We start from the raw sequence: 56020 nt of genomic DNA on the forward strand, positions 1-56020 counted from the left end.
GTCGCGGGCTACCGCCAGGTGGCCTTCGACGAGGAGCTCGAGAACGCGCGCGAGGTGCTCACCGCCTCAGGTGCGGTCTGCACGCTGCGGCTCGGGGCCGTGCCGACCGACGCCGGCGTGCAGCGCGCACTCGGCTCGGTGGTGCGCGAGGCCACGACGAACATCCTCCGGCACAGCGAGGCGCGCGCCGTCACGATCGAGCTCGCGGCGAACGGCGAATCCTGCGAGCTGCGGATCACGAACGACGGCGTCGCGTCGCCCACGGGACCCGTCCGCCGGCCCGGGCAGGGCCGGGGCACCGGACTCGACGGCCTCCGCGACCGTCTGACGGCCATCGGCGGAGCGCTCAGCACCGAGGCGGATCCTGCATCGGGCACGTTCCGGATCGTCGCGAACGCCCCGACGACGGCCGGGGTGCCCGCGTGAGCGTCCGCGCCGAGGCACCGGCCATCCGCCTCCTCGTCGCCGACGACGAGCACCTCATCCGAGGCGCACTGGTCGCGCTCCTCGACCTGGAGCCCGACATCGAGGTCGTCGCGAGCGCCGACACCGGCCTGACCGCGGTCGAACAGGCGATCGCGGCACGGCCCGACGTCTGCCTGCTCGACCTCGAGATGCCCGACGCCGACGGGGTCGAAGCGGCGTCGCGCATCCTCTCCGCCGTGCCGACCCGGGTCGTCATCGTGACCCGCCATGCCCGCCCGGGCGTGCTCCGCCGTGCGCTGGCCGCGAAGGTCTCCGGCTTCGTGCCGAAGTCGACCCCGGCCGAGAGCCTCGCCGACGTCATCCGCGACGTCGCCGCCGGACGCCGCTACATCGATCCGGAGATCGCCGCGGCCGCGCTCACAGCCGAACGCTGCCCGCTGACCGACCGTGAGCTCGACGCGCTCCGCTTCAGCCGCTCCACGCTCAGCGTGCAGCAGATCGCCGAGCGCCTCCACCTCGCCCAGGGCACGGTGCGCAACTACCTCTCCGCCGCGATGACGAAACTCGACGCGGCGTCACGGCACGAGGCGGCCGAGAAGGCGTGGCAGCAGGGCTGGATCTGAGCCGCACGCCCGGCGACCGGCGGGTGCCTGCGCCGCTCAGGCCGTTGCGGGCCAGGCCTCCGCGATCGTGCGGCGCACCTCGCCGAGCAGCTGCGGCAGCGCCTTCGTCCCGGCGATGATCGGGAAGAAGTTCGAGTCCGAAGCCCAGCGCGGCACGACGTGCTGATGCAGATGCTCCGAGATGCCGGCCCCGGCGATCCGCCCCTGGTTCATGCCCAGATTGAACCCGTCGCAGCGCGAGACGGCCCGGATGACCCGCATCGCCGTCTGGGTGAGCTCACCGATCTCGGCGACCTCCTCGGGCGTCGCCTGATCGTAGGTGGCGATATGGCGGTACGGGCAGACGAGGAGGTGCCCGCTGTTGTACGGGTAGAGATTCAGCAGCGCGTACGCGGTGCGCCCGCGCGCCACGATGAGGGCATCCTCGTCGCTGCGCTCGGGCGCCCGGCAGAACGGGCACTCGTGCGACTCGGGCTCGCCCTGCTGGATGTAGACCATCCGGTGCGGCGTCCAGAGCCGCTGGAACGCATCGGGCGCCGCCGCGAACTCCTCGGACGACTGCACGCGCAGCTCCTCGTCGGGCGATCCGGTCATCCGAACAGGTCGTCCCTGCTCGTCACCTGGCGGTGATCACGGATCGACGCGAGCACGTGCTCGATCGCCTCGTCGACCGCGACGCCGTTCTCCTGGGTGCCGTCGCGGAAGCGGAAGCTCACCGTGCCGGCCGAGCGGTCGTTCTCGCCGGCGATGAGCTGGAACGGGATCTTCTGCGTGGTGTGCGTGCGGATCTTCTTCTGCATGCGGTCGTCGCTCGTGTCGAGCTCGGCGCGCACGCCTGCGAGCCGCAGTCGCTCGACGATGCCGCCGAGGTAGGGGGCGAACTCGTCCGCGACCGGGATGCCGACCACCTGGACCGGGGCGAGCCAGACGGGGAACACCCCCGCATAGTGCTCCAGGAGGATCGCGAAGAAGCGCTCGATCGAACCGAACAGCGCCCGGTGGATCATGATCGGGCGGTGCTTCTCGCCGTCGGAGCCGGTGTACTCGAGCTCGAAGCGCTCGGGCAGGTTCGGGTCGACCTGCACGGTGGAGAGCTGCCAGGTGCGGCCGATCGCGTCGCGGGTCTTCAGGTCGATCTTCGGCCCGTAGAACGCCGCCTCGCCGGGGACCTCGGTGAGCTTCAGCCCGCTCGCGACGGCGACGTTGCGGAGGGCGTTCGTGGAGTACTCCCAGAACTCGTCGGAGCCGATCCACTTCGACTTCTCGTCGTCGCGCATCGAGAGCTCGAGCTCGAAGTCCTCGAGGCCGAAGTCGCGCAGCATCGAGATGACGAACTCGAGCACGCGGGTGGCCTCGGTCTCGAGCTGCTCGGGCGTGACGAAGAGGTGCGAGTCGTCCTGAGTGAAGCCGCGCACCCGGGTGAGCCCGTGCAGGGCCCCCGAGAGCTCGTTGCGGTACACGGTGCCGTTCTCGGCGAGCCGCATCGGCAGGTCGCGGTAGCTGCGCGCGCGCTCCTTGTAGATGAGGATGTGCATGGGGCAGTTCATGGGCTTCAGGTAGTAGTCCTGGCCCTGCTTCGTGATGTTACCCTCGGCGTCGCGCTCCTCGTCCATGACGATCGGCGGGAACATGCCCTCGCGGTAGGTCACGAGGTGGTTCGACTGGAGGAAGAGGTCCTCCTTCGAGATGTGCGGCGTGTACACGTAGGTGTAGCCGCCCTCGATGTGGCGGCGGCGCGCGTGCTGCTCCATCTCGCCGCGGATGATGCCGCCCTTCGGGTGCCAGACGGAGAGCCCCGAGCCGATCTCGTCGGGGAAGCTGAACAGGTCGAGCTCCTTGCCGAGCTTGCGGTGGTCGCGCTTCGCGGCCTCCTCGAGTCGGTGCTGGTAGGCGCGCAGCTCGTCCTTCGTCGGCCAGGCGGTGCCGTAGATGCGCTGCAGCTGCGGGTTCTTCTCGCTCCCCCGCCAGTAGGCACCGGCGACGCGCATGAGCGCCCAGCCGTTGCCGATCATGCGGGTGTTCGGCAGGTGCGGACCGCGGCAGAGGTCCTTCCAGGCGACCTCGCCGGTCTTCGGGTCGACGTTGTCGTAGATCGTCAGCTCGCCGCCGCCGACCTCGACGTTCTCGTTGTCGTCGCCGGTCGAGGCGCTGCCCTTCAGCCCGATGAGCTCGAGCTTGTACGGCTCGTGGGCGAGCTCGGCGCGCGCCTCCGCATCGGTGACGACGCGCCGCACGAAGCGCTGCCCGGCGCGGACGATCCGTGACATCTCCTTGTCGAGCGCCTTCAGGTCGTCGGTGCTGAACGCCTCGGCGATGTCGAAGTCGTAGTAGAAGCCGTCGGTCACGGGCGGGCCGATGCCGAGCTTCGCCTCGGGGTTCACGTTCTGCACGGCCTGCGCGAGCACATGCGCGGTCGAGTGCCGGAGGATGTTCAGGCCATCGGGCGAGTCGATCGTGACGGGCTCCACGACGTCGGTCTCCGTGACCGTCGTGGCCAGGTCCTTGAGCTCGCCGTTGACGCGCATCGCGACAACGGAACGGTCGGTGAAGAGCTCGAAGCCGTCGGTCACCTGGTCCACTCCCATTTGGCTGGATCCGGCCGCGGTTCGGGCGTCCCGCCCGCCGCGGTCCGGGATCGTCGAATATCCGGATGTCGCGGCACAGGTAGCTCGCTACTCGCGCCGCTCCTCAACTGTAGTCGCGTGCCAGACGTCGGCGCGCCGCGGGCGAGCGGTCGCGCACGAGCGCCGGCGACCGCGGCGGGCGGGAAAACGACGAACGCCCCGGCGTCTGCCGGGGCGTTGCTGTGGTGGGCGATACTGGGATCGAACCAGTGACCTCTTCCGTGTCAGGGAAGCGCGCTACCGCTGCGCCAATCGCCCGTGTCAAGTCGAAGAATTCGGCTTGGAGGTGGATACGGGATTCGAACCCGTGTATACGGCTTTGCAGGCCGCTGCCTCGCCTCTCGGCCAATCCACCGTGTCTGGGTTCACCACCAGAAACCAGAAACGGGCTTGCGCCCGGTTCTGATCAGAGCGGATGACGAGACTCGAACTCGCGACCCTCACCTTGGCAAGGTGATGCGCTACCAACTGCGCCACATCCGCGTTGTCGCCGTTTCCGGCAACACAGAAACTGTAACCGAAAGGGTGAACGATTCACAAACCGAGGATGGCTCCCCCAGTGTTCAGCCAGGTCAGCTCTGGAATCCGGCCGTGCAACCCGGGCGTGTCGAGTCCGTGTCGGGGGCATTGCCGACCATCCGCGCGGAGCCGGACACGCCCGGGATCCGAGGCCCGCCCGCCCGATGTGCATTCACCCCTCGGCGTCGGCTACTATCGAATCCGCGGCACGACGCGTTCGTGCCCGAATCCCCTTGGGCGATTGGCGCAGCTGGTAGCGCGCTTCCTTCACACGGAAGAGGTCGTCGGTTCGAGCCCGGCATCGCCCACCAGAGAAGCCCCCGGCAGACGCCGGGGGCTTCGTCGTTGTGGAATGCGGTTCGCGTCGATCGACGCCGCCGTCAACGCCAGCCGTAGCGGCTGCGGAGCGCGTCGGCGACGAGGCGGTAGCGCGCCTCGTCGAGCGAGGCGGCCTCCCGGCGCATGCCGTCGCCGTGCACAAGGAAGACCCGGTCGAGCCGCACCCAGCTCGGCCGGCCTTCGGCGTCCCAGGGTCCGGCCCCGAGCCCCAGGTAGTCCCGGTCCCCCGGCCGGCCCTTGCTCGTGAGCTGCACCGCCAGGAAGCGGTCTCCGGCGCCGGCGGCGACGATCACGACCGGGCGGTCCTTGCCCCGGCCGTCGTGCTCCTCGAACGGCACCCAGGTCCAGACGATCTCCCCCGGGTCGGGCTCGCCGTCCGCCGTCGGGGCGTAGCTCAGCGTGACCCGACCGAGGCCGCGCGGGTCGATCTCCTCCGTCGCCGCAGCCCCGGTCTGCCCGGGCGAGAGCGTCTCCGTCGCGACCCCGCCCTGCCTCGCGCCGGTGCTCCCGCGAGCAGCCCGGGACGGGGCGCCGGGCGCTCCTGCACGCGCCCGGCCGTTGGAGCGGAACACCTGACCGAATGCGCGAACGAGGGCGGTGAGGAAGCGGCTGGTGTCTGACACACCGGCACACTACCCCACCGCCCTCGGACGGCGGATCCGCGCTACACGAGCTCGAGCTTGTAGGCATCCTCGCCGTGCACGGCCGTGTCGATGCCGGCGATCTCGTCCTCGTTCCGGACCCGGAAGCCCATGATCTTCTGGATCGCGAAGCCGATCACGAAGGTCAGCCCGAACGAGTAGGCGAGGACGGCGAAGGCGGCGATCGCCTGCACGGCGAGCTGCGTGAGTTCGCCGCTGTAGATCAGGCCCGTGCCGGTCGCGAAGATGCCGAGGTACAGCGTGCCGATGAGGCCGCCGACGAGGTGGATGCCGACCACGTCGAGCGAGTCGTCGAAGCCGAACTTGAACTTCAGGTCGATCGCGACGGCGCACACGGCGCCGGCGACGAGACCGAGCACGATCGCCCACACGGGCGTCAGCGAAGCGCAGGCCGGGGTGATCGCGACCAGGCCGGCGACGGCGCCGGACGCGGCGCCGACCGAGGTCGGCTTGCCGTCCTTGATCTTCTCGACGACGAGCCAGGCGAGCAGCGCGGCGGCCGGGGCGGCGATGGTGTTCACGAAGGCGAGTGCGGCAGTGCCGTCGGCGGCGAGCTCGGAGCCCGCGTTGAAGCCGAACCAGCCGAACCACAGCAGCCCGGCGCCGAGGAGCACGAACGGCGGGTTGTGCGGCACGTGCGCGCCCTTCGAGAAGCCGACGCGCTTGCCGAGGACGAGCGCGAGGGCGAGGGCCGCGGCGCCCGCGTTGATGTGCACCGCGGTGCCGCCGGCGAAGTCGATCGCCCCGACGCCGAACGCCTGCTGCAGGCCGTAGGTGATCCATCCGCCGTAGGCGAAGCTGCCGTCGTCGGCGAGCCCGAAGTTGAACACCCAGCTCGCGACGGGGAAGTACACGACGACCGCCCAGATGCCGGCGAAGATCATCCACGCGCCGAACTTCGCGCGGTCGGCGATCGCTCCGGAGATGAGCGCGACGGTGAGGATCGCGAACGTCGCCTGGAAGGCCACGAAGGCGAGCGGCGGGAACGCCGCACCCTCCGGCGTCTCGAGGAGGCTCTGCAGTCCCAGCGCGGACCAGTCGATCGCCCAGGGGGCGCTGAGCCCCTCGGCGGCGGGGAAGGCGATCGCGTAGCCGAAGAGCACCCACAGGACGCCGATGAGCCCCATCGCCCCGAAGCTCATCATCATCATGCTGATGACGCTCTTCGCCTTCACGAGGCCGCCGTAGAAGAACGCGAGGCCCGGAGTCATCAGCAGCACGAGTGCCGCCGCGATCAACAGGAACGCGGTGTTGCCTTGGTCCATCTCGAAACCTCTCTCGGGTGCAACCGGGGATCCAGTGGGCCCAGTGTCACGAGAGCTGGTTTCCAACGACTCCTCATCGTGTTTCGACGCGGTTACGGAGCGGCCGCTCGCGTAAACAGCAGATTTCGGGATGCGGCGAAGCGACCGGGCATCCGCCGAGTGGATGCCCCGGGGCGGATGCCGCTCCGCATTCAGTCGTGCGGCGGCAGCTCGCCCGAGGTCAGCGCGATCATGCGGCTCATCGAGCGGAGGTACTTCTTGCGGTATCCGCCCGCCATCATCTCGTCGTCGAAGACCTCGTCGAGCGGGACGCCGCTCGCGATCAGCGGGACCTCGGCGTCGTACACGCGGTCGATGAACGCCACGAGCCGCAGCGCCGCATTCTGGTCGTTGAGCTCGTGCGCCCCGGTGAGGGCGATGGCGTCGACACCGTCGATGAGCCGGACGTACTTCGAGGGGTGCACCGTCGCGAGGTGCGCGATGAGCTCGTCGAAGCCGTCGAGGGACGTGCGGTGGCCGTGGGCCGCGAGCGCCTCCGCGGTGCGTCGGACGGCCTCGTCGTCACCGGCGACGATCGCGTGCCCCTCGGTGTCGCGACGCCGGTAGTCGAGTCCGTCGATGCGGAGGGTCTCGAAGTTCGAGGAGAGGGCGTGGATCTCGCGCAGAAAGTCGGCGGCGGCGAAGCGGCCCTCGCCGAGCGCATTCGGCGGGGTGTTGCTCGTCGCGGCGACGCGGGTGCCGCCGGCCATCAGCTCGCCGAGGAAGCGCGTCATGAGCATCGTGTCGCCCGGGTCGTCGAGCTCGAACTCGTCGATGCAGATGAGCTTCGCCCCGCGGAGCAGCTCGACCGCCTGGGCATAGCCGAGAGCACCGACGAGGGCGGTGTACTCGATGAACGTGCCGAAGAACTTCGGGCCGTGCGCGACGTGCCAGAGCGCCGCCAGCAGGTGGGTCTTGCCGACCCCGAAGCCGCCGTCGAGGTAGACGCCGGGCAGCTCGATGCGAGCGGGGCGCTTGCGGGAGAAGAACCCGCCGGGGCGCTGGGCCGCGCGCCAGGCGCCGGCGAACTCCTTCAGGCGGGCGAGCGCGGCCTGCTGCGAGGGGAAGTCCGGGTCGGGTCGGTACGAGTCGAACGAGGCGTGCTCGAACTGCGGGGGCGGGGTCAGCGCCGCGGCGATCTCGGCCCCCGTGATGGTCGGGTTCCGCTCGATGAGCCGGACGAGCGTGCTGGCCTCAGCCATGGTCATGTTCAGGGGTCCCCCGTGTTGCATCCGATGACGGCCCCTGTGACTTCGACCGGCGTGCCGCGTAGATTCGAGTTGGATTTCGCCACCAGCCTAGTCCGCTCCCCGAACCCCCACGCCCGACCGGGCGCCCGCAGGAGGCCAGCATGTCCGTCGCGTTCGACCCCGCCGAGAAGTTCGCCGAGTACGCCCACCCCGAGCGGCTCGTCTCCACCGACTGGCTCGCCGAACGGCTGGGCGAACCGGGTCTCGTGGTCGTCGAATCCGACGAGGACGTGCTGCTCTACGAGACGGGGCACATCCCCGGCGCCGTGAAGATCGACTGGCACACCGAGCTCAACGACCCGGTCGTTCGCGACTACGTCGACGGCGAGCAGTTCGCCGCGCTGCTCGGTTCGAAGGGCATCGCACGCGAGACGACCGTCGTCATCTACGGCGACAAGAACAACTGGTGGGCGGCGTACGCGCTCTGGGTGTTCACCCTCTTCGGGCACGAGGACGTCCGCCTCCTCGACGGCGGCCGCGACCTGTGGATCGCCGAGGGTCGTGAGCTCACCACCGCGCCGGCCGAGGTGACGCCGGTCGAGTACCCGGTCGTCGAACGGGACGACACGGTCGTCCGCGCGTTCAAGGAGGATGTGCTCGCGCACCTCGGGAAGCCCCTCATCGACGTCCGGTCCCCCGAGGAGTACTCGGGCGAGCGCACGACGGCGCCGGCGTACCCGGAGGAGGGCGCGCTCCGCGCCGGGCACATCCCGACGGCCGCGTCGGTGCCGTGGGCGCGTGCCGCGGCGTCCGACGGCACCTTCCGCTCCCGCTCCGAGCTCGATGCGATCTATCGGGACGAGGTGGGCCTCGCGGACGGCGACGAGGTCGTGGCGTACTGCCGGATCGGCGAGCGCTCGAGCCACACCTGGTTCGTGCTGACGCACCTGCTGGGCTTCGAGCGCGTCCGCAACTACGACGGCTCCTGGACCGAATGGGGCAGCGCGGTCCGTGTGCCGATCGTCACGGGCGAGGCCCGCGGCGAGCTCCCCGCTCGCTGAGCGCACGCCGGGCGGCCTCGTGCGCGACGATCGGTGCGAGAATCGACGGGTGGACACCACGGCACTTCCCGAGCGGCTCGCCGAGACCCGCGACGACTTCCTCGCGCTCGAGGTGAAGGATCGCCTCCAGCTGCTGCTCGAGTTCTCGAACGAGCTCCCCGAGCTGCCGGAGCGCTACGCCGACCACCCGGAGCTGCTCGAGCGCGTCGAGGAGTGTCAGTCCCCCGTCTACCTCTTCGTCGAGGTCGAGGACGGGCGCGTCCACCTGCACGCGACCGCCCCGCGCGAGTCGCCGACGACACGAGGCTTCGCCTCCATCCTGGTGCAGGGGCTCGACGGGCTCACCGCACAGGAGGTGCTCGACGTTCCGGCCGACTACCCGCAGTCGCTCGGGCTCGGTCAAGCCGTCTCACCGCTCCGGGTCCGGGGCATGACCGGCATGCTCGGCCGCATCAAGCGACAGGTCGCCGAGCGCCGCGCCTGATCACCGGCCGTCAGCGCGCGGCGAGCCACTCCTCGATGAGCGCGCTCCAGCGCTCCGGATCCTCGTTCCAGAGCTTGGTGTGCCGGGCGCCCTCGAAGATCTCGAACTGCACGAGGTCCGGGCGGGCCTCCGCGAGTCGGCGAGAGCCGTCGATGGGCACGAAGCCGTCGTCGACGCTGTGCAGCAGCAGCATCGGCACCGCCAGCTCGTCGGCGCGCTGAGCGGCGTCGAGCTCCGCGAGGTCGATGGGTTCGGCGAGGCCCGCGAGCCCAGAGCCGATCCGGTCCCGCAGCACGCGGCTCACGACGACGGCGAACTCGGCCGGCAGGCGATAGAGGGTGCCCTGAAAGCGGAGGATGTCGGCCCAGTCGACGGCCGGCGACTCCAGAACGAGCCCGCACACGGCGTCGGCGACGCTCGGTGAGCGGAGCATCGCCTGCAGCACGGTGCCCCCGCCCATCGACCAGCCCATCAGCACGATGCGCCGCGCCCCGTGGTCCTTCGCGTAGGCGACGGCGGCCTCCACATCGCGCCACTCGGTGCTGCCGAGGCCGAAGCGGCCGTCCCCCGACGCCGGCGCCTCGCCGTCGTTCCGGTAGGAGATCAGCAGGCTGTCCCATCCCTGGGCACGCGCCGGTGCGACGGCGCGCAGGCCCTCCGGGCGCCTGGCGCCCCAGCCATGGACCTGGATGACCCAGTCGCCGCCCGGCTCCGCTGCGGGGATGTGCCAGGCGGGCGCCGGCCCGACGGGGGTCTGGATGGCGACGTTCTCGTACGGGATGCCGAGTTCCCACGGGCCCAGGTGGTACCAGCCGCTCATCCGTCCGCGCTGTGCGCGCTCCAGACGCCCGAAGTCGATCGACTCGATGACGCGCCGCACGCCGCGCGGCCCCTCGTCGAGGACCTCGCCGAGCCGGGCGTAGCCGGCGTCCCGGTCGAACCAGAACCCGTACCGGCCGGCCATCCGGGCGTCGTCGGACGGGGCCAGCAGGATCTCGTTGCGCGCCCGGTCGACGCCGAGGATCCGCACATCCTCCTCGCGTTCCAACGGCGGGGTGACGACTTTCCGCGCGAACCGCACGCCGATCGCCGCCGTCACCGTCGCCGCGACCGCGGCGGTCAGCGCGGCGAGGCCGATCGCGATCCCCACGCCCTTCGCGATGCGTGCTCCCCCTGGCATACGTCCCCCTCCGGTCGAACCCGTCGAGGTGGTGCCGGTCGGACCGGCGTGCCGCCGACATCCGCCTCGACGCAGACTCTAGTCTGCACTCGTGCCCGACTCAGCGACGCGACCGCCCCACGAGTTCGAGGTCGCGCTCGAATCCATCCGAGCGGCCTCGCCCCGAAGCGAGCTCCGCGTGTCCGAGATCCCCGCCCCGGCAGCGCTCGCGCCGTTCGCCGCCGCGCTGTCGGCGGACGTGCTGCCGAGCCGGCATGCCGACTCCGAGCTCGGCACCGGCCGCTTCGTGCTGCTGTACGACCCGAGCGAGCCGGAGCAGTGGGGCGGGCGATTCCGCGTCGTCTGTTTCGCGCAGGCCCCCCTCGAAACCGATATCGGCCTCGACCCGTTCCTCGCCGACGTCGCCTGGTCCTGGCTCGTCGACGCCCTCGACGCCCGGGGCGCGAGCTACGTTTCCGCCTCCGGCACGGCGACGAAGATCCTCTCCACCGGCTTCGGAGAGCTCGCCCAGCAAGGGGACGGCGCGCAGATCGAACTGCGCGCCTCATGGACCCCCCTCGACCCCCGGATCGACGCGCATGTGGAAGGCTGGGGCGAGTTGCTGTGCATGCTCGCCGGGCTGCCGCCCCGTTCCGAAGGGGTGACGACTCTACCCAGACGGAGGAACCGTGACTGACTACCGGGTGATCGACACGCCCGAGGCGTTCGCGGCCGCGGTCGACCGGATCGCCGACGGCGACGGCCCCATCGCGGTCGACGCCGAACGGGCGAGCGGGTTCCGCTACTCGCAGCGCGCCTACCTGATCCAACTGTTCCGACGCGGCTCGGGCACCTTCCTCTTCGACCCTCCCGCGCTCGGCGAGTTCGGCCGGCTGCAGGAGCTCGTGCACCACGACGAGTGGGTGCTGCACGCCGCGAGCCAGGATCTCGCCTGTCTCCGCGAAGTCGGGCTCGACCCCGAGCGGATCTTCGACACCGAACTGGCCGCCCGCCTGCTCGGCATGCCGCGCGTGGGGCTCGCCGCGGTCGTGGAGGAGCTCCTCGGCGTCACCCTGGCGAAGGAGCACTCGGCGGCCGACTGGTCGACCCGCCCGCTCCCCCAGCCGTGGCTCACCTACGCGGCCCTCGACGTCGAACTGCTCCTCGACGTCCGCGACCGCCTCGCCGAGGAACTCGTCGCCGCAGACAAGGCGAGCGTGGCCGAGCAGGAGTTCGACGCCGTCCTGCACCGCGAGCCGAAGCCGGCGGCCCCTGAGCCCTGGCGCCGCCTCTCGGGCATCCACGCACTGCGATCGCCCCGCAACCTCGCGGTGGCGCGGGCGCTCTGGCACGCTCGCGACGAGCTCGCCGTCGAGCGCGACGTCGCACCGGGCCGGCTCGTGCCCGACTCCTCGATTCTGACCGTCGCGAAGGCGGTCCCCCGCAGCCGCCGCGCCCTGGCCGACATGAAGGACTTCAACGGCCGCGCGAGCCGCAGCGAGCTGGACCGCTGGTGGAAGGCGGTCGAGGCTGCCATCCAGACGAGCGATCTGCCGGCCGCCCGTGTCCCGAGCGACGCGCCGCCGCCGCCGCGGGCCTGGGCCGCGCGCAATCCCGAGGCCGACGCCCGGCTCCGCCTCGCCAAAGCCGCGGTGACCGAGATCGCCGAGGACTACGGGATGCCGTTGGAGAACCTCCTCACCCCGGACACCCTCCGGCGCGTGGCGTGGCATCCGCCGGCTGAGCACAGCGCAGCCGCCCTGAGCGACGCGCTCGCGGAGCACGGAGCGCGGCCGTGGCAGATTGAGGCGACCGCACAGAGAATCGCCGAGGCCTTTAGCGAGGCGGCACAAAGCATTCAGGACGCCGAGGACACCGCTTCGTAGGTTCCGTCAAGCGATTCCGCCGCTGCTCGACCGCTTCGTAGGATCGAGTCATTCCTGATCCGAAAGGGAGCTGCAGCGTGGCTGAACGAGCTGATGTCGTGTTCGTCGACGGGGTCCGGACCCCGTTCGGACGAGCCGGCGAAAAGGGCATGTACTGGAACACCCGGGCCGACGACCTCGCGGTCAAGACCATCACCGGGCTCCTCGAACGCAACCCCTCCCTTCCCCCCGCACGGGTGGACGACGTGGCGATCGCCGCGACGACGCAGCAGGGCGACCAGGGGCTCACCCTCGGCCGCACCGCGGCGATCCTCGCCGGCCTGCCGATGAGCGTGCCCGGCTTCGCCATCGACCGCATGTGCGCCGGCGCGATGACCGCCGTCACGACGACGGGTTCCGGCATCGGCTTCGGCCAGTACGACGTGGTCATCGCGGGCGGGGTCGAGCACATGGGCCGCCACCCGATGGGCCTCGACGCCGATCCGAACCCCCGATTCCTGGCCGAGAAGCTCGTCGCCGCCGACGCGCTGAACATGGGCAACACCGCGGAGCGGCTGCACGACCGCTTCCCGGAGCTCACGAAGGAGCGCGCCGACCGCTTCGGCATGCTGAGCCAGCAGAAGGTTCAGGCCGCCTACGACAACGGCGACATCCAGCCGGATCTCGTCCCCGTCGCCCTGCGCACCGAGTCGGGCTGGGGCCTCGCCACGGAGGACGAGGGGCGTCGCCCCGAGACCACCATGGACGGGCTGGCGACGCTGAAGACGCCGTTCCGCCCGCACGGCCGCGTGACGGCGGGCAACGCCTCGCCCCTCACCGACGGCGCCACTGCGGCCATCCTCGCGAGCTCGGACGCCGCGAAGGAGCTCGGTCTCGGCACGAAGATGCGCATGGTGAGCTTCGCCTTCGCCGGCGTCGAGCCGGAGGTCATGGGCATCGGTCCGATCCCGTCGACCGAGAAGGCCCTGAAGCGCGCCGGCCTCGACATCTCCGACATCGGCCTGTTCGAGCTCAACGAGGCGTTCGCCGTGCAGGTGCTGAGCTTCCTCGACCACTTCGGCATCGCCGACGACGACGAGCGGGTGAACCCCTGGGGCGGCGCCATCGCGATCGGCCACCCCCTGGCCGCGTCGGGCGTCCGCCTGATGCTCCAGCTCGCCCGCCAGTTCGAGCAGCGCCCCGACGTCCGCTACGGCGTGACCGCGATGTGCGTCGGGCTCGGCCAGGGCGGCACCGTCATCTGGGAGAACCCGCACCACAAGCGCTACGGAAAGGGTCGTTGAGCGACATGACCGACTACTCGAAGATCGACTTCTCCGAGCTCGCCGCCATGTCGGCCGACGAGGTCGTCACGCACTCCTACGTGCGCGACGTGCGCCTCCCCTCCGGCAAGACCCTGGTGCTCATCACCCTCGACAACGGCCGCGACCACACCCGGCCGACGACGCTCGGGCCCGTCACGCTCCTCGAGCTCGACGAGCGACTCGTCGAGCTGCAGGTGCGCGCCGCGGCCGGCGAGATCGACGCCGTCGCGATCACCGGCAAGCCGTACTTCCTCGCCGCGGGTGCCGACCTCTCGAAGGTCGGCGAGATCCCGAGCCGGGAGGTGGCGCTGAAGATGGGCCAGCTCGGCCACTTCGTGCTCGGCAAGCTCGGCGAGCTCGGCGTGCCCTCGTTCTGCTTCATCAACGGGCTCGCGCTGGGTGGTGGGCTCGAGATCGCCCTGAACTCCGACTACCGCACCGTCGACTCCTCGGCCCCCGGCCTCGCGCTGCCCGAGGTCTTCCTCGGCATCATCCCCGGCTGGGGCGGCGCGTACCTCCTGCCGAACCTGATCGGCATCGAGAACGCGCTCAAGGTCGTCGTCGAGAACCCGTTGAAGAACAACCGCATGCTGAAGGCGAAGGACGCCCTCGAGCTCGGCATCGCGGACGCCATGTTCGCGCCGGTGAACTTCCTGGAGGAGTCGCTGAAGTGGGCCGACGGCGTCATCGGCGGTCGTGTGCAGGTGAAGCGCCCGAACACGCCGGGCAAGCTCGAGCGGCTCGCCAAGTGGGACGTCGCGATCGGCATCGCGCGAAAGACCCTCGAGGCCCGCATCGGCTCCGTCGCGAAGTCGCCCTACGCCGCGCTCGAGCTCCTGAAGGCGGCCAAGAGCGGCACCAAGGCCGAGGGCTTCGCCCGCGAGGACGAGATCCTCGCCGACCTCATCGCCGGTGACCAGTTCCGCGCCTCGATCTACGCGTTCAACCTCGTGCAGAAGCGGGCCAAGCGTCCGGCCGGTGCCCCCGACCGCGCGCTCGCCCGCAAGGTGACCAAGGTCGGCATCATCGGCGCCGGACTGATGGCGAGCCAGTTCGCGCTCCTCTTCGTGCGCCGGCTGCAGGTGCCCGTCGTCATCACGGATCTCGACCAGGCCCGCGTCGACAAGGGCCTCGGCTACATCCGCGACGAGATCGGCGCGCTCGAGCAGAAGGGCCGCATCGACGCCGACGAGGCGAACCGACTGCGGGCCCTCGTCAGTGGCACCACCGACAAGGCCGACTTCGCCGACTGCGACTGGGTGATCGAGGCCGTGTTCGAGGACCTCGCGGTGAAGCAGCAGGTGTTCGCCGAGGTCGAGCCGCACCTCGCCGAAACCGCGATCATCGCCACGAACACCTCGTCGCTGTCCGTCGAGGAGATCGGCGCGACGCTCGCGCATCCCGAGCGGCTCGTCGGGTTCCACTTCTTCAACCCGGTCGCGGTCATGCCGCTCATCGAGATCGTGAAGACGCCGAAGACCGACGACGCGACGCTGGCGACGGCGTTCGCCACGGCGGCCAAGCTCAAGAAGAGCGCCGTGCTCACCGCCGACGCCCCCGGCTTCGTCGTGAACCGCCTGCTTGCGAAGGTCATGGGCGAGGCCGCCCGCGCCGTCGACGAGGGCACCCCGGTGCCGGTCGTCGAGAAGGCGCTGGCGCCGATCGGCCTGCCGATGGGGCCGTTCGAGCTCATCGACCTCGTCGGCTGGGCCGTCGCCGCCCACGTGCAGGACACGATGGTGCGCGAGTTCCCCGAGCGTTTCTATGCCTCCGAGAACATGCACGCGCTCTCGAAGCTCGGCGCGCCCGTCGTGGAGAAGGACAAGCACGGCAAGGTCGTCGACCTCACCAAGGAGGCGAAGAAGGCCATCACGGTGGGCAAGACCCCGGTGGATGCCGCGACCATCCTCCGTCGTGTCGAGGACGAACTCGCCGGCGAGATCCGCCTCATGCTCGACGAGCACGTCGTGGCGGCCGCCGAGGACATCGACCTCTGCCTCATCCTCGGCGCCGGCTGGCCGTTCCAGGCCGGCGGGGCGACGCCGTACCTCGACCGCGTCGGCGCGTCGGAGCGGGTCTTCGGTGACACGTTCCACCACCCGCCGGTGCAGGGCGTCGGCGCCTGACCGACCTCGAACCAGCGCACGGCCCGCGACGCACTCGTCGCGGGCCGTGCGGCGTCTCCGGGACGGTCGGTGGTCGACGTCTCAGTCGGCGAGGCGGGCGATGATCGGCTGCGCACCGGTGTCGCCCGAGGCACCGCGAGCGTGCGGCAGCTTCGTGCCGAGCACCATGGCCGTCACGTCGTGCGCGATGTGCTGCGGGGTGAGGCCCACCCGTTCGAGGATCTCGGCGCGCGAGCCGTGATCGAGGAACTCGTCGGGCAGGCCGAGCTCGGTCACGGCGGTGTCGACGCCGGCCTCGCGGAGGTCCTGACGGATCCGAGTGCCGACCCCGCCCACACGCACGCCGTCTTCGAGTGAGACGACCAGCCGGTAGTCCGCGGCGAGCTGCACGACGCTCTCGGGCACCGGCACGACCCAGCGCGGGTCGATCACGGTCGCGCCGATGCCGTGCGCCTCGAGGCGCTGCGCCACGTCGAGGCCGATTCCGGCCATCGGCCCGACCGTCACGATGAGCACATCGCGACGCTCGGACTCGACGAGCACGTCGACGCCGTCGGCCGTGCGGCGGACCGCATGATACTCGGTGCCGACGGACCCCTTCGGGAAGCGGAGCACCGTCGGGGCGTCCTCCACACGGACCGCTTCGCCGAGCTCTTCGGCGAGACGGACCGAGTCGCGCGGCGCGGCGATGCGGATGCCCGGCACGACCTGCAGGATCGAGAGGTCCCAGACGCCGTGGTGGCTGGGACCGTCGGGGCCGGTCACCCCGGCGCGGTCGAGCACGAAGGTGACACCGGCCTTGTGCAGGGCGACGTCCATCAACAGCTGGTCGAAGGCGCGATTCATGAACGTCGCGTACACGGCGACGACGGGATGGAGCCCGCCGAACGCGAGCCCGGCCGCACTCGTGACGGCGTGCTGCTCGGCGATGCCGACATCGAAGACGCGCGAGGGGAATCGTTCGGCCATGCGGTGCAGCCCCGTGGGCCGAAGCATCGCGGCGGTGATACCGACGAGCCGCTCGTTCTGCTCGGCCAGGTGAACGAGCTCGTCGGCGAAGACGCTCGTCCAGCTCTTCGCGCCGCCGGTGTCGAGCGGCTCCCCCGATTCGGGGTCGATCTGCCCCACGGCGTGGAACTGGTCGGCGACGTCCTTGCGGGCCGGCTCGTAGCCCCGGCCCTTCTCGGTGATCGCGTGCACGATCACCGGCGCTCCGTAGTTCTTCGCCTGCCGGAGGGCGTCTTCCATGGCGTGCTCGTCATGCCCGTCGACCGGGCCGACGTACTTGATGTCGAGGTTCGAGTACAGCGCCTCGTTGTCGGTGAAGCGGGAGAGGAAGCCGTGCAGACCGCCCCGCACCCCGCGGTAGAACGCCTTGGCCGGGCCGCCGAGCCGTTCGAAGGCCTCGCGGCTCGACAGGTGCAGATTGCGGTAGGTGCGCTTCGTGCGCACGGAGTTCAGGAAGCGGGCCATGCCCCCGATGGTCGGCGCGTACGAGCGACCGTTGTCGTTCACGACGACGATGAGCTTGCGGGTGTTGTCGTCGGAGATGTTGTTCAGCGCCTCCCACGTCATGCCGCCGGTGAGGGCCCCGTCGCCGACGACGGCGACGACGTGCCGGTCGTGCTGCCCCGTCATCTCGAACGCCTTCGAGATGCCGTCGGCCCAGGAGAGCGAGCTGGAGGCGTGCGAGGACTCCACGATGTCGTGCTCGGACTCGCTGCGCTGGGGATACCCCGCGAGCCCGCCGTTCTGGCGGAGCGTCGAGAAATCCTGGCGCCCGGTCAGCAGCTTGTGCACGTAGGACTGATGGCCGGTGTCGAAGACGATGGCGTCCTGCGGGGAGGAGAAGACACGATGGATCGCGATCGTGAGCTCGACCACGCCGAGGTTCGGGCCCAGGTGCCCGCCCGTTTTCGCCACGTTCGCGATGAGGTGCTCCCGCACCTCCTCCGCGAGCTGGTCCAGCTGCTCCCTCGTGAGACCGTCGAGGTCGCGGGGACCTCTGATCGTCTCCAGCAGGGTCATCTGCGCCGCCTTTCCGTGCGCCGCGAAGTGGGGGTGCGGCATCCGTCGATTCTACGCGACCCGGACGGACGAGGCCGGGCGCTCCCTGAATGGAACGCCCGGCCTCGTCGGGTCGCGACTCGCCTCAGACGAGCGAGCGCAGCACGTACTGCAGGATGCCGCCGTTGCGGTAGTAGTCGGCCTCACCGGGCGTGTCGATGCGGACGACCGCGTCGAACTCGACGGTCTGCTTGCCGGCCGGCGAGTGCTCGCTCGGCTCGGCCACGACGTGGACCGTCTTCGGGGTGGTGCCCTCGTTCAGCTGCTCGAGGCCCGAGATCGACACGACCTCGGTGCCGTCGAGGCCGAGCGAGTCGGCCGACTCCCCCGCCGGGAACTGCAGTGGGACGACGCCCATGCCGATGAGGTTCGAGCGGTGGATGCGCTCGAAGCTCTCGGTGATGACCGCCTTCACGCCGAGGAGGCTCGTGCCCTTCGCGGCCCAGTCGCGCGAGGAGCCGGAACCGTACTCCTTGCCGCCGAAGATCACGAGGGGGGTGCCCTGAGCCTGGTAGTTCTGCGACGCGTCGTAGATGAACGACTGCGGCGCGTCGGCCTTCGTGAAGTCGCGCGTGTAGCCGCCCTCGACCCCGTCGAGGAGTTGGTTGCGCAGGCGGATGTTCGCGAAGGTGCCGCGGATCATCACCTCGTGATTGCCGCGACGCGAGCCGTAGGAGTTGAAGTCCTTGCGCTCGACGCCGTGCTCGGTCAGGTACTGACCGGCGGGGCTGTCAGCCTTGATGGAGCCGGCGGGCGAGATGTGGTCGGTCGTGACCGAGTCGCCGAGCTTCGCGAGCACCCGGGCGCCCGAGATGTCGGAGACCGGCGAGGGCTGCATGGTCATGCCCTCGAAGTACGGGGGCTTCCGCACGTACGTCGACTTCGCGTCCCACTCGAACGTGGAACCGGTCGGCGTCGGCAGCGTGCGCCACCGCTCGTCGCCCTCGAAGACGCTCGCGTACTGCTTGGTGAACATGTCCTCGCTGATCGACGAGTCGATGGTCGCCTGCACCTCGGCCGCGTCGGGCCAGATGTCGCGGAGGAAGACGTCGTTGCCCTCGGTGTCCGTGCCGAGCGCGTCGGTCTCGAAGTCGAAGTTCATCGAGCCGGCGAGCGAGTAGGCGATGACGAGCGGAGGCGACGCGAGGTAGTTCATCTTCACGTCGGGGTTGATCCGGCCCTCGAAGTTGCGGTTGCCCGAGAGCACCGCGGTCACCGCGAGGTCGTTCTGCTGCACGGCGGCCGAGACCTCTTCGATCAACGGGCCCGAGTTGCCGATGCACGTGGTGCAGCCGTAGCCGACGGTGTAGAAGCCGAGGTCCTCGAGGTCCTGCGTGAGGCCGGCCTTCTCGTAGTAGTCGGTGACGACCTTCGAGCCCGGCGCGAGGGTGGTCTTGACCCACGGCTTGGCCTTCAGGCCCTTCTTCACGGCGTTGCGCGCGAGCAGGCCCGCCGCGAGCATGACGGATGGGTTCGACGTGTTGGTGCACGAGGTGATCGCGGCGATCGTGACCGCACCGTGGTCGAGCGTGTACTCGGTGCCGTCGGCCACGACGACCTGCGTCGGCTTGGAGATCGAGGTGGGAGCGTGGCTCCTGTGGTGGTGCACGTGCTGGCTGTATTCGTCTTCCGGCGAGTTCGCCGGCGGGTCGGACGCGGGGAACGACTCGGCGATCTCGAGGTCGACGAGGTCGTGGTCGACCTCGGCGTAGTTCGTGAGGTCCTTCTCGAACTGCTGCTTGGCGGTCGAGAGGACGATGCGGTCCTGCGGACGCTTCGGGCCGGCGATCGAGGGGACGACCGTGGAGAGGTCGAGCTCGAGGTACTCGGAGAAGACCGGCTCGTTCGCCGCGTCGTGCCAGAGCTTCTGCTCCTTGGCGTACGCCTCGACGAGGGCGAGCTGCGCTTCGCTGCGACCGGTCAGACGGAGGTAGTCGACCGTGACGTCGTCGATGGGGAACATCGCGGCGGTCGAGCCGAACTCGGGGCTCATGTTGCCGATGGTCGCGCGGTTCGCGAGCGGCACCGAGGCGACGCCCGAGCCGTAGAACTCGACGAACTTGCCGACGACGCCGTGCTTGCGGAGCATGTCGGTGATCGTGAGCACGACGTCGGTCGCGGTCACGCCGGTGGGGATCGAGCCGGAGAGCTTGAACCCGACGACCTTGGGGATGAGCATCGACACGGGTTGGCCGAGCATGGCGGCCTCGGCCTCGATGCCGCCGACGCCCCAGCCGAGCACGCCGAGGCCGTTGACCATCGTGGTGTGCGAGTCGGTGCCGACGCAGGTGTCGGGGTACGCGCGCACGACGCCGTCGACCGAGCGGTCGTAGATGACCTTGGCGAGGTGTTCGATGTTCACCTGGTGCACGATGCCGGTGCCCGGCGGCACGACCTTGAAGTCGTCGAAGGCCGTCTGCCCCCAGCGCAGGAACTGGTACCGCTCGCCGTTGCGCTCGTACTCGATCTCGACGTTGCGCTCGAGGGCGTTCTCGGTGCCGAAGAGGTCGGCGATGACGGAGTGGTCGATGACCATCTCGGCCGGCGAGAGCGGGTTGATCTTGTTGGGGTCGCCGCCGAGCGCGAGGACCGCCTCGCGCATCGTGGCGAGGTCGACGATGCACGGCACACCGGTGAAGTCCTGCATGACCACGCGCGCGGGCGTGAACTGGATCTCGGTGTCGGGCTCGGCCGTGGGAACCCACGAGCCCAGCGCCTCGATCTGCTCCTTCGTGACATTCGCGCCGTCCTCGGTGCGCAGGAGGTTCTCGAGCAGCACCTTCAGGCTGAAGGGGAGCTTCTCGTACCCGGGCACGGTGTCGATGCGGAAGATCTCGTAGGATTCGTCGCCGACGCGGAGCGTGTCCTTCGCCCCGAAACTGTTCACTGCAGACACGATGTCCTCTCCTTCGCGAAGCCTGCCGCGAACGCATCGCGGCACTTCATCTTGCTCGTCAGACAGGGGGCCGATCCAGCAAGGGTAACCTAATGGCCCCGGTGCCGCCCCGCCCCGCGGGTTCGAGCTATTTATCTCGACGTCGAGATAACTCTATCACTCGGCGGCGGTGTCCTTCGCCGGGTACAGGGCGCGCACGACGAGCCACGTGAAGACGAGCAGGAGGGCGTACAGGGGGACCCCCATCAGCAGCCGGGTCGCCCCGAGCGCCTCGACGTTCTGCGCGAAGTAGAACGGCAGTTGCACGGCGAGCCGCGCGACGAAGAGCCCCACCCAGACGAGCGTGAGGAACTGGGCCGCGCGCAACTTGCGCCGGTCCTTCCGCCAGGCGATACCGTCGTTCATGAGGAAGCCGACGATCAGCCCCAGCACCGGCCAGCGCACCAGCACGGAGACGAGGAGCACCGTCGCGTAGATGCCGTTCGTCCAGAAGCCGAGCACGTAGTTGTCCTCGGCGCGCCCGGTCCAGAGCGAGAGCCCGGCGGACGCGAGCACCCCGACGAGACCGGCGATGGCCTGCGTCGGCTGGCTCTTGACGACGATCCGTGCGACGGTGAAGACCACGGCGAGCCCCACCGACGCGGCGAGGGCGGGCACGAGCGCCGCCTGCGTCTCGAGGCGCGCGAAGCTCGTCAGCGAGCTGTACACGACGAGGAAGACGAGCCCGGGCAGCAGCGCTTCGAGGATGCCTCGGACGCCGCCGATCGCGGTGAGCAGGTCACGCCCGCTCAGCCGCTCGTCACGGGCGAGGGCGCCGAGTCCGCTGCGCTCGGCGGCGGCGGCCAGCTGGCGGCCGAACTCCCCGGCGAGTTCCGCGGACGCGGGCGCGCCGTCCGCGCCCTCCGTGCGACGCTCGGCGTCGGGACCGGCCTCGTCGGCCGGCGCGTCATCGCGCCGCTCGGCGTCGCCCGACATCACTGCTGAGGCTGGGCGCCGGTCGCCGGCATCCGCAGCGGAATCAGGTCGCGCGGCGGCATCGGCGTCGTCCCCCGGACCACGACGATGGAGCGGAAGAGATCTTCGACCTGGGCCGCGGCGGCGGGATCGACCGCCGCCTCCCCCGCGATGACCCCGCGCAAGAACCAGCGCGGGCCGTCGACGCCGACGAAGCGGGCGAGCCGCATCCGTCCGGTCGCGCCGTCGGCGGCCGCGACCGGGATCTGCGCCAGCAGCTCCGGCCCGAACGCACCGTCGCGGACGCTCGTGGTGCCGCCCTGACGGGCGATCTGCTCCGCGATCTGCTCACGGATTTCATTCCACAGGCCGCTCGAACGCGGGGCCGCGAACGGCTGCACCTGCAGGGTGGAGTTGGCGTAGTCGAGGCCGACGGCGACGACGCGCTTCGAGCCCTCTTCGACCTCGAGGCGCAGGTGCAGTCCTTCGCGCGGCAGCACCTTGACCCCGCCGAGGTCGACGTAGGGGCGCACGGGATTCGCCTCCGCCTCGTCGAAGGGGCCGGCGGTGGCCCGATCGTCGGGCGCCGACTTGGGCTGGTCCCCGGGGCGCTCGGCGCTCCCGGCGTTCTCGATCTCGCTCACGCGTTCGCTCCTTGCTTCTGCTCGCCGAATCCCGTCGACCCGAACCCGCCCTCACCGCGATCGCTGCCGGGCAGACGCTCGACCTCGACGAAGCGAGCGCGGCTGACCGGCATCACGACGACCTGGGCGATGCGGTCCCCCGCCTCGATGGCGTAGGGCTCGCGCGCATCGGTGTTCAGCAGCGCGACCTTGATCTCGCCGCGATAGCCCGCATCGACGGTGCCCGGGGCGTTCACGATGGTGATGCCGTGCTTGAAGGCGAGACCCGAGCGCGGCACCACGAAGGCGACGTAGCCCTCGGGCAACGCGATGGACACCCCGGTGCCGACGGTGGCGCGCTCACCGGGCGCGAGGACGAGGGACTCTGCGGCGTGGAGGTCGGCCCCGGCATCGCCCGGGTGGGCGTAGCTCGGGACCCGCTCGGCCGTGATCAGGACGTCGACGGAATCGGTCACCGTTCGAGGGTAGTGCAGAAGTCTGGTGGGATAGAGACATGCCCGTGTACCGCGAGAAACTCTGGCCCACTCCCTGGATCTACATCGTGAGCCTGCTGCTCGTCCCGTCGAGCATCCTGGTGCTCGCCCCCGTCTCGATGCCGGCTGGCATCGTCACGGGGATCGTGCTCTACCTCACGGTGGTCGGCGCGCTCAGTCTGACCGCGCCGGTCGTCGAGGTACGCGAGGGCCGCCTCCGCGCAGGACGCGCGGAGATCGAGCTCGCCCACACGGGCGAAGCGGTCGCCGCGGAGGACGCCGCGGCACGGGCCGAGCGTGGCACCGGACTCGACGCGCGCGCCTTCCTCGTGATCCGCGGCTGGATCGCCCCCGTCGTTCGGATCCCGATCGACGACCCGGCCGATCCGACCCCGTACTGGCTCGTCTCGAGCCGCCGCCCCAAGGAACTGGCCGCCGCGATCAACGGATCGCGACGGCCGGAGTAGGTGCGGGTCGCCGCTCAGGCGGCGCACTCCAGGCAGATCGGCCCGAGCTTCGTCTCGTGGTCGATCTGCGAGCGGTGCTTCACGAGGAAGCAGCTGACGCAGGTGAACTCGTCGGCCTGCGGCGGGAGCACGACGACGTCGAGCTCGACGTCCGAGAGGTCGGCGCCGGCGAGGTCGAAGCTACCGGGGTTGTCGGCGTCTTCGACGTCGACCACACCCGACATCTTGTCGGGGACGCGTTCCTTGAGGGCCTCGATCGACTCCGAGTCGTCTTCGGTCTTCCGCGGGGCGTCGTAGTCGGTTGCCATTCCCATCCATTCCTTCACGCCGAGGATTCGGCGGCGATAGTCTGCATGAAATCATCGGCGTAAGCAAACCATCGCCTGAGAGCCCTTCGGCTCTCGCTGCCTGGTCAACTTCCGGCACGCCCGGGGTATTCCCGGAGCAGGGGCCGTTCGCGTGGCATCCTTGGCGGGAACGCAGGCACGGAAGGGTTCTCGCGATGCAAGAGCTGAAGGTGATCGGGGTCGAGGACGGCGCACTCCTCGTGGCCACCGAAGACGGCGCGCGCTTCCGGATCGTGGTGGACGACGTGCTGCAATCGCGCATCCGCCAGGCCCAGCCCGAGCAGCACCAGGGTCCGAAGATCCCACCACGAGAGATCCAGGCGCACATCCGCTCCGGGATGTCCGCCGAGGACGTCGCGGAGGTCACCGGCGCCGCCGTGGAGTACATCCGGCGATTCGAGGGCCCGGTGGTCGCCGAACGCGAGCACATCGTGAACTCCGCGCTCGCCGTTCCCGTCGCGACCGCGATCGAGCCCGAGGGCGACGAACCCGCCTCGTTCGGCTCCGCCATCCGCGACCGCCTCGCCCGCCTCGGCGCGAGCGGCGAACGCTGGGCGAGCTGGAAGGACGACGAGCGCGGCTGGATGGTGAAGCTCGAGTTCACCGTCGACGAGATCGCGCACGACGCGCGCTGGAGCTTCGAGCCGCGCAAGCAGGCCCTCCAGCCCCTGAACTCGGAAGCCATCACCCTGTCCCAGGTCGGTGAGCTCAAGGGCGGCCTGATCCCGCGCCTGCGCGCGGTCGACGGGGATGCCTCGCGCTTCGACAGCGGCGCGTTCACGGTCGAGGAGCCGGAGCACGGCGAGTTCGACACCGCCCCGCAGCTGGAGCCGCTCCCCTACGCCCGCAGCACCCCGCAGTCGAGCGCGGCGGTCACCCGCGCCGCGATCAAGCGTGCCGACGAACCCGCCCCGGTGATGGGCGAGACGGCCGACCTCCTCGAGGCACTGCGTCGACGCCGGGGTGAGCGCGAATCGTCCGGCGAGGCCGCGTCGCCGAGGTCGGCGGAGCCGACTCCCCTCGTCGAGCAGCCCGAGCTCCCGCTGCCGGCCGCCGAGCCGGCCGCACCGCAGCCTTCCGCGAAGGCCGAGCCGGGCGAGGAACGCCCGGGAAAGGCCGCACGCGGCCTGTGGGGCGGCAAGCAGCAGGCGACCGGCCGCGGGGCCGCCACCTCGTCGAAGAAGAGCTCCAGGGCGTCCATGCCGAGCTGGGACGAGATCGTCTTCGGCGCCCGGCCGGACGACGACCTGGCCTGAGCCCGGACCGCTCGACCCCGGATCGCTCGACCCCGGATCGCTCGACGCGGCCGCCGACGACATCGGCCGCCGAGCGCTGCGGTCCGCACGCCGCCCCGGCGCCGTCGTGCGACGAGCGCCGAGCTCGAGCCGCCGGTGCGCCACGGCACCGAGCGCGCGAAGCTCAGGCCGACTTCTCCTGGCGCCGCTGCTTCACGGGGACGATCGTCGGTGCCGCGTTGTCGATCACCGCGGCCTTCGTCACGACGACCCGGGCCACGCCCGTGGAGCTCGGCACCTCGAACATGATCGGGCCGAGCACCTCTTCCATGATGGCGCGGAGCCCTCGGGCGCCGGTCTGCCGGAGCACCGCGAGGTCGGCGATCGCCTCGAGCGCGTCCTGCTCGAAGTCGAGGGCGACGCCGTCGAGCTCGAACATGCGCTGATACTGCTTGACGAGCGCGTTCTTCGGCTCGGTGAGGATCTCGATGAGCGCTGCGCGGTCGAGCGGCGTGACGGTCGCAACGACCGGCAGGCGGCCGATGAACTCGGGGATGAGGCCGAACTTGTGGAGGTCCTCGGGAAGCACCTCGCTGAACAGCTCGGCGTCTTCGCGCTTCGAGTGCAGCGGTGCGCCGAACCCGATGCCGCGCTTCCCGGCCCGTGAGGAGATGATGTCTTCGAGCCCGGCGAACGCGCCGGCGACGATGAAGAGGACGTTCGTCGTGTCGATCTGGATGAACTCCTGGTGCGGATGCTTGCGCCCGCCCTGCGGGGGCACCGAGGCGACCGTGCCCTCGAGGATCTTCAGCAGCGCCTGCTGCACGCCCTCGCCGGAGACATCGCGGGTGATCGAGGGGTTCTCGGCCTTGCGCGCGATCTTGTCGATCTCGTCGATGTAGATGATGCCGGTCTCGGCGCGCTTGACGTCGTAGTCGGCCGCCTGGATCAGCTTCAGCAGGATGTTCTCGACATCCTCTCCGACGTAGCCCGCTTCGGTGAGGGCCGTGGCGTCGGCGACGGCGAAGGGCACGTTCAGCTGTTTCGCCAGCGTCTGCGCCAGATAGGTCTTGCCGCAGCCGGTCGGGCCGATGAGGAGGATGTTCGACTTCGCAATCTCGACGTCGTCGTGGGTGCGGTCGGCCGTGGTCAGCGTGGTCTTCGCGCGGATGCGCTTGTAGTGGTTGTAGACGGCGACCGCCAGCGCGCGCTTGGCGGGCTCCTGCCCGATGACGTACTCCTCGAGGAAGGAGAAGATCTCCTTCGGCTTCGGCAGCTCGAACTCACCGGCCTCCGTCTCGCCGGCCTCGGCGAGACGCTCCTCGATGATCTCGTTGCAGAGCTCGACGCACTCGTCGCAGATGTAGACGCCGGGGCCAGCGATCAGCTGCTGGACCTGCTTCTGGCTCTTTCCGCAGAACGAGCACTTCAACAGGTCGGCGCTCTCTCCGATGCGTGCCATCGCATCCTCCCTCTCAGCCGTCTGTTCCGAGCCTAACCCGTGCCGGCGTCGTTGCGGCGGAGCGGCGCAGGATCGCCGTCGGCGTGGCGATCCCGGTGGGGAGACGAGGAACGGCGCGCCGGTTCCCCGGCGCGCCGTTCCTCATCGCGTGCGCGGCTCAGCTCGTGAGCGCGGGCAGCGTCTTGCGCGAGGTCAGGACCTGATCGATGAGGCCGTACTGCATGGCCTCCTCCGCCGACAGGATCTTGTCGCGGTCGATGTCGCGGTTGACCTCCTCCTGGCTGCGCTTGGAGTGCTTGGAGAGCGTCTCCTCGAGCCAGGTGCGCATGCGCAGGATCTCGGCGGCCTGGATCTCGATGTCCGACGCCTGCCCGTGGCCCGCCTCGCCCATCGCGGGCTGGTGGATGAGGATACGCGCGTTCGGCAGCGCGAGGCGGCGACCCGGCGTGCCGGCCGCGGCGATGACCGCCGCCGCAGATGCGGCCTGGCCGAGCACGACCGTCTGGATCTGCGGACGGATGTACTGCATCGTGTCGTAGATCGCGGTCATGGCCGTGAAGGAGCCGCCCGGCGAGTTGATGTACATCATGATGTCGCGCTCCGGGTCCATCGACTCGAGCACCAGCAGCTGCGCCATGATGTCGTCGGCCGAGGCGTCGTCCACCTGCACACCGAGGAAGATGATGCGGTCCTCGAAGAGCTTCGCGTACGGGTCCTGGCGCTTGAACCCGTAGGCCGTGCGCTCCTCGAAGCTCGGCAGGATGTACCGCGAGCCCGGGGCCTGGACGCCGGAGAAGGCGGTGCCGCCGACCGCAGGACCGGTGAAGGCTTGCATTGTCATTCGCTCGTTCTCTCTCTCGTTCACGCCTGGTTCGTTCCGCCGCCGCCGGCGACGTCGAGCGCGGACTCGCGGATGTGGTCGACGAAGCCGTACTCGAGGGCCTCCTGCGCGGAGAACCAGCGGTCGCGGTCGCCGTCGGCGTTGATCTGCTCGACGGTCTTGCCGGTCTGCGCCGCGGTGATCTCGGCGAGACGCTTCTTCATGTCGAGGATCAGCTGCGCCTGCGTCTGGATGTCGCTCGCGGTGCCGCCGAAGCCGCCGTGCGGCTGGTGCAGGAGCACGCGCGCGTTCGGGGTGATGTACCGCTTGCCCTTGGTGCCGGCGGTCAGGAGCAGCTGCCCCATCGAGGCCGCCATGCCGATGCCCACCGTGACGATGTCGTTCGGCACGAACTGCATCGTGTCGTAGATCGCCATGCCCGCCGTGATCGAACCTCCCGGCGAGTTGATGTAGAGGTAGATGTCCTTCTTCGGGTCTTCGGCGGCGAGCAATAGCAGCTTCGCGGCGATCTCGTTCGCGTTGTCGTCGCGCACCTCGGAACCGAGCCAGATGATGCGGTCCTTCAGCAGTCGATCGAATACACCCGGCTGCGGTGTCGGTTCGGCCATGGATGTCGCTCCGTTTCGTTGTCGCGTTGAATCGAATCTATCCGGTGCAACAGCGCGGAACGGGGCTGTTCGCCCTAGGCGGATGACGCGTCGCCGCCGATGGCCGCGGCGTACGCGGCCAGCGAATGACGGTACTGCGGGAGGTGCGCGGCGAGGGCGGTCGCGAGCTCGGATGCCGCCCGCCGCTCCTGCCCGAGGTCGACGAGCGCCAGCGCACGGAACCCGGTGATCGCGTCGCCGAGATCGTACGGGTCGCTGCCGGCCTCGTCGAGAAGCCGAAGCGACTCCTCCGGCCGCCCGAGGGTGCGCACGGTCGAGGCGAGCTGGACGAGCGCTTCGACGCGCCGGCGGCCGGCGAGCCCCAGCTGCAGCGCGACCCGGTATCCCCGTTCGGCGTCCGCCGCTCGCCCGGCCGCGTCACGGGCCCCGGCCGCCTCGAACGGCCCGCGCGGATCGTCTGCCGGTAGCGCGGCTGCGAGCGCGTCGATCCTGCGGATCACCTCGTCGTCGCCGAGTCGCTCCGCATCGGCCCAGACGGCATCCACGGCGTCCTGCCAATCGGCTGCGGTCATCGACTCCCCTTCGCTGCGTGGTGGAACGCCAGCGGGGGCCGGGCCACCGGCCCGACCCCCGCTCGTGCGATCAGCTGCTTACGCGTCCGACTTCTTCGCGGCGCGCTTCTTCGGCGCGGGCTTCTCCGCCTCGGCCTCGGCCTCGTCGGCCTTCTTCTTGGTCGCGCGCTTCTTCGGCGCCGGCTTCTCGGCCTCTTCGACGATCTCCTCGGCCTCGGCGACGACCTCGGCCTCAGCCTCGTCCTCGTCCTCCGCCACCGCGGTGAACTCGCTGAGGTCGACGGCCTTGCCGTCGGCGTCGGTGACCTTCGCCTTGCCGAGCGCGATCGCGAGCGCCTTGTTGCGGGCGACCTCGCCGACCATCGCGGGGATCTGGCCCTGCTCGCTCAGGATCTGCACGAACTCCTGCGGGTTCATGCCGTACTGGGCCGCGCCCTGCACGAGGTACTGGGTGAGCTCGTCCTGGCTGACCTGGACGTTCTCGACCTCCGCGATCTTGTCGAGGATGATCTGCGACTTGAACGACTTGGTGCTCGCCTCGGTCACCTCGGCGCGGTGCTCGTCGTCCTCGAGGCGGTTCTCCGACTCGAGGTGGCGGTGCACCTCGTCCTCGATGACCGAGTCGGCGACCGGGACGTCGGCGAGCTCGATGAGCTTGTCGACGAGCAGGTCGCGGGCCTGGGTGCCCTGACCGAAGGTCTTGTTGCGGGCGACCTGCTCCTTCAGCGAGTCGGTCAGCTCGGCGATGGTGTCGAACTCGCTCGCGATCTGGGCGAAGTCGTCGTCGGCCTCGGGGAGCTCGCGCTCCTTCACCGCGGTGACGGTGACGGTGATCTCCGCGTCGGAGCCCTCGTGCTCGCCGCCGAGGAGGCTGGAGGTGAAGGTGGTGGTCTCTCCCGCGGTGAGCGAGTCGAGCGCCTCGTCGATGCCCGCGAGGAGCTCGCCGGAGCCGACCTCGTACGAGATGCCGTTGGCCGTGTCGACCTGGGCGCCGTCGATCTCGGCGACGAGATCGAGCGTCACGAAGTCACCGGTCTTCGCCGGACGGTCGACCGTGATGAGCGTGCCGAAGCGGCTGCGCAGACGGTCGAGCTCCTCGGTGACCTCGTTCTCGTCGATTTCGACGGAGTCGACGGTGAGCTCGAGGCCGTCGTAGGCGGGCAGCTCGATCTCGGGGCGCACGTCGACCTCGATCGCGAGCAGCAGGTCGCCCGAGAAGTCCTTCTCGTTCGGCCACTCGACGATGTCGGCCGCCGGGCGGCCGAGCGGCCGGAGCTCGTGCTCGGTGACGGCGGCGCGGTAGAACCCGTCGAGGCCCTCGTTGACGGCGTGCTCGAGCACGGCCGCCTTGCCGACGCGCTGGTCGATAATGGGCGGCGGAACCTTGCCCTTGCGGAACCCGGGCACGTTGATCTGCTCGGCGATGTGCTCGTACGCGTGGGCGATGCTGGGCTTCAGCTCCTCGGGCGACACCGTGATGGTGAGCTTGGCGCGCGTCGGGCTCAGCTTCTCAACCGAAGTGGTCGGCATGTGGAAGATCTCCTGTTGTGTGGAAGTTCGTGTCGAGCCAGGCGACTCGTCGGGGCGACAGGATTCGAACCTGCGACCTCCCGCTCCCAAAGCGGGCGCTCTAGCCAAGCTGAGCTACGCCCCGAGTCGCTACTCAACTCGTCGTCACCCGCGAGGGCATGCCGAAGCAGGCCGGGACGCGGGATGACCCGAGAAAGTCTACTGCACGGCGCGGGGCTGCTCATGACACGCACAGCGTTCGCGACGGTGCCGTGGAGCGGCGCGCCATACGGCGGAATCGGAGGGGATGACGGGAATCGAACCCGCGTAATCAGTTTGGAAGACTGAGGCTCTACCATTGAGCTACATCCCCGATGCGCCTGGCGGCACGGTTCGATCGTAGTGCACATCGGCGGGGTCGCCGTGCACCTCCGGGCGTCGGCGGCTCGCTCGGGCGCGGCATCCGACCGTAGTGAGGTTCGCCTCCCCTTCGCAAGCCCTGCCTTTCCTTGCTTGAAATAGATCCTGAGCTGCGTAGCGTTGAAGGTGACATCGACCAAGGGAAGGCGGAACAGATGACCGACACCATGGCTCCGAAGACCGGCGCGAACGCCGAGGTCGCCTCCGGGGTGGCCCAGTTCTTCACCCCGATCGTGCACGAGCTCGTGACGCTCGCCGTGAACGGCAAGCAGGCGCACTGGCACGTCCGCGGGATCAACTTCCTCCCGGTGCACGAGTTCCTCGACACGGTCGTGGAGCACGCCCAGGGCTGGGCCGACGAAGCGGCAGAGCGCGTCATCGCGCTCGGACTGCCGATCGACGCCCGCCTCGCGACCGTCGCCAAGGAGACCGCGGGGGCGAACCCCAAGGCCGGCTTCAAGCCGTCCGAAGACACCATCGCCGACGTGATCGCACAGATCGACGTCGCGACCGAGAAGGTGAACGCGGCGATCGAAGGGCTCGAGACGCTCGACCCGTCGAGCCAGGACATCGCGATCGCGATCCGTCAGGGCCTCGACAAGGACCGCTGGTTCCTCTCGGCGCACCTCAGCGTGAGCTGAGCGCGAACACCGACGGCGGAGGGGCCGGGATCCGCACGGATCCCGGCCCCTCCGCCGTGCCCGGTCAGGACATCGGGCGTGCGGTCAGCGCTGCAGCCAGGCGAGGACGGCGAGCACCCGACGGTGGTCGGTGCCGGAGTCCTCGAGCCCGAGCTTCTGGAAGATCGACGTCACGTTCTTCTCGACCGCGCCGACGCCGATGAAGAGCTGCGCCGCGATCCCCGCGTTCGTGCGTCCCTCGGCCATCAGCTCGAGCACCTCACGCTCACGCGGGGTCAGGCTCTCGAGGGGATCGGCCCGGCGGCTCAGCAGCTCGCGCACGACCTGCGGATCGAGCACGGTGCCGCCGTCGCTCACTCGGCGCACGGCGTCGTCGAGCTCGTCGAGCGAGGCGACGCGGTCCTTCAGGAGGTAGCCCATGCCGCCCTCGCCCGAGCTCAGGAGCTCGTGGGCATAGGTGCCCTCGACATACTGACTGAGCAGCAGCACGCCGAGCCGCGGGTAGCGGCGCCGCAGCTCGATCGCCGCGCGCACCCCTTCGTCGCGGAAGCTCGGCGGCATGCGCACATCGAGCACGGCGACATCGGGCAGGTCCTCGGCGACCGACGCGAGCAACTGTTCGGCGTCCGGGTAGGAACCGACGGTCTCGAAACCGGCGTCGTCGAAGAGCCGGACGAGCCCCTCACGCAGGAGGACCGAGTCCTCGGCGAGCACGACGCGGAGCTGGCCGCGGGCGGGGTCTGGCATGCCCCCAACCCTAGCGGCGGCCCCGCTCCGGGCGGCGTCAGCTCAGCTCGGGCGACACCGGCCCAGACGCCGGCGCAGGCGCCGGCGCAGACTCAGGCAGGAACGGGATGTGTGCGCCGATGATGGTCGGACCACCGGCCGGGCTGTCGACGAGGAATTGACCCCGGAGCCCGAGCACCCGCTCGTGCAGCCCGGCGAGCCCGTGTCCCGCCTCGATCCGCGCACCCCCCGATCCGTTGTCCGTGACCCACAGATCGAGCCAGTGACCGGCCGCGCCCGCGTCGCGGACCGCGACCCGCAGCCGAATACTCGTGGCGTCCGAGTGCTTCACGACATTCGTGAGCAGCTCCGCCGCGACGAAGTACGCGTTGCGCTCGATCGCCGCGGGCAGTCCGCTCACCGGCGGCAGCAGGTTCTCGAGGACGACCGGGACCGGGCTCCGCGACGCGAGCGACTCGAGCGCGCTCGCGAGGCCACGGTCCTGCAGCAGCGGCGGGGCGAACCCGCGCGACAGGGCGCGGAGCTCGTCGAGCGTCTCCCGCGCCTGCTCGCGCGCCTCCCCGATGAGCTCCCGCGCCGCCTCCGGGTCGCCCTCCATCCGGCGTTCGATCGCCGCGAGGTCCATCTGCAAGCGCACGAGCCGCTGCTGGGGGCCGTCGTGGATGTCGCGCTCCAACCGCCGCAGCGAGGCATCCTCCGCCTGGACCGCCGCTCCGCGCGAGGCGGCGAGCTGCGCGACCTCGACCTCGAGCGCCTCCGAGCGCCAGGCGCCGAGCAGGCCGCGCGCCGCCCCGTCGTGCAGGAGGGTCAGGCCGCGGAAGACGTACGGCAGCGTGAGCAGGAAGATCACCCCGAGCACGAACTCGAGGAGCCGCTCCCCCGCGACCACGTCGTAGCCGAAGTCGTTTCCGGGGAAGAGCCGGTCCACCAGCCATTCGTTGAGCCAGAAGCCGCGGTCGTCCTCCGGGATGAACCCCTGCCAGAACCAGCCGGTCGTCCCGCCGAGCGCCATCGACAGCCAGACGATCGTGACCGTCCAGGTGAAGACGCTGACGATCGGGTTGATGATCAGCGTGTGGAGCACGTACAGCCAGTAGTGCCCGTCGACGAACGGCACGAACGCGGCGCGCCAGAATCCCGCTTCCCGTCCGTCGCGCGCCCAGTCGGGCCGCTCGATGCGGGGACGCCCGGCCCACTCGAGGCGGACCAGCTCGAGCGTGCCGAAGCCGCGGGCGACGTAGAAGGCCCCGACCATCACGAACACGCCGACGACGACGGCGAGCAGCCCCACGCCGCTGAAGAAGACGGTGGCGGCGACGCTCAGACCGACGATCGCGATCGGCATGGTGAGGATCAGGAAGCCGAGCTCCCGCGGCACGGACGCCCAAAGCGCCCCGTACCCTCGACGGTGCTTCGGCGCGACTGCCTCGGCGGCTCGGCTGCTGGCCGGTTCGGTGGTCATGGTCTCGCGATTCGTCTCGGTGCTGGTCGGGTCAGTGGTGGTCATGGTCGGTCCCCTCGGGCATCGTCGCACGCTGACCGGGCTCGACGACGGCGAACTGCCCCATCATCCCCTGATCCTCGTGCCACAGCAGGTGGCAGTGGTACATGTACGGCGTGTCCTGATCGGCGTAGTCGGTGAAGCGGAGGAGCAGCACGTACTCGGTCTCGGGCTCCACGTAGATCGTGTCCTTCCACCCGCTGAGCTCCGGCGGCGGCGGGTCCCCGCCCACCGTGGCGAGCCGGAACTGCACGTCGTGCACGTGGAAGCTGTGCGGCAGGGCGGTGTCGTTCACGATGGTCCACCGCTCGAGCGTGTCCACCGTGACGGTCTCGTCGATCCGGCCGAGCTCCATCGCCCGGCCGTTGATCTCGAAGCTGTCGTCGAGGACGAACCGGCGATCCGCGGCGACCTCGCCGTCGCCGAGCGGCGGCAGCGCCACGAGCGCGGCGGGGTCCGCCGCAGCGGGACGGAGCCGGTCTGCGGCGCGGAGCTCCAGCACGTCGAAGGCGTCCGCCGCGCCGTTCGTCTGTGCCACGGGTCCGACGAGTCCGGCGATCTCGGCCGTCATCCGGGACTGCAGCACCAGCCGCTCGCCCGGTGTGAGGCGTACGAGCACCTCCGCCCGCTCCCCGGGCGAGAGTCGCACGTACGGCAGCTCCACCGGCGCGTCGAGCAGACCGCCGTCGGTGCCGATCAGCCGCACGGGGCGTTCGTCGCCCCAGGAGAACGCGTAGCTGCGCGCGGTCGACGCGTTCAGCAGCCGCAGCCGGAGCAGCTCGTCGCCCGCCTCGAAGTACGGCGAACGCGTCCCGTTCACGACGAGCTCGTCGCCCAGCGCGCCCGCATACCCGCGCGGTGCCGCCTCACGGCGCCCCTCGGCGGTGAACCCGGTGTCCTGCACGATCACCGGGACGTCGTCGACGCCGTACTCGCCGGGCAGGCCGAGCGCCCGCTCGGCTTCGTCGTGCAGCAGGAACAGCCCGGCGAGACCACGCGAGACGTGCGCCTCGGTCGCGCCGTGCGGATGCGGGTGGTACCAGAGCGTGGCCGCCTGCTGGTCGACGAGCCACTCCGGCGCCCACCTCGCACCGGGAACAACCATCTGATGCGGGCCGCCGTCCATCTCCGCCGGCAGATGCATCCCGTGCCAGTGCACGGTCGTGGGCTCGTCGAGGGTGTTGCGCACGTCGACGCGCACCCGTTCGCCGCGCTCGGCGACGAGGGTGGGTCCGAGGAAGGTCCCGTTGAACCCCCAGGTCTCGCTCGGCACGCCGGGCTCGAACTCGGTGGTGCCGGCCTGAGCGGTCAGCGCGAAGACGCGCGTGCCGTCCGCACCGACCGTCGACTCGGCGAGCGGCGGGATCACGAGCGGCCGGTCGAAGCCGACCCGGCCGACGGTCGACACGGTGCCGGGCGTCACGATGCCGCATCCGGCGAACGCGAGCGCCACCAGGCCGCCGGCGGCCAGTGCGGTGAGCCCGGAGACGAGGGTCGCGCGGGGGCGCCGAAGGGGCGAGAGTCTGGCTGGTCGCGTGGTGCCGAGCATGGTTCCAGCCTCGCGAGCACGGCGGCCGCGGCCCATCCGGCGCCCGTCCGGATTCCACCGGGGGTTATCCCCCGCCGCCTATCCGGCTGCGGCGCTCAGGCCTGGCAGGAGGGGCACCAGTAGAGCTTGCGGGCGCCGAGCTCCTCGAGCACGATGTTCGTGCCGCAGACCCGGCACGGCAGGCCCTCGCGCTTGTAGACCCAGTGCCGGTCGTCGCGATTCGCCATGGCGGCGCGATAGGCCTCGCCCTCGAGCCCGTCCATCGTCATCATCTGCCCGGTCTCCACGCCGATGCGCAGCAGCCGGCCCCAGTCGTGCCAGAGCTCTCGCACGGTCTCCTCGGGGACGAGCCGGCCCGGCGTGTGGGGGTTGAGGCCCGCACGGAAGAGGAGCTCCGCCCGGTAGACGTTGCCGATGCCGGCGACGACGTTCTGGTCCATGAGGAGCAGTGCGATCGGCGTGGGCTTGCGCCGCACCGTGGCGACGAATCGCTCCTCCGCCTCGGCGCTGTCGTCGAGGAGCGGGTCGGGGCCGAGCTTGGCGACGACCGATTCGACCTGCGCCGGGTCGAGGACCTCGCACGCCGTCGGGCCGCGGAGGTCGGCGCAGACGGTCTCGGTGAGCAGGCGCACCCGCACTTGACCGACGGGCTCGGGCGGGAACGACCACGAGGTGTCGCCCTCCTTCTCCGACTCGGCCATGCGCAGGCGGGTCCGCCGCGGTGCGCCGATCGAGGTGAGCGAATTCTCGCCCGCCGCATCGAGCACGACCGCGTCGGGGTTCGGGCCGTCGAGGAAGGTGCCGCGCATGTTCGTCTGCCCCATGCGCCCGTTCGCCGAGGCGATGGTCGGATCGAGCAGGATGTCGCCCGCGAAGTCCCAGGCGCCATAGATGCCGAGGTGCACGCGCAGCCAGCGGTCGCCCTCGAACCCGAGGAACATCTGCTTGCCGACGGCTCGCGCGTCGATCATCCGCCGGCCGTCGAGGAGTGCGGCCCCCTCGGCGAAGCGTCCCTGCGGACTCGACACGTGCACCGTGCGTCCGACGAAGTTCCGCTCGAACTGCCGGGTGATGCGATGGACGGAATGGCCCTCGGGCATGCGCGCGCCTACGCCTCGGGCTCCGACGCCTGCGCCGAGCCGGTCGAGGTGTCGACGCCCTTGCCCGCGATGTCGCCGGTCGTCTCGTACTCGGCGAGCTGCGCGATGCGGCGCACGTGTCGCTCGTCGCCGGAGAACGGCTCGGCGATGAAGGCGTCGATGTAGCGGATCGCCTCCTCCACGGTGTGCTGGCGCGCGCCGATCGAGATCACGTTGGCGTCATTGTGCTCGCGGGCGAGGAGCGCGGTGTCCATGCTCCAGACGAGGGCGGCGCGGATGCCACGCACCTTGTTCGCCGCGATCTGCTCGCCGTTGCCGGAGCCGCCGAAGACGACGCCGAGCGCGCGCACCCCGGCCGCCTGGTCGCGGGCGACCCCGAGGGCGGCGTTGATGCAGAACGCGGGGTAGTCGTCGAGCGCGTCGTATTCGGCCGGGCCGTGGTCGACGACCTCGTGACCGCCGTTGGTCAGATGGGCCTGGAGGGTCCGGCTGAACTCGAGGCCGGCGTGGTCGGTCGCGATGTGGATGCGCATGGTGACGATTCTAGGGAGTGCCGATCCAGCGGATGGCCCGGCCGTGCGGCTGCACCCACGCGAGCTGCTCCCCGTCGAGGGCGAGCACGAAGTCGCTCGACGCATTGTGGACGTCCTCACGCGCCGCGATGCCGGGGACGACCCCGCGGCCCTCGACCGAGAGCCAATGGGCGTCGAGGTTCGCGACCTCGGCGACGAAGCGGCGCTTGGCCTCTTCGCCGAGGTAGGCGATGACGGCGGTGTGCAGCACGACGAGGGTCGCGCCGGCGGGCGCCTCGGCGGCGACCCGCCCGAGCTGCTCCACGAGGTCGCCCTCGACGAGTCGTGGCGGATCGGCCGCGACGAGCGATGCGGCCGCCCGGAGTCGCGCACGACGGTCGTCGTGCTCGGGCCAGATGAGCGCGTCGAGCCAGGCGAGATCGTCGGCGCGGCGCACGTCGAGCGGATTGAGGTCGATCCCCGCCCGCCAGACGACGTCGGGGAGCTCGCTCGGGATCGGCACGCCGCCCGTCGTCTCGCAGTCGAGCAGGACGGGGCTCGGCCCGTCGCTCGGCTCGAGCGGCTCCCGACCGTCGTAGCGGTAGCCGTACCGGTCCGGATACAAGCAGAGGCCCGCGGATGCGCCGACCTCGAGCAGGGCGAGCGGTCCCGGGATCCGCGCGAGGACCGGGAGGTGGAGGGCGCAGCGACCGGCCTCGTTCGTCTGCGTCGCGTGATCGAGCACGGTCGCGCGGACTTCGATCCAGTGCCGGTGCAGCCACTCGCGGAACACCGCGTACGGCCCGAGCGGGCAGCCCTGGAAGCGCGCGGCGCTGAAGACGAGGTTCGGCTGTCGCTTGGCGACGGGCAGCTCCTCGATCAGCTCGATGAGCGCGGCATCCGTCGCGACGCCGGCGGCCCAGGCCTCGTACGTGGCGGACATGCCGCGCGCTTCGACCTCGGCGAACGCCCGATAGCGGGCGGCGGTCGAGGCTTCGGGGTCCATCGTCTCGCGCATGCCGCCACGCTACGTCGGGTTCGCGTCGAGCGGAACCGCCACTTCCGGACGTGAGCGGGTCGCGCGAGTAGGCTGGTCCGCGTTGCCTGCGGCCACGAGCCGCGTCGATGAAGCGAAGGAGCGCACGTGCCCGGAGAGAACCTCACCCGCCTGGAAGCCGAGGAGCGTGCTGCGCTCGTCCAGGTCCACGACTACGACGTCGTGCTCGATGTCACGACGGGCCCCGAGGTGTTCCGTTCGACGACGACCGTCCGGTTCCAGGCGAAGACGCCCGGCGCCTCGACCTTCATCGACGCCATCACCGCCGAGGTGCACTCGATCACCCTGAACGGCGTCGCCCTTGACCCCGCCGAGGTCAGCGACGGCGTGCGCATCCAGCTGCCCGATCTCGCCGCTGAGAACGAGCTCGTCGTCGTCGCCGACGGCCGCTACATGCACACCGGCGAGGGCCTGCACCGCTTCGTCGACCCCGCCGACGGCGAGGTCTACCTCTACACCCAGTTCGAGGTGCCCGACTCGCGGCGGATGTTCGCCGTGTTCGAGCAGCCCGACCTCAAGGCCGCGTTCCGGTTCACCGTGACGGCGCCGTCGCACTGGCAGGTCGTCTCCAACCAGCCGACGCCCGAGCCCGAGCTGCACGCCTCGGGCCGGCGCGCCGACGACGTCTCGACCGCGACCTGGGCGTTCGAGCCCACCCCGCGCATGTCGAGCTACATCACCGCGCTCATCGCGGGCCCGTACGACGTCGTGCGCGACGAACTGACGAGCTCGGACGGCCGGGTCATCCCGCTCGGCGTGTTCAGCCGGAAGAGCCTGTCGCAGTACCTCGACGCGGACTACCTCTTCGAGAAGACGAAGCAGGGCTTCGCGTACTTCGAGGACAAGTTCGACGTGCCCTACCCCTTCGCGAAGTACGACCAGCTCTTCGTGCCCGAATACAACGCGGGCGCGATGGAGAACGCGGGCGCCGTCACCTTCACCGAGGTGTACGTCTTCCGCTCCAAGGTCACCGACGCGATCAAGGAGCGCCGGGTCGTCACGATCCTGCACGAGCTCGCGCACATGTGGTTCGGCGACCTCGTCACGATGAAGTGGTGGAACGACCTCTGGCTGAACGAGTCGTTCGCCGAGTGGGCCTCGACCATCGCCACCGCCGAGGCCACCGAATGGGTGCACGCCTGGACGACGTTCAACTCGATGGAGAAGAGCTGGGCGTACCGTCAGGACCAGCTGCCCTCGACGCACCCGATCGTCGCGGAGATCCGCGACCTCGAGGACGTGCTCGTCAACTTCGACGGCATCACCTATGCCAAGGGCGGGTCGGTGCTGAAGCAGCTCGCCGCCTGGGTCGGCATCGAGGCGTTCTTCACCGGCGTCTCGGCGTACTTCAAGAAGCACGCCTGGGGCAACACCACCCTCGCCGACCTCCTCGCCGAGCTCGAGACCGCGTCGGGCCGTGACCTGTCGGGCTGGTCGAAGATCTGGCTCGAAACGGCCGGGGTGAACACCCTCCGCCCCGAGATCGAGACCGATGCCGACGGCGTCATCACCGCCTTCTCGGTGCTGCAGTCGGCCCACCCCGACTACCCGACGATCCGCCCGCACCGCCTCGCCATCGGGTTCTACAACCTGGTGGACGGCAAGCTCGTGCGCGAGCACCGGGTCGAGCTCGACGTCGACGGCGAACGCACCGAGGTGTCCGAGCTCGTCGGCCTCGCCCGCCCCGGGCTCGTGCTGCTGAACGACGACGACCTCGCCTACGCGAAGATCCGCCTCGACGAGGCATCCCAGGCCCTCGCACTCGCGAACCTCTCGCAGATCGAGGACCCGCTCGCGCGTGCCCTGGTCTGGTCGAGCGTGTGGGACGCCACCCGCGACGCCGAGACCAGCGCCAGCGACTACCTGGACCTCGTCCTCGGCAACATCGCCGCCGAGACCGAATCGACGACGCTCCGGATCGTGCTCGCGAACGCCCAGCTCGCGGCGAGCTCGTACGTCGCGCCCGCACGTCGCGCCGACGCCCGCCGCGCGCTCGCCGACGGCCTCTGGGAGCTCGCGCAGCAGGCGGAGCCCGGCAGTGATGCGCAGTTCCAGTTCGTGAAGTACTTCGCGGCCCTCGCCGAGTCCGGCAGCCACGTCGACGAGCTCGCCGCCCTCTTCGCGGGCGAGCGCAGCCTCGACGGTCTCGACATCGACACCGACCTCGGCTGGGAGCTGCTCATCGCCCTCGTCGCCGCCGGCCGCGCCGGCGACGCCGAGATCGACGCCCGCCTCGCCTCCGACCAGACCGCGACCGGGCAGGAGTCCGCCGCGCACGCCCGTGCGGCGATCCCCACCGCCGAGGGCAAGCAGCGCGCCTGGGCCTCCATCGTCGAGGCGGACACCGCGACGAACTCCGTCGTGCGCACCACCGCCGCGGGCTTCGTCCGCGCCGGCGACCGCGAACTGCTCACCCCGTACGTGCCGCGTTACTTCGACATGATCAGCCGGGTCTGGACCGAGCGCAGCTACGCCATCGTCGAGAAGCTCGTCGAGCTCCTCTACCCCGCGAGCCTCGCGAACCGCGAGCTCGTCGAGGCCAGCCACGCCTGGCTCGCAGCGAACGCCGACGCCCCGCCTGCCCTGCGCCGGCTCGTCGTCGAGAACGTCGCCGGCGTCGAACGCGCGCTCGCCGCCCAGGAACGCGACGCCGCCTAGTCGTCGCACCGGCACCGCCCGTCTGCCATTCCCGAGGGCGATGCGCCGGCCGCCGCGGATCCGTAACGTCGTCCTCATGATCACCGCAACCGCGCTCACCAAGCGCTACGGCGCGAAGACCGCCGTCCACGATCTGACGTTCGAGGTCCGCCCCGGGCAGGTCACGGGCTTCCTCGGGCCGAACGGAGCCGGCAAGTCCACGACGATGCGCATGATCGTCGGTCTGGACCGTCCCGACACGGGCACGGTCACCGTCGGCGGCAAGCCCTATGCGGAACACCGCGCGCCCCTCCACGAGGTCGGCGCCCTGCTCGATGCGAAAGCCGTGCACACCGGTCGCACCGCCGAGAACCATCTGCTCGCCATGGCCGCGACGCACGGCATCGGCAAGCGCCGCGTGCACGAGGTCATCGAGCTCACCGGCCTCGAATCGGTCGCGCGCAAGCGAGTCGGCGGATTCTCGCTCGGCATGGGCCAGCGCCTCGGCATCGCCGCGGCCATGCTCGGCGACCCCTCGGTGCTGATCCTCGACGAACCGGTGAACGGGCTCGATCCGGAGGGCGTGCTCTGGGTGCGCCAGCTGGTCCGGCACCTCGCCGGTGAGGGCCGCACGGTCTTCCTCTCCTCGCACCTGATGAGCGAGATGGCGCAGACCGCCGACCACCTCATCGTGCTCGGTCGCGGCGAGATCATCGCGGATGCACCGGTCGGCGAGATCATCGCCGCCGGCACCCGGCAGCGCGTGCGAGTGCGCTCGCCGCACGCCTCGCAGCTCGCGGAGCTGCTCGCTGGTCCCGACATCGTCGTCATCCGCTCCGAGGCTGGGCTGCTCGAGGTCACCGGCCTCGAAGCGGCGGGCATCGGCGACCTGGCCGCAGCCAACGGCCTCGCCATCCATGAGCTCACCCCGCAGAACGCGTCGCTCGAAGAGGCCTACCTGGCCCTGACCGCCGACGCCGTCGAGTACCGTACGGAGGCCGTCCGATGACCGCGACCACCATCCCCGATCCCCGCCCCGTCCAGGGCGGCCCGCGACTCGCGCACACCGCGCGGCTGAGCTTCGGCGGCATCCTCCGTTCGGAGTGGATCAAGCTTCGCAGCCTGCGCTCGACCGTCTGGTCCTACGTCATCGTCGTCGCGATCTCGCTCGGCATGGCGGTGCTCATGTCTTTCAGCCTCGCGAACGGGATGAGCGGCATGGACGTCTCCGCGGCCCCGCCGGCCGAGCAGACCGGCATGGTGCTGCAGTCCGCCGTCTTCGGCACCTACTTCGGGCAGCTCGTGGTCGCGGTGCTCGGCGTCCTCGTCATCAGCGGCGAGTACACGACCGGGATGATCCGCTCGACGCTCTCGGCGGTGCCGAAGCGCCTTCCGGCGCTCGCGGGCAAGGCCGTCGTGCTGTTCGTCGCGACGCTCGTCGTCGCGATCGTCACCAACCTCGTCGCGTTCGGGGTCGCCGCAGCGATCTTCGCGAGCAACGGAGTCCAGGTCTCCCTCTTCGCCGAGAACGTGCTGCTCGTGCTCGGCGGCGCGGCGCTGTACCTCGCGCTCGTCTCGGTGTTCGCGCTCGGGATCGGCACGATCATCAGGTCGAGCGCGGGCGGCATCGCCGCGGTGCTCGGCATCCTGCTCCTCCTCCCGACCGTGTTCGGGCTCATTCCCGCCGAGTGGGCCGCGGACGTCATGCCGTACCTGCTCTCCTCGGCCGGGATGACGATGTTCATGATGATCGGCGCCGACCCGGCCACGATCTCCGGGCCGAACGCCTGGCAGAGCCTGCTCGTCGTGCTCGGCTGGCTGGCCGTCTCGCTCGCCGGCGCCGCCGTGCTGCTGAAGCGCCGCGACGCGTAGAGTCCTGCCTATGCCGGACGCGACGCCGCTCACCCCCGACCGCCCCGTTCCGGCGGTCGGGGGTGAGCTCCGTCTGCCGAAGCCGCCCGGGGTGATCCGGCAGTTCTGGGCGCGGCACCCTCGGCTCACCGACTCGATCCTCGCTGCGCTCTATGTCGTTCCGACGTTCATCGCCACGATGGTGATCGCGTCGGACTCCCCCGCGCCACCCTTGGTCGCGACCCTGCTCCAGGTCCTGGGGATCGCGGTCGGCGGCGCCGCGGTGCTGCTGTTCCGGCGAAGCCGTCCGTGGCTGCTGACCGGCATCGCCTGGTTCGTCTGCCTCATGGTGTCGCCGTTCGGCATGAGCGACGGATTCCCGATCCTCTACGCGCTGTACGCGCTCGGGGTCTACCGCTCGACGAAGGCGGCGTGGATCGGGTTCGGCGGCTCGGTGGCCGTCACGACGCTGAGCGCGTACCTCGAAGCGTGGGTCGCGCCGTCGCCGTTCGGCGGCCCGGTGGCCACCTCCTCGCAGTATGCCGCGGTCATGCTGATCGTGACGCTCATCGGGGTGACCGTGGGCAACCGCCGCCGCTACCTCCTCGCGCTCATCGCCCGCGCCCACGATCTCGCACGTGAACGCGACCAGCAGGCGCAGCTCGCCGCGGCCGCCGAACGCGCCCGGATCGCCCGGGAGCTGCACGACATCGTCTCGCACGGCCTCACCGTGATGGTGACGCTCGCCGACGGCTCTGCAGCGACCGCGGCCCGCGATCCGGAACGTGCGGCGGAGGCCATGCGGAGCGTCGCCGAGACCGGCCGCAGCGCGCTCGGCGAGATGCGCCGCATGCTCGGCGTGCTCCGCGAACCGGAGGGCACCCCGGCAGAACTCGCCCCGCAGCCCGGCCTCCCCGCCATCCCGGAGCTCGTCGAGGGGTTCCGGGAGGCCGGGATGCCGGTGCGACTCACGACGAGCGGCGTGCCCGAAGCCGACCCCGCCGTGGGGCTCGCCGTCTACCGACTGGTGCAGGAGGGGCTCACGAACGCGCTCCGTCACGCGACGGGCGCACCGCACGTGGACGTCCGGCTGGAGCACCGCCCCGGTGAGGTCGATGTCGTCGTGGAGGACGACGCGCCGGCACGCCAGGGCGATGCACCCGCCACCCGCGGGGCGGGCCGAGGACTCGCCGGGCTGCGCGAACGCGTCGCACTGTACGGCGGCAGCCTCGACGCCGGCCCACGCGGCGGCCGCGGCTGGCGGCTGCGGGCCACCATCCCGGTCGAGGCGCCGGGGACACCGGCCGGCGACGACCACTCCGAGCGAACGACGGGACTCACGAATGACCACTGACCAGCTGTCCACCGAGACCGTCCGCGTCGCGATCGTCGACGACCAGGCCCTCGTCCGCACCGGCTTCCGGCTCGTGCTCGACGCCGAGCCGGGCATCGAGGTCGTCGGTGAGGCGGGCGATGGCCGCGCCGCCCTCGCGCTCGTGCGGGAGCTCCCGGTCGATGTGCTGCTCATGGACGTCCGAATGCCCGGGATGGACGGCATCGCCGCGACCGCCGAGCTCAGCGCGCGGCATCCGGAGGTCCGCATCATCGTGCTCACCACCTTCGACCTCGACGAGTACGCCTTCGCCGCGATCCGCTCGGGCGCGAGCGGGTTCCTCCTGAAGGATGTGCGGCCGCAGGAGCTTGTGGCCGCCATCCGCACGGTCGCGAGCGGCGAGGCCGCGCTCTCGCCGCGGGTCACCCGGCGGATGCTCGAGCTCTTCGCCGCCGAGCTGCCCGCGGCGGACGACGGGACCGGCCCACGGACCTCCCGGCGCACGGAGCCGGGTCGCTTCGACGCGCTCACCGCTCGCGAACGGGAGATTCTGCTCGCGATCGCCGAGGGCTTGAACAACGCGGAACTCGCCGAGCGGTTCTTCCTGTCCGAGTCGACCGTGAAGACGCACGTCGGCCGGGTGCTGCAGAAGCTCGGCGCCCGCGACCGCGTGCAGCTCGTGATCCTCGCCTACGAGCAGGGCCTGCTCGGCTGACCGCCCGCCCGGGCACGCCGATCGACCGCCGACGGTCGGACCGGGCTCGCTAGGCTGGTCCGGCGCCATCGCTACGAAGGGATCGTCCATGCCTGCTGCCAACCTCACCCGCGTCGAAGCCGAGGAGCGGGCGGCGATCATCGGCTCCCCGAGCTACGAGGTCGTCCTCGACCTCACCGACGACGGCGAGACGTTCCGCAGTGAGACCACCGCCCGCTTCGCCGCCATCGCCGGGGCCGCGACCTTCATCGAGGCGAACACGGAGTCCATCCACGAGCTCTCCCTGAACGGGCGCGCGCTCGACCCGGCCGCCGTCAGCGACGGCGTGCGCATCCGCCTCGACGGGCTCGCGGAGCAGAACGAGCTGCGCGTCGTCTCGACGAACGCGTACTCCAAGACCGGCGAGGGACTGCACCGCTTCGTCGACCCGGTCGACGGCGAACGGTACCTCTACACCGAATTCGCGGTCGCCGAGGCGAACCGCGTGTACGCGGTGTTCGACCAGCCCGACCTGAAGGCCGCGGTGCGCTTCACGATCCACGCCCCGGCGCACTGGTCGGTGCTGAGCAACGCCCCCTCCCCCGTGCCCGAACCGGTCGAGGGCACGTCGAACGCGGTCTGGCGCTTCGAGACCGGGCCCGTGATCTCGAGCTACATCGTCGCCGTCGTCGCCGGACCGTACGCCAGCTGGCGCGGCAGCGCCGCGAGCGTCGACGGGCGCGAGGTGCCGCTCGGGCTGTTCACCCGGGCGTCGCTCGCCGAGTACGCCGACCCCGAGATGATGTTCGGCACGGTCGCCGCGGGCCTCGCGTTCTACGAGGAGGCCTTCGGCGTGGCCTACCCGTACGGCAAGTACGACCAGATCTTCGTGCCCGAGTACAACTGGGGCGCGATGGAGAACGTCGGCGCGGTGACGTTCAACGAGTCGTACCTGTTCCGCTCGCGGGTGTCCGACGCTCGGCGGGAGCAGCGTGCCATCGTCGTGCTGCACGAGCTCAGCCACATGTGGTTCGGCAACTCGGTGACGATGCGCTGGTGGAACGACATCTGGCTGAACGAGTCGTTCGCGACCTGGGCCTCGACGCTCGCGACCTCGCGCGTGACCGAGTTCACCGGCGTCTGGGCCACGTTCGCGAGCGACGAGAAGACGCACGCGGCCGAGCAGGACCAGCTGCCGTCGACGCATCCGATCGTCGCCGAGATCCCGAGCATCGCCGACGTCGAGGTGAACTTCGACGCGATCACCTACGACAAGGGCGCTTCGGTCCTGAAGCAGCTCGTCGCGTGGGTCGGCCTCGACGCGTTCCAGCAGGGCGTCGGCGCCTACCTCGCGAAGCACGGCGGCGGCAATGCCACGCTCGCCGACCTCCTCGCCGAGCTCGAGCTGGCGAGCGGGCGCGATCTCGCCGATTGGTCGGCGCGCTGGCTCGAGACCGCGGGTGTCAACACGCTGCGCGCGGTGATCGAGACGGATGCCTCGGACCGCATCACCGCGGCACGCGTGGAGCAGACCGCGGCGGCCGAGCATCCCACCCTGCGACCGCACCGCATCGCGATCGGCGCCTACGAGCTCGAGGGCGACCGGCTGGTGCGGGTGCACCGCGTCGAGCTCGACCTCGACGGCGCCGCGACCGAGGTGCCCGAGCTCGTCGGGCTCCCCCGCCCCGCGCTGCTGCTCGTGAACGACGACGACCTCAGCTACGCGAAGGTGCGCCTCGACGCACCGTCCTTCGCCACCGCGCTCGAACACCTCGCGGCGATCGACGACCCCGTGGCACGTGCCGTCGTGCTCGGCTCGGCCTGGGACGCGGTGCGCGACGCCGAGCTGCCGGCCTCGGAGTTCGTCCGTCTGGTGCTCGCCGGCATCGGCCGGGAGACGCAGTCCTCCGCCCGCGGCCTCGCCCTCGCCCGGCTCGAGCTGGCACTCTCCCAGTACCTCGCGGAAGAGCATCGGGCGCAACTGACCGGCGAGGCCGGGGACGCCGTCTGGGCGCTCGCCGAACTCTCCGACGCCGGGTCCGACGCCCAGTTGCAGCTCGTCAAGGCCTTCATCCGCATCGCCTCGAGCTCGGCGCACGCCGAACTGCTCGCGGGGCTCGCCGACGGCAGCACGGCGCTGCCCGGACTCGAGATCGACCTCGACCTCCGCTGGGAGCTCGTCATCGCTCGCGCAGCCCTCGGCGTGGCCGGCGAGGAAGAGATCGACCGCGCACTGGCCGCGGACGACACGGCCAAAGGACGTCAGCTCGTCGAGACCGCTCGGGCCGCGCGGCCGGACGCCGACGTCAAGCAGTCGGCGTGGGAGCGGGTGATGCGCGACCCCTCGCTGTCGAACGACCTCGCCCGGGCGATCGCCGAGGGTTGGCGACGCGCCCGCCCCGCGGAGCTCCTGGCGCCCACCGCGGCCGCCTATTTCGACGAGCTGCAGGGGATCTGGGCGAGCCGCAGCTTCAACATGGCCGCGATCATCGTGCGCGGGCTCTTCCCCGCCGCCCTCGTCGACGAGGAACTGGCCGAGCTCGCCCGTGATTGGCTCGCGCGGAACCCGGAGCCCGCGCCGCTGGCACGGCTCGTCTCCGAGAAGCTCGCCGAGCTGGAGCGCGCCCTCGCGGCGCGCGCACGCGACGCCGAGCCCCTCACCGTCGATGCCCAGTAGCGCTCACTAGACTCGGGCCATCATGCTCGTGTTTGCTCAAGCGCCCCCGGTCGACGGCGAGGACACCCCCGTGGACCCCGGATTCTGGACGGATATCGCCACGTTCTGGTCTGAGCACTGGGGCACGATCGTCGGCAAGCTCGTCGCGATCCTCCTCATCGTCGCGATCGCGCTACTCGTCCGCTGGGTCCTCCACTTCGTCATCGACCGGGTCGTGAAGCAGATCGTCTCCGGGGTGAAGAAGAAGCAGGACGTCACCGACACGCAGGCGTTGCAGGCCTCCCCGCTCGCGGCGGTCCGGCTCGTGCAGCGCACCCGCACCCTCGGTTCGGTGCTGCGCAACATCGTCAACGTGACACTGTTCATCGTCGTCGTCCTGATGATCGTGAACACGATCGACAACACGCTGCTCGGATCCTTCGCCCTGCTCTCCGCGGCGATCGGCGCCGGCCTCGGTTTCGGCGCGCAGAACATCGTGAAAGACGCGCTGAACGGACTGTTCATGGTCGTCGAGGACCAGCTCGGCGTCGGCGACGTCGTCGACCTGGGGCCGGCGACCGGCATCGTCGAGGAGGTCCGCATCCGCGTGACCACGGTGCGCGACGTGAACGGCACCCTGTGGTTCGTCCGCAACGGCGAGATCCTCCGGGTCGGCAACATGTCGCAGGGCTGGGCGCGGGTCATCCTCGACCTCGCGGTGCCCTACGACGCCGACGTCGAGGCCGTCGAGTCGGAGATGCTCCGCACCGCGACCGAGATGGCGAAGTCGCCCAAGTGGCGCAGCCGCGTGCTCGAGAAGCCCGAGATCTGGGGGCTCGAGTCGATCTCCGCCGAGGCGATGATCATCCGTATCGTGATGAAGGTCCGCACCTCGTCGAAGGACGACGTGGCACGCGAGCTGCGCGTGCGCCTCAAGCACTCGCTGGACGAGATGGGCGTCAAGCTGCCCAGCATGAACTCGGTGGTGCTCGCCGGCTTCGACAGCGTCACCCGGGTGAAGGGCGCCCGCCCACCGCGCACCGCGCCGAACGCGGTCGTCCCGGGTGCCGAACCCTACCTCCCGAAGACGAAGCCGTCCCGTGCCGCGAAGCGGCGCACCACCGACGACGAAGGGACGACCCTGTGACCGACGCGGACGACCAGGTGAAGGTGCCGCCCTCGGGCGTGCAGCTGCGCGGCAGCGAGCACGGCCCGGGGCTCGGCCAGACGTTCTACGAGTCGGTCGGCGGAAGTGCGACCTTCGAACGCCTCGTCGCCGAGTTCTACCGCGGCGTGGCCGACGACCCGGTGCTGAAGCCGATGTACCCGGAGGAGGACCTCGGCCCGGCGGCCCGACGCCTGCAGCTCTTCCTCGAGCAGTACTGGGGCGGGCCCGGCACCTACAGCGAGGAACGCGGCCACCCGAGGCTCCGCATGCGGCACCTCCCGTTCAAGGTGAACCCCGACGCGCGCGACCGGTGGCTCGCGCACATGCGCCGCGCCGTCGACTCCCTGGAGCTGCCGCCGCTGGCCGAGGCCACACTGTGGGATTATCTGCAGCGGGCCGCCTTCGCGATGGTGAACACCTTCGACGACTGAGCACGCCACCACCCGAAGCGACGAAGGAGTCCACGTGGCAGCATCCGACCGCATCCCCGACGCGATCATCGTCGGCGCAGGCCTCTCCGGTCTCGTCGCCGCCTCCGAGCTGGTCGATGCCGGCCGGCGCGTGCTGATCCTCGACCAGGAGCCCGCCGCGAGCCTCGGCGGGCAGGCGCACTGGTCGTTCGGCGGCCTCTTCCTCGTCGACTCGCCCGAGCAACGACGGATGGGCATCCGCGACTCGCTGGAGCTCGCGAGCGAGGACTGGGCCGGCACGGCCGGATTCGACCGCGAGGAGGACGACTGGGGGCGCCGCTGGGCCCAGGCCTACCTCGAGTTCGCCGCCGGTGAGAAGCGCGACTGGCTGCACGGCAAGGGCGTGCGCTTCTTCCCCGTCGTCGGCTGGGCGGAGCGCGGCGACGGCCGCGCACTCGGTCACGGCAACTCCGTCCCCCGCTTCCACATCACCTGGGGCACCGGCCCCGGGGTTCTCGCCCCGTTCATCGCCCGGGTGAAGGCGGGCGAGGCGGCGGGCCTCGTCGAGTTCCGGCACCGGCACCGCGTCGACGAGCTGATCGTCGAGGGCGGGGCCGTCGTCGGCGCTCGCGGCGCGGTGCTCGCCGACGACGACGCCGAACGCGGCGCGCCGAGCAACCGCGACGTCGTCGGCGAGTTCGAGCTGCGTGCCCCCGCCGTCGTCGTCGCATCGGGCGGCATCGGCGGGAACCACGAGCTCGTCCGGCAGTTCTGGCCGGAACGGCTCGGCACACCGCCGGAGGAACTGCTCTCGGGCGTCCCCGCCCACGTCGACGGCCGGATGCTGCAGATCACCGCCGACGCCGGCGCCCGTCTCGTGAACGGCGACCGAATGTGGCACTACGTCGAGGGCATCCAGAACTGGGACCCGATCTGGCCGCTGCACGGTATCCGCATCCTCCCCGGTCCGTCATCGCTCTGGTTCGACGCGACGGGATCGCGACTGCCCGCGCCGCTCTTCCCCGGCTTCGACACGCTCGGCACGCTCGAGCACCTCGTCGCGACCGGCTACGGCCACTCCTGGTTCGTCCTCACCCAGAAGATCATCGAGAAGGAGTTCGCCCTCTCGGGCAGCGAACAGAACCCGGACCTCACCGGCAAGGACCTGAAACTCCTCGCCCAGCGGCTCGGCTCCGGCGCGCCCGCCCCCGTCGAGGCGTTCAAGGAGCACGGTGCCGACTTCGTCGTCGCCGACACCCTCGACGAACTCCTCGCGGAGATGCGGCGGCGCTCGCCCGACGTCGAGCTCGACACCGCGAACATCGCCCGGGAGGTGCTCGCGCACGACCGAGCGCTCGACAACGACTTCGGAAAGGACGCCCAGCTCGCCGCAGTCCGCGGTGCCCGGGCCTCGCGCGGCGACAAGCTCATCCGTGTCGCCGCACCGCACCGATTCGTCGATCCCGCGAACGGTCCGCTCATCGCCGTGAAGCTGCACCTGCTGACCCGGAAGTCCCTCGGCGGCATCCAGACCGACCTCTCGTCGCGCGCGCTCGGCGCGGACGGCGCACCCGTACCCGGGCTCTACGCGGTCGGCGAGGCCGCCGGCTTCGGCGGCGGCGGCGTGCACGGGTACCGCGCGCTCGAGGGCACCTTCCTCGGCGGCTGCCTGTTCAGCGGGCGCGCCGCAGGCCGCGCGATCGCGGCCGGTTGAGCGGCGCAGTCAGCTCTTCAGCGACCAGGGGCGCTGCCGGACGAGCACGTGGCCGCGCTTCGTGGAAAGCCTTGTCCACGGGCCGGTCTCGTACATGGCCACCTCGTCGTCGCCCAGGAAGCCGAGGCTGAAGCTCGCGAACGCCGCACCGGCGGGCACGTACTCGAGGCCGTCGACCCCACGACCCCAGACCTCGGAGCGGACGCGCTGCACGAGCTGCTCCCCCGTTCCCTCGGGGATCGCCTCGGCGACTTCGTCGATGCCGGCGCGGGCCGCGCGCTCGAGGCTCGCGGCATCCGTCGAGCCGATCGAGCGCCAGCCGCCGCGAGGCGGTGAGATGCCCGCCCAGGTGACGGTGCTGACCTCGTGCGGGCGCGACATCGTCACGGGCCGCGACGGATCGTCGGGGTCGACGTCGGCTTTCGCCCGGGCGATCCGATCGGTGAGGGAGCGGAGCGGCACGACGATGTCGAAGTCCTCCGTCTCCTCGAGCCCGAAGGTGCGCAGGCCCAGCACCGTGGGCGTCTCGTCGAGGATGCCCCGCGGGTACAGGATCGCCGAGTAGACGGCGAGGATGCCGGAGCCGGCGATGAGCCGCACCGATCCCTCGTCGACGCGAGCGGCGCGCTGCAGATATGTGTGCAGGTCGCCGAGCGACAGGCTGTCGGCGAGCGTGAAGTGCTGAACCATGTCCTGTCTAAACTACCAAGTGGTGGCGGTCGGACGGCCGCGCCGCGCGCTCCATCCGGAGCGCACAGGAGCTTTTCGCTGGAGGCACGGGTGAACGGACCCATCGACGGACTGCTGAGCACGCTCCATCTGACGAACACGGGGGCCCGCACCACCGAGGACATCTTCACCGGCCCGTCGCAGTGGATGCCGCTCGGCCGCGTCTTCGGTGGGCAGGTGCTCGCCCAGTCCCTGATGGCGGCGATGCACACCGTCGAACCAGAGCGGATCATCCACTCGATGCACGGGTACTTCCTGCGGCCGGGCGATGTCGAGCACCCGATCACGTTCTCGGTGGACCGCCTCCACGACGGCCGCTCGTTCTCGACCCGGCGCACGCACGCCTTCCAGAACGGCGAACCGATCCTCTCCCTCATCGCCTCGTTCCAAACGCGCGACGAGGGCCTCGAGCACCAGTTGGCCATGCCCGAGGACCTGCCCGACCCCGAGAGCCTGCCCTCGACCGCCGACGTGCTCGGCACGGTCGACCACGACGTCGCCCGCTACTGGGCGAGCGAGCGGGCGTTCGACATGCGCCACGTGCCCTCGCCGATCTACCTCGAGGTGGCGGGCGAGCGGGTGCCGCGGCAGGCGGTGTGGATGCGCGCCTTCGGGCGACTGCCCGACGACCCGAATCAGCACCGCGCGGCACTCGCCTACGCGAGCGACTACTCGATCCTCGAGCCGATCCTCCGCGCCCACGGAGCCGCCTGGACGACGCCCGGCCTGAAGATCGCGAGCCTCGACCACGCGATGTGGTGGCATCGCGACGCCCGGGTCGACGAGTGGCTGCTCTTCACCCAGGAGTCCCCCTCCGCCGCCGGCGGACGCGGGCTGTCGCTCGGACGCATCTACACGCGCGACGGTGTGCTCGTCGCGAGCGTCGCCCAGGAGGGCATGGTCCGGGTGCCGAATCCGACGACGTTCGACTGAGCCGGCCGGCGGTTCCGCCGGCCTGCCGCTCCGCCGGCCCGTCGCCCGCCATGGAACGGCGTGCGGACCTGAGTGCGCGCTGAGGATTCCTCCGGAGCGGCCCGAGTTGCGGCAGAATCAGCTCACCGACCCGCCGAGGTCGATGACGGGGAGGTCGCCGATGTCCGATGCCACGCGACTCAGCCGGCGCGCGATGCTCGCGCTCGGTGGAACCGGCGGCGCCCTCACCCTCGCGGCGTGCGCCACCGGCGGCCCGCCCGCCGACAGCGGCGACGGCGGTTCCGGGGGTTCCGGGGGTTCCGGCGAGGGCGGGAGCACCGGCAGCGGATCCGGTTCCGCGTTGGCTCCCGGCAGCGAGCTGGCGAAACTCGCCGAAGTACCGGTCGGCGGGAGCGTCTCGGCGACTGTGGACGGCGAGGCGCTGCTCCTCTCCCAGCCCACCGCCGGCACCGTGATGGCGTTCAGTGCCATCTGCACCCATCAGCAGTGCGTCGTCGCAGCGGCGGGTGCGGAGTTCGACTGCCCCTGCCACGGATCGAGGTACGACGCCGCCACCGGTGAGGTGCTGCAGGGTCCGGCGTTGAGGCCGCTGACGGCGATCCCGGTCGCGGTCGACGGGGATCGCGTCGTCGTCTCGGGGTGACACCGGTGAGCTACGAGTTCGCCGGGTTGCCGTTGCACGTGCTCCTCGTGCACGCCGTGATCGTGCTCACCCCGCTCTGCGCCGTGCTGCTCGTCGTGCTCGCGGCGTGGCCGCGCGCCAGACGCGTCCTCTGGCTTCCCGCGCTGCTCGGCACCGCCCTGGTGCTGCCGCTCGGCCTCGTGACGGTCGAAGCCGGCAAGTGGCTCGAGGCGCGGGTGCCGCCCGCGCCACTGATCCAGGATCACACCTCGCGCGGCGAGTCGATTCTGCCGTGGCTCGTCGCGCTCCTCGGCGTCGCGGTCGCGGTGGCGGCGTGGGCGCTCCTCGAGCGGCGTGCGAGCGCGTTCGGCACACGTTTGGCGGTGTCCGCCGTGCTGACGGTCGCGGCGCTCGCGGTCGGCACGGGAACCGTCATGACGCTCGTGACGATCGGCGAATCCGGGAGCCGCGCCGTCTGGGAGGGCGGGTTCAGTGAGGATCCGCTGGGACGCTGAGCCGCGGTGCGGTCGGCGACGGCGCGTTCAGCCGCGGTGCGGTCGGCGACGGCGCGTTCAGCCGCGTCGCGTTCAGCGACGGCGCGTTCAGCGGCGGCGGAACGCCACCGGGGCTTCGAGATAGGGCTCCCAGGCGGCGCGCTCGGCGTCGGTGATGCGGCGCGGGCGCTCGCTCGCCGCATCGACGAGCACGATGGTCGTGGATGCGCGCGTGTAGAGCGTGCGCGGCTCGGCGCCGAGCGGCGAGAACACCTCGTAACAGACGTCGAGGCTCGCGCCGCCCATGTGGCCGATCCACAGTTCGATGTCGAGCGGCAGCCGCTGATACGGGATCGGCGCGAGGTACTCGACCTCCTGCCTGGCGATGAGTGTGACGGTCGTCGCCCCCGGCGTCGCGTCGAGCACGGCCGTGGAGGCGCCCACGGCGTGCTCGACGGAGCCGTCGTCGTTCACCCAGAACGCCTGGATGCGAGCCTCCTCGAGGAGGCTCAGCATCCGGGCGTTGTTGACGTGCCCGTACGCGTCCAGGTCGCTCCAGCGGAGCGGGGTCGGCACGTGCAGTCGCATGTCAGTCTCGGGTGAGCTTGCGGTAGGTCGAGCGGTGCGGCTTCGCGGCGTCGGCGCCGAGACGCTCCACCTTGTTCGCCTCGTACGCCTCGAAGTTGCCCTCGAACCAGTACCAGTTCGCCGGGTCCTCCTCGGTGCCCTCGTACGCGAGGATGTGCGTGGCGATGCGGTCGAGGAACCACCGGTCGTGCGTGATGACGACGGCACAGCCGGGGAACTCGAGCAGGGCGTTCTCGAGGCTCGAGAGGGTCTCGACGTCGAGGTCGTTGGTGGGCTCGTCGAGCAGCAGCAGGTTGCCGCCCTGCTTCAGCGTGAGCGCGAGGTTCAGCCGGTTGCGCTCACCGCCCGAGAGGACCCCCGCCGGCTTCTGCTGGTCGGGGCCCTTGAAGCCGAACGTCGAGACGTACGCGCGGCTCGGAACCTCGGTCTTGCCCACCTGGATGTAGTCGAGCCCGTCGGACACGACCTCCCAGAGGGTCTTCTTCGGGTCGATGCCGCCTCGGCTCTGGTCGACGTAGGAGATCTTGACGGTGTCGCCGATCTTGAGATCGCCGCCGTCGAGCGGCTCGAGGCCGACGATCGTCTTGAACAGCGTCGTCTTGCCGACGCCGTTCGGGCCGATGATGCCGACGATGCCGTTGCGCGGCAGCGAGAAGCTCAGACCGTCGATCAGCTTGCGGTCGCCGAAGCCCTTCTGCAGCTTCTTGGCCTCGAGGACGATGTCGCCCAGGCGCGGGCCCGGCGGGATCTGGATCTCCTCGAAATCGAGCTTGCGCGTGCGCTCGGCCTCGGCCGCCATCTCCTCGTACCGAGCGAGGCGCGCCTTCGACTTCGCCTGGCGCCCCTTCGCGTTGGAGCGGACCCAGTCGAGCTCCTCCTTCAGGCGCTTCTGGAGCTTCTGGTCCTTCTTGCCCTGCACCTCGAGGCGTTCGGCCTTCTTCTCGAGGTAGGTCGAGTAGTTGCCCTCGTAGGGGTACAGGCGGCCGCGGTCGACCTCGCAGATCCACTCCGCGACATGATCGAGGAAGTACCGGTCGTGCGTGACGGCGAGCACGGCGCCGGGGTACTTGGCGAGGTGCTGCTCCAGCCAGAGCACGCTCTCGGCGTCGAGGTGGTTCGTCGGCTCGTCGAGCAGGAGCAGGTCGGGCTTCTGCAGGAGCAGCTTGCAGAGCGCCACGCGACGCTTCTCACCACCTGAGAGCACCGAGACCTGCTCGTCGCCGGGCGGGCAGCGCAGGGCGTCCATCGCCTGCTCCAACTGCGAGTCGAGGTCCCACGCGTCTGCGGCGTCGATCTCTTCCTGCAGCGTGCCCATCTCGGCGAGCAGCGCGTCGAAGTCGGCATCCGGCTCCGCCATGAGCAGCGAGATCTCGTTGAAGCGATCGATCTTGCCCTTGATCGGCCCCACGCCCTCCTGGACGTTCTCCAGGACCGTCTTCGACTCGTCGAGCTCGGGCTCCTGCATCAGGATGCCCACCGAGTAGCCCGGCGACAGCCGGGCCTCACCGTTGGAGGGCTGGTCGAGGCCGGCCATGATCTTCAGGATCGTGGACTTTCCCGCCCCGTTCGGGCCGACGACGCCGATCTTCGCCCCCGGAAGGAACGCCATCGTCACGTCGTCGAGAATGACCTTGTCGCCGACCGCCTTGCGGGCGCGCACCATCGAGTAAATGTATTCAGCCATGTCGCCTACCAGTCTATGGGCCGGGTCTGCCCGACGAGGCATCCGCCGTTTCCGAGCGCGGGGCGGACCGCGCTCTGATAGCCGTCCGACTTCGGGCCGTACTGACCGACCAGGCACGCACCGTTGAAGGCGACGGCGAACTGGATCGAGTCGGCCGGTTCGCCGAGCGTCGTCTCGTCCGAGGTGACCGCCATCGCAGCTCGGTCGAACCCTCCAGCGATCAGCGCATCGATGAAGTCACGGCCTCCAGCGGCCCCGTTCGCAGCGATGACCGCGGCGTTCACCTGGTCGAAGTACGGCAGGTTGTCGTCCGCCGAGGCGTCCGGCTGCAGGACGAGCGGCGTCACCGACGTCGGGGGCGCGCTCGCATCGGGGCTCGGGCGTGCGCTGTCGCTCGGCGTCGGGGCGCCGCCGAAGCAACCCGCCAGGAGGACCGCGGTCGCAACCGCCAGCGTCGCGGCACCGGCCGCCTGACCCACTCGCCGTCGCATCGCTCGCTCCTCGTTCGGGGCGGCGATCGCCGCACCCCACGAGTCTAAGCGGTCGGTCCTGCGAGAGCCCGGAAAGCCTCATCGAAGGTGCCCTCCGGCACCTCGTCGAGTTCGCCGGCCTCGAGCGGGTCGGCTTCGGCCTCATGGTCGCTCGGGTCGAAGGCGGTGTCGCGCGCCGACCGGCCGGACTCCACCGCGATCGGCTTCGGCTCGCCGTCTGGCGCGCCGGGCTGGATACGCCTCGGACGGGTCATCGCCCAGTTGAGGTCGTGCCCGATCGCCTCGGCATCGATCTCGGCCGTGGTGCCCTGGCGGTCCGCCGTCTGCCAGGCGCGGATGCGGAGACGCCCGGTGACGACCACATGCTCGCCCTTGCGCACCGAGAACCCCACGTGGTCGGCGAGGCGCCGGAATGCCGAGACCGTGTACCAGTTGGTCTCGCCGTCGTGCCACTCGCCTCGCTCGCGGTCGAACACGCGTCGCGAGGACGCGAGCCGGAACGACACGATCGGCACCCCTTTCGCCGTCACGTACGTGCGCGGGTCGCTGCCCACGATGCCGGTCACGGCGATGTTGTCTTCGTTCATGGTCTCCTCGCTCTCCGGGTGCCGCCGTTCGGCACCCCGCGGCATCCGGAGCGCTCGTGCCGGGATCGCCCCGGATGCCGCGTGCTGCCAAGCCTCGTCGGGGCCGGTCCGCAAACGGGG

51 protein-coding genes and 6 tRNA genes (1 of these 57 running past the window's edge) are annotated in these 56020 nt (G+C 70.6%); 24 read left to right on the forward strand and 33 right to left on the reverse strand.

The genetic code is table 11. From position 1 onward, the window contains the following. Positions 1-426, forward strand: the 3' end of a protein-coding gene (locus tag M3147_RS07265) for a sensor histidine kinase (RefSeq protein ID WP_251202800.1). Its footprint begins 780 nt before the window's first position; the window shows 426 of its 1206 coding nt (coding positions 781-1206); its start codon lies beyond the left edge, outside the window; the stop codon is at positions 424-426. After that, positions 423-1049, forward strand: coding sequence for a response regulator transcription factor (locus tag M3147_RS07270; RefSeq protein ID WP_251202801.1), 627 nt, complete (start codon positions 423-425; stop codon positions 1047-1049). The genes M3147_RS07265 and M3147_RS07270 overlap by 4 nt, the downstream gene beginning before the upstream one ends. Before the next feature lie 36 nt (positions 1050-1085). Here M3147_RS07270 and M3147_RS07275 read toward each other — a convergent pair whose 3' ends face one another. The 5 genes from M3147_RS07275 to M3147_RS07295 form a co-directional block, all read right to left on the reverse strand. Beyond that, entirely contained in the window at positions 1086-1643 is a 558-nt protein-coding gene (locus tag M3147_RS07275) for an HIT family protein (protein ID WP_251202802.1), read from the reverse strand. After that, positions 1640-3634, reverse strand: a complete 1995-nt coding sequence (gene thrS / locus M3147_RS07280; protein WP_439954189.1) for a threonine--tRNA ligase — start codon at positions 3632-3634, stop codon at positions 1640-1642. The genes M3147_RS07275 and thrS overlap by 4 nt, the downstream gene beginning before the upstream one ends. Positions 3635-3856: 222 nt before the next feature. Next, positions 3857-3931 (reverse strand) — tRNA-Val (locus M3147_RS07285). A 23-nt stretch (positions 3932-3954) separates the two neighbouring features. Continuing rightward, positions 3955-4028, reverse strand: a tRNA-Cys gene (locus M3147_RS07290). 55 nt (positions 4029-4083) lie between these two features. Continuing rightward, positions 4084-4156: transfer RNA gene (locus M3147_RS07295), tRNA-Gly, on the reverse strand. A gap of 271 nt (positions 4157-4427) precedes the next feature. Between M3147_RS07295 and M3147_RS07300 the strand changes: the two genes are divergently transcribed. Beyond that, positions 4428-4503, forward strand: a tRNA-Val gene (locus M3147_RS07300). Positions 4504-4572: 69 nt separating this feature from the next. Here M3147_RS07300 and M3147_RS19495 read toward each other — a convergent pair. The 3 genes from M3147_RS19495 to zapE form a co-directional block, all read right to left on the reverse strand. After that, the gene (locus tag M3147_RS19495) at positions 4573-5154 is read right to left on the reverse strand and encodes a type II toxin-antitoxin system PemK/MazF family toxin (protein WP_251202803.1); all 582 of its coding nucleotides are present in this window, start codon (positions 5152-5154) and stop codon (positions 4573-4575) included. 41 nt (positions 5155-5195) lie between these two features. Then, positions 5196-6458, reverse strand: a complete 1263-nt coding sequence (locus M3147_RS07310) for an ammonium transporter (RefSeq protein ID WP_251202804.1) — start codon at positions 6456-6458, stop codon at positions 5196-5198. Between the two features lie 191 nt (positions 6459-6649). Further along, complete coding sequence (gene zapE / locus M3147_RS07315; protein WP_251202805.1) at positions 6650-7705, reverse strand: cell division protein ZapE; 1056 nt, start codon at positions 7703-7705, stop codon at positions 6650-6652. A 143-nt stretch (positions 7706-7848) separates the two neighbouring features. Between zapE and M3147_RS07320 the strand changes: the two genes are divergently transcribed. Both M3147_RS07320 and M3147_RS07325 read left to right on the forward strand, forming a co-directional pair. Beyond that, positions 7849-8748 carry a sulfurtransferase gene (locus M3147_RS07320; protein WP_251202806.1) on the forward strand — a complete coding sequence of 300 codons (900 nt, stop codon included), beginning with the start codon at positions 7849-7851 and terminating at the stop codon, positions 8746-8748. Between the two features lie 49 nt (positions 8749-8797). Continuing rightward, positions 8798-9232, forward strand: coding sequence for a SufE family protein (locus tag M3147_RS07325; RefSeq protein WP_251202807.1), 435 nt, complete (start codon positions 8798-8800; stop codon positions 9230-9232). A 10-nt stretch (positions 9233-9242) separates the two neighbouring features. Here the strand turns inward: M3147_RS07325 and M3147_RS07330 are convergent, their stop codons facing one another. Continuing rightward, on the reverse strand, positions 9243-10412 hold the full coding sequence (locus tag M3147_RS07330) for an alpha/beta hydrolase family protein (RefSeq protein WP_251202808.1): 1170 nt from the start codon (positions 10410-10412) through the stop codon (positions 9243-9245). A gap of 91 nt (positions 10413-10503) precedes the next feature. Between M3147_RS07330 and M3147_RS07335 the strand changes: the two genes are divergently transcribed. The 4 genes from M3147_RS07335 (at position 10504) to M3147_RS07350 (ending at position 15707) form a co-directional block, all read left to right on the forward strand. Further along, positions 10504-11088 carry a DUF3000 domain-containing protein gene (locus M3147_RS07335; protein ID WP_251202809.1) on the forward strand — a complete coding sequence of 195 codons (585 nt, stop codon included), beginning with the start codon at positions 10504-10506 and terminating at the stop codon, positions 11086-11088. Further along, positions 11081-12277 (forward strand): ribonuclease D, encoded by a 1197-nt coding sequence (locus M3147_RS07340; RefSeq protein WP_251202810.1) that lies wholly within the window; start codon positions 11081-11083, stop codon positions 12275-12277. The genes M3147_RS07335 and M3147_RS07340 overlap by 8 nt, the downstream gene beginning before the upstream one ends. Before the next feature lie 77 nt (positions 12278-12354). Continuing rightward, a complete protein-coding gene (locus tag M3147_RS07345) occupies positions 12355-13560 on the forward strand; it encodes a thiolase family protein (protein WP_251202811.1) in 1206 nt (401 codons plus the stop codon). Positions 13561-13565: 5 nt separating this feature from the next. Further along, positions 13566-15707 carry a 3-hydroxyacyl-CoA dehydrogenase NAD-binding domain-containing protein gene (locus M3147_RS07350; protein ID WP_251202812.1) on the forward strand — a complete coding sequence of 714 codons (2142 nt, stop codon included), beginning with the start codon at positions 13566-13568 and terminating at the stop codon, positions 15705-15707. Positions 15708-15788: 81 nt separating this feature from the next. Here M3147_RS07350 and dxs read toward each other — a convergent pair whose 3' ends face one another. The 5 genes from dxs to dut all read right to left on the reverse strand — a co-directional run bounded on the left by dxs (position 15789) and on the right by dut (position 22723). Further along, complete coding sequence (dxs, locus tag M3147_RS07355; RefSeq protein ID WP_251202961.1) at positions 15789-17735, reverse strand: 1-deoxy-D-xylulose-5-phosphate synthase; 1947 nt, start codon at positions 17733-17735, stop codon at positions 15789-15791. Positions 17736-17859: 124 nt separating this feature from the next. Then, positions 17860-20670 carry an aconitate hydratase AcnA gene (acnA, locus tag M3147_RS07360; RefSeq protein ID WP_308201050.1) on the reverse strand — a complete coding sequence of 937 codons (2811 nt, stop codon included), beginning with the start codon at positions 20668-20670 and terminating at the stop codon, positions 17860-17862. Between the two features lie 156 nt (positions 20671-20826). Then, complete coding sequence (locus M3147_RS07365) at positions 20827-21645, reverse strand: DUF3159 domain-containing protein (protein ID WP_251202813.1); 819 nt, start codon at positions 21643-21645, stop codon at positions 20827-20829. Next, positions 21645-22268 (reverse strand): DUF3710 domain-containing protein, encoded by a 624-nt coding sequence (locus tag M3147_RS07370; protein WP_251202814.1) that lies wholly within the window; start codon positions 22266-22268, stop codon positions 21645-21647. The genes M3147_RS07365 and M3147_RS07370 overlap by 1 nt, the downstream gene beginning before the upstream one ends. Further along, positions 22265-22723, reverse strand: coding sequence for a dUTP diphosphatase (gene dut, locus M3147_RS07375; RefSeq protein WP_251202815.1), 459 nt, complete (start codon positions 22721-22723; stop codon positions 22265-22267). Before dut ends, M3147_RS07370 begins: the two co-directional genes overlap by 4 nt. 38 nt (positions 22724-22761) lie before the next feature. Here dut and M3147_RS07380 point away from each other — a divergent pair, with 38 nt between their 5' ends. Continuing rightward, the gene (locus M3147_RS07380; RefSeq protein WP_251202816.1) at positions 22762-23208 is read left to right on the forward strand and encodes a DUF3093 domain-containing protein; all 447 of its coding nucleotides are present in this window, start codon (positions 22762-22764) and stop codon (positions 23206-23208) included. Between the two features lie 14 nt (positions 23209-23222). Here the strand turns inward: M3147_RS07380 and M3147_RS07385 are convergent, their stop codons facing one another. After that, positions 23223-23516 (reverse strand): DUF4193 domain-containing protein, encoded by a 294-nt coding sequence (locus tag M3147_RS07385; RefSeq protein WP_189084861.1) that lies wholly within the window; start codon positions 23514-23516, stop codon positions 23223-23225. Between the two features lie 194 nt (positions 23517-23710). On the opposite strand from M3147_RS07385, the gene sepH reads away from it, so the two are divergent. Further along, a complete protein-coding gene (gene sepH, locus M3147_RS07390; RefSeq protein WP_251202817.1) occupies positions 23711-24811 on the forward strand; it encodes a septation protein SepH in 1101 nt (366 codons plus the stop codon). A gap of 163 nt (positions 24812-24974) precedes the next feature. On the opposite strand, the gene clpX is transcribed toward sepH, so the two are convergent. The 7 genes from clpX to M3147_RS07425 form a co-directional block, all read right to left on the reverse strand. Continuing rightward, positions 24975-26252, reverse strand: a complete 1278-nt coding sequence (clpX, locus tag M3147_RS07395; RefSeq protein ID WP_251202818.1) for an ATP-dependent Clp protease ATP-binding subunit ClpX — start codon at positions 26250-26252, stop codon at positions 24975-24977. 157 nt (positions 26253-26409) lie between these two features. Beyond that, positions 26410-27087 (reverse strand): ATP-dependent Clp protease proteolytic subunit, encoded by a 678-nt coding sequence (locus M3147_RS07400; protein WP_251202963.1) that lies wholly within the window; start codon positions 27085-27087, stop codon positions 26410-26412. 26 nt (positions 27088-27113) lie between these two features. After that, positions 27114-27701 carry an ATP-dependent Clp protease proteolytic subunit gene (locus M3147_RS07405; RefSeq protein ID WP_251202819.1) on the reverse strand — a complete coding sequence of 196 codons (588 nt, stop codon included), beginning with the start codon at positions 27699-27701 and terminating at the stop codon, positions 27114-27116. A 74-nt stretch (positions 27702-27775) separates the two neighbouring features. Beyond that, positions 27776-28273, reverse strand: coding sequence for a tetratricopeptide repeat protein (locus tag M3147_RS07410; protein WP_251202820.1), 498 nt, complete (start codon positions 28271-28273; stop codon positions 27776-27778). 78 nt (positions 28274-28351) lie between these two features. After that, on the reverse strand, positions 28352-29803 hold the full coding sequence (gene tig, locus M3147_RS07415; RefSeq protein WP_251202821.1) for a trigger factor: 1452 nt from the start codon (positions 29801-29803) through the stop codon (positions 28352-28354). 49 nt (positions 29804-29852) lie between these two features. Beyond that, positions 29853-29927: transfer RNA gene (locus tag M3147_RS07420), tRNA-Pro, on the reverse strand. Positions 29928-30084: 157 nt separating this feature from the next. Beyond that, positions 30085-30155, reverse strand: a tRNA-Gly gene (locus M3147_RS07425). 202 nt (positions 30156-30357) lie between these two features. On the opposite strand from M3147_RS07425, the gene M3147_RS07430 reads away from it, so the two are divergent. After that, positions 30358-30843: a Dps family protein gene (locus M3147_RS07430; protein WP_251202822.1), complete on the forward strand. Its 486-nt coding sequence runs from the start codon at positions 30358-30360 to the stop codon at positions 30841-30843. Between the two features lie 84 nt (positions 30844-30927). Here the strand turns inward: M3147_RS07430 and M3147_RS07435 are convergent, their stop codons facing one another. From M3147_RS07435 to M3147_RS07460, 6 genes are all read right to left on the reverse strand, one after another. After that, on the reverse strand, positions 30928-31590 hold the full coding sequence (locus tag M3147_RS07435; protein WP_251202823.1) for a response regulator transcription factor: 663 nt from the start codon (positions 31588-31590) through the stop codon (positions 30928-30930). Between the two features lie 37 nt (positions 31591-31627). Then, on the reverse strand, positions 31628-33097 hold the full coding sequence (locus M3147_RS07440; protein WP_251202824.1) for a sensor histidine kinase: 1470 nt from the start codon (positions 33095-33097) through the stop codon (positions 31628-31630). Then, positions 33084-34640 (reverse strand): multicopper oxidase family protein, encoded by a 1557-nt coding sequence (locus tag M3147_RS07445; protein WP_251202825.1) that lies wholly within the window; start codon positions 34638-34640, stop codon positions 33084-33086. The genes M3147_RS07440 and M3147_RS07445 overlap by 14 nt, the downstream gene beginning before the upstream one ends. Before the next feature lie 95 nt (positions 34641-34735). Then, complete coding sequence (locus M3147_RS07450) at positions 34736-35740, reverse strand: Fpg/Nei family DNA glycosylase (protein WP_251202826.1); 1005 nt, start codon at positions 35738-35740, stop codon at positions 34736-34738. Between the two features lie 8 nt (positions 35741-35748). After that, a complete protein-coding gene (locus tag M3147_RS07455; protein ID WP_251202827.1) occupies positions 35749-36273 on the reverse strand; it encodes a ribose-5-phosphate isomerase in 525 nt (174 codons plus the stop codon). Between the two features lie 10 nt (positions 36274-36283). Then, positions 36284-37270, reverse strand: a complete 987-nt coding sequence (locus M3147_RS07460) for a DUF2332 domain-containing protein (RefSeq protein ID WP_251202828.1) — start codon at positions 37268-37270, stop codon at positions 36284-36286. 126 nt (positions 37271-37396) lie between these two features. Between M3147_RS07460 and pepN (M3147_RS07465) the strand changes: the two genes are divergently transcribed. From pepN (M3147_RS07465) to M3147_RS07505, 9 genes are all read left to right on the forward strand, one after another. Next, positions 37397-39967 carry an aminopeptidase N gene (pepN, locus tag M3147_RS07465; protein ID WP_251202829.1) on the forward strand — a complete coding sequence of 857 codons (2571 nt, stop codon included), beginning with the start codon at positions 37397-37399 and terminating at the stop codon, positions 39965-39967. 76 nt (positions 39968-40043) lie between these two features. Continuing rightward, positions 40044-40955: an ABC transporter ATP-binding protein gene (locus M3147_RS07470; protein ID WP_251202830.1), complete on the forward strand. Its 912-nt coding sequence runs from the start codon at positions 40044-40046 to the stop codon at positions 40953-40955. After that, positions 40952-41818: an ABC transporter permease subunit gene (locus tag M3147_RS07475; protein WP_251202831.1), complete on the forward strand. Its 867-nt coding sequence runs from the start codon at positions 40952-40954 to the stop codon at positions 41816-41818. Before M3147_RS07470 ends, M3147_RS07475 begins: the two co-directional genes overlap by 4 nt. A 10-nt stretch (positions 41819-41828) precedes the next feature. Further along, complete coding sequence (locus M3147_RS07480) at positions 41829-43151, forward strand: sensor histidine kinase (protein ID WP_251202832.1); 1323 nt, start codon at positions 41829-41831, stop codon at positions 43149-43151. After that, complete coding sequence (locus M3147_RS07485) at positions 43141-43845, forward strand: response regulator transcription factor (protein WP_251202833.1); 705 nt, start codon at positions 43141-43143, stop codon at positions 43843-43845. Before M3147_RS07480 ends, M3147_RS07485 begins: the two co-directional genes overlap by 11 nt. Before the next feature lie 88 nt (positions 43846-43933). Further along, positions 43934-46501, forward strand: a complete 2568-nt coding sequence (pepN, locus tag M3147_RS07490; protein ID WP_251202834.1) for an aminopeptidase N — start codon at positions 43934-43936, stop codon at positions 46499-46501. A gap of 22 nt (positions 46502-46523) precedes the next feature. Continuing rightward, on the forward strand, positions 46524-47627 hold the full coding sequence (locus M3147_RS07495; protein WP_251202835.1) for a mechanosensitive ion channel family protein: 1104 nt from the start codon (positions 46524-46526) through the stop codon (positions 47625-47627). A gap of 44 nt (positions 47628-47671) precedes the next feature. Next, positions 47672-48079: a globin gene (locus M3147_RS07500; protein WP_251202964.1), complete on the forward strand. Its 408-nt coding sequence runs from the start codon at positions 47672-47674 to the stop codon at positions 48077-48079. Positions 48080-48113: 34 nt separating this feature from the next. Next, positions 48114-49772 carry an FAD-binding dehydrogenase gene (locus tag M3147_RS07505; protein WP_251202836.1) on the forward strand — a complete coding sequence of 553 codons (1659 nt, stop codon included), beginning with the start codon at positions 48114-48116 and terminating at the stop codon, positions 49770-49772. A 9-nt stretch (positions 49773-49781) separates the two neighbouring features. Here the strand turns inward: M3147_RS07505 and M3147_RS07510 are convergent, their stop codons facing one another. Beyond that, positions 49782-50462 carry a hypothetical protein gene (locus tag M3147_RS07510; protein ID WP_251202837.1) on the reverse strand — a complete coding sequence of 227 codons (681 nt, stop codon included), beginning with the start codon at positions 50460-50462 and terminating at the stop codon, positions 49782-49784. Between the two features lie 90 nt (positions 50463-50552). Here M3147_RS07510 and M3147_RS07515 point away from each other — a divergent pair, with 90 nt between their 5' ends. The 3 genes from M3147_RS07515 to M3147_RS07525 all read left to right on the forward strand — a co-directional run bounded on the left by M3147_RS07515 (position 50553) and on the right by M3147_RS07525 (position 52571). After that, the gene (locus M3147_RS07515; protein WP_251202838.1) at positions 50553-51434 is read left to right on the forward strand and encodes an acyl-CoA thioesterase; all 882 of its coding nucleotides are present in this window, start codon (positions 50553-50555) and stop codon (positions 51432-51434) included. Positions 51435-51594: 160 nt separating this feature from the next. Then, positions 51595-52077: a Rieske (2Fe-2S) protein gene (locus M3147_RS07520; protein WP_251202839.1), complete on the forward strand. Its 483-nt coding sequence runs from the start codon at positions 51595-51597 to the stop codon at positions 52075-52077. A gap of 5 nt (positions 52078-52082) precedes the next feature. Then, complete coding sequence (locus tag M3147_RS07525; protein WP_251202840.1) at positions 52083-52571, forward strand: DUF2231 domain-containing protein; 489 nt, start codon at positions 52083-52085, stop codon at positions 52569-52571. Positions 52572-52658: 87 nt separating this feature from the next. Here M3147_RS07525 and M3147_RS07530 read toward each other — a convergent pair whose 3' ends face one another. Genes M3147_RS07530 through M3147_RS07545 form a run of 4 tightly spaced genes read right to left on the reverse strand, consistent with a single transcriptional unit; the run spans position 52659 to position 55900 of the window. Continuing rightward, positions 52659-53138, reverse strand: coding sequence for an acyl-CoA thioesterase (locus tag M3147_RS07530; RefSeq protein ID WP_251202841.1), 480 nt, complete (start codon positions 53136-53138; stop codon positions 52659-52661). Between the two features lies 1 nt (position 53139). Beyond that, complete coding sequence (gene ettA, locus M3147_RS07535) at positions 53140-54822, reverse strand: energy-dependent translational throttle protein EttA (protein WP_251202842.1); 1683 nt, start codon at positions 54820-54822, stop codon at positions 53140-53142. Positions 54823-54827: 5 nt separating this feature from the next. Beyond that, positions 54828-55313, reverse strand: a complete 486-nt coding sequence (locus M3147_RS07540) for a DUF6993 domain-containing protein (protein WP_251202843.1) — start codon at positions 55311-55313, stop codon at positions 54828-54830. Between the two features lie 44 nt (positions 55314-55357). After that, entirely contained in the window at positions 55358-55900 is a 543-nt protein-coding gene (locus tag M3147_RS07545) for a single-stranded DNA-binding protein (RefSeq protein ID WP_251202844.1), read from the reverse strand. Positions 55901-56020 lie beyond the last annotated feature (120 nt).

The organism is Agromyces mediolanus (assembly GCF_023715325.1).
Classification (GTDB): domain Bacteria; phylum Actinomycetota; class Actinomycetes; order Actinomycetales; family Microbacteriaceae; genus Agromyces; species Agromyces mediolanus_A.

Bases quoted from the DNA above. Each gene is read 5' to 3' on its own strand.
- M3147_RS07275 (WP_251202802.1), bottom strand. From the start codon at position 1,643: ATGACCGGATCGCCCGACGAGGAGCTGCGCGTGCAGTCGTCCGAGGAG.
- thrS (WP_439954189.1), bottom strand. From the start codon at position 3,634: ATGGGAGTGGACCAGGTGACCGACGGCTTCGAGCTCTTCACCGACCGT.
- M3147_RS07310 (WP_251202804.1), bottom strand. From the start codon at position 6,458: ATGGACCAAGGCAACACCGCGTTCCTGTTGATCGCGGCGGCACTCGTG.
- zapE (WP_251202805.1), bottom strand. From the start codon at position 7,705: ATGACCATGGCTGAGGCCAGCACGCTCGTCCGGCTCATCGAGCGGAAC.
- M3147_RS07320 (WP_251202806.1), top strand. From the start codon at position 7,849: ATGTCCGTCGCGTTCGACCCCGCCGAGAAGTTCGCCGAGTACGCCCAC.
- M3147_RS07330 (WP_251202808.1), bottom strand. From the start codon at position 10,412: ATGCCAGGGGGAGCACGCATCGCGAAGGGCGTGGGGATCGCGATCGGC.
- M3147_RS07350 (WP_251202812.1), top strand. From the start codon at position 13,566: ATGACCGACTACTCGAAGATCGACTTCTCCGAGCTCGCCGCCATGTCG.
- dxs (WP_251202961.1), bottom strand. From the start codon at position 17,735: ATGACCCTGCTGGAGACGATCAGAGGTCCCCGCGACCTCGACGGTCTC.
- M3147_RS07365 (WP_251202813.1), bottom strand. From the start codon at position 21,645: ATGTCGGGCGACGCCGAGCGGCGCGATGACGCGCCGGCCGACGAGGCC.
- M3147_RS07380 (WP_251202816.1), top strand. From the start codon at position 22,762: ATGCCCGTGTACCGCGAGAAACTCTGGCCCACTCCCTGGATCTACATC.
- M3147_RS07385 (WP_189084861.1), bottom strand. From the start codon at position 23,516: ATGGCAACCGACTACGACGCCCCGCGGAAGACCGAAGACGACTCGGAG.
- sepH (WP_251202817.1), top strand. From the start codon at position 23,711: ATGCAAGAGCTGAAGGTGATCGGGGTCGAGGACGGCGCACTCCTCGTG.
- clpX (WP_251202818.1), bottom strand. From the start codon at position 26,252: ATGGCACGCATCGGAGAGAGCGCCGACCTGTTGAAGTGCTCGTTCTGC.
- M3147_RS07400 (WP_251202963.1), bottom strand. From the start codon at position 27,087: ATGCAAGCCTTCACCGGTCCTGCGGTCGGCGGCACCGCCTTCTCCGGC.
- M3147_RS07405 (WP_251202819.1), bottom strand. From the start codon at position 27,701: ATGGCCGAACCGACACCGCAGCCGGGTGTATTCGATCGACTGCTGAAG.
- M3147_RS07410 (WP_251202820.1), bottom strand. From the start codon at position 28,273: ATGACCGCAGCCGATTGGCAGGACGCCGTGGATGCCGTCTGGGCCGAT.
- tig (WP_251202821.1), bottom strand. From the start codon at position 29,803: ATGCCGACCACTTCGGTTGAGAAGCTGAGCCCGACGCGCGCCAAGCTC.
- M3147_RS07430 (WP_251202822.1), top strand. From the start codon at position 30,358: ATGACCGACACCATGGCTCCGAAGACCGGCGCGAACGCCGAGGTCGCC.
- M3147_RS07435 (WP_251202823.1), bottom strand. From the start codon at position 31,590: ATGCCAGACCCCGCCCGCGGCCAGCTCCGCGTCGTGCTCGCCGAGGAC.
- M3147_RS07440 (WP_251202824.1), bottom strand. From the start codon at position 33,097: ATGACCACCACTGACCCGACCAGCACCGAGACGAATCGCGAGACCATG.
- M3147_RS07445 (WP_251202825.1), bottom strand. From the start codon at position 34,640: ATGCTCGGCACCACGCGACCAGCCAGACTCTCGCCCCTTCGGCGCCCC.
- M3147_RS07450 (WP_251202826.1), bottom strand. From the start codon at position 35,740: ATGCCCGAGGGCCATTCCGTCCATCGCATCACCCGGCAGTTCGAGCGG.
- M3147_RS07455 (WP_251202827.1), bottom strand. From the start codon at position 36,273: ATGCGCATCCACATCGCGACCGACCACGCCGGCCTCGAGTTCAGCCGG.
- M3147_RS07460 (WP_251202828.1), bottom strand. From the start codon at position 37,270: ATGCGCGAGACGATGGACCCCGAAGCCTCGACCGCCGCCCGCTATCGG.
- M3147_RS07470 (WP_251202830.1), top strand. From the start codon at position 40,044: ATGATCACCGCAACCGCGCTCACCAAGCGCTACGGCGCGAAGACCGCC.
- M3147_RS07475 (WP_251202831.1), top strand. From the start codon at position 40,952: ATGACCGCGACCACCATCCCCGATCCCCGCCCCGTCCAGGGCGGCCCG.
- M3147_RS07480 (WP_251202832.1), top strand. From the start codon at position 41,829: ATGCCGGACGCGACGCCGCTCACCCCCGACCGCCCCGTTCCGGCGGTC.
- M3147_RS07485 (WP_251202833.1), top strand. From the start codon at position 43,141: ATGACCACTGACCAGCTGTCCACCGAGACCGTCCGCGTCGCGATCGTC.
- pepN (WP_251202834.1), top strand. From the start codon at position 43,934: ATGCCTGCTGCCAACCTCACCCGCGTCGAAGCCGAGGAGCGGGCGGCG.
- M3147_RS07495 (WP_251202835.1), top strand. From the start codon at position 46,524: ATGCTCGTGTTTGCTCAAGCGCCCCCGGTCGACGGCGAGGACACCCCC.
- M3147_RS07510 (WP_251202837.1), bottom strand. From the start codon at position 50,462: ATGGTTCAGCACTTCACGCTCGCCGACAGCCTGTCGCTCGGCGACCTG.
- M3147_RS07520 (WP_251202839.1), top strand. From the start codon at position 51,595: ATGTCCGATGCCACGCGACTCAGCCGGCGCGCGATGCTCGCGCTCGGT.
- M3147_RS07530 (WP_251202841.1), bottom strand. From the start codon at position 53,138: ATGCGACTGCACGTGCCGACCCCGCTCCGCTGGAGCGACCTGGACGCG.
- ettA (WP_251202842.1), bottom strand. From the start codon at position 54,822: ATGGCTGAATACATTTACTCGATGGTGCGCGCCCGCAAGGCGGTCGGC.
- M3147_RS07540 (WP_251202843.1), bottom strand. From the start codon at position 55,313: ATGCGACGGCGAGTGGGTCAGGCGGCCGGTGCCGCGACGCTGGCGGTT.
- M3147_RS07545 (WP_251202844.1), bottom strand. From the start codon at position 55,900: ATGAACGAAGACAACATCGCCGTGACCGGCATCGTGGGCAGCGACCCG.